Source organism: Paenibacillus sp. Y412MC10, assembly GCF_000024685.1.
Lineage (GTDB): Bacteria > Bacillota > Bacilli > Paenibacillales > Paenibacillaceae > Paenibacillus_AQ > Paenibacillus_AQ lautus_A.
In genome coordinates this window covers 82,501-140,171 of the sequence record NC_013406.1, presented here as the reverse complement: position 1 = coordinate 140,171, position 57,671 = coordinate 82,501, and the positions used below count along the sequence as shown (strand labels likewise).

Sequence of the window (57,671 nt, the reverse complement as noted above, 5' to 3'; positions counted from 1 at the left end):
CCTTCCCCTCCGACATCATCACAAACAAGGCCGTATTCGTATTATACATGCGGTCAAGCGGATGCCCGGAAACCTTGAAGCGATAGGTGACAATTTCTTTTCCGTAATAGTTTGTCGGATCTTGGCTCTGTACACTCCATGTCTGAATATAGGGGATTGCGCCGTTACCAGGTGCGAGAAGAGATTTCTCAAGCGTATAAGTAATCGGTTTACTGGAGTGGCTTACAATCTTATAGCCCAGCGATTTCACGTAAGAGGCCGCTGTCTTCTGTTCTTCGGACATGGGTTTGCCGATATGAACGCTTAGTTGCATGAATGAATATAGGATTACGATGCTTAAACCAATACCTGCCCATAACCAAATACGATTTCGCTTCATAAGCAGCCTCCCCATTACGTCGACCTGGCCGTTCATAGGATTAGAATACCAAAAAATTGAAATCAATGGGCGGTCAAGAAAAAGAATAGGCCTGATTCAAGAAGAATCAGGCATGATCCATACTATAGGTTACAGCGGAAGCAAGGATACCTTCTCCCGCGCGTCCAGCTTGGCCACCATGTCGTTCCAGGCTTGCGGTTTTTCGGGCAGCACCGAATAGTATCGTCTCAAGAAGTTGGCAATCAGCTCCGCGGGCAATTCATCAACGGCATCGTCGCCCGGCATGAAGCAAAAATCAAGCCCGCTCACCGCTTCGCCATCGTTGTTCCAGGACGGATGCACATAGTCGATATCCGTGCGTTTGTAACCCAGATGCGACAGGACTTCGCGGCGAACGAACGGATCCATCGGCTTCACGCCGCCGAATGCATGGTCCTGCACCCGATATGGATCGTAAATCTCGGCAAACATGCCGAACAGCTCTTTGCCGTTTGCTGCCGCCAATTGATTCAGATCCTTCAAGCGATGTTGTGCCAGGAATCGGCCGATGCCGAGCCCTTCACGCCCGATAATGGTAAAATCGGTCATCGCCACGTTCCAATCCTCGTAATAGCGGTATTCCGTCGTACCCACCACTTCGTCCTCATGCAGGGCAACAAATACCCGAATACCCGGGTCTTCGAGCGGCTCTTTCCATAAGCTGAATTCCAGCACCTCTTCCGGAGGGAACACTTCCTTCATGAGATCGTGCATTTTGCGGAACAAGGGATCGTCGATGCTCGTAATGCGAATATATTCCATTAAATTAAAAGCCTCCTTATATATGTAATGAAAATATCTTTATATTATGAAGATATTCGAAGCCGTGAAATCATCGTTCATTCTAAACCACTTCACCCTCGGAATGGATTCTTCCATTCCATCAAGACCCCGTAATTGCAGGACTCCTCATCCTCCAAATACTCTGCCGCTACCCCGACGGGCGTCCGGCCGCACCGGAGCAGGAAGGTAATTACGGGGTCCTTGAGATCCCCCCTGACAACGGCATCCAAATATTCTACGGCCGACATTTCGTGCGCATGCCGATGATAGCCGGGCATCCGTCCGCCGCCAAGCAGCCGGTCCAGTCCCCTTTCGACGGTCACGTGATACAGCGACTGAATCAGCCATTTGCCGAGCCCCAGCTTGCGAAAGCGCGGCCTGACGCAAATGTCGGCGATGTATAGGGTATTTCCGTCCGGCTGATGCGTGCGGATGTATCCGTTATCCGTGGCCTCCGCCCAGGAGTGGGCAGGCTCCATCGGATCGTACTCCACAATGAGCGAGGTGATGGACCCGGCGAGCATGCCGTCCACTTCAACGCATAGCGCGCCCTCGGGAAACAAGGTGACATGCTGCATCAGCTGTTCCTTGTTCCACCATTGCTCCGGAGGATACGGAGGCGGAAACGTCTCGGATTGAATGGCGATCAGCTCGTCGAAGTCCGCTTCCGTGTAGCCTCGAATAACAACCGGCACCGGCCGGACGTCGTCGAATACATAAAACTGTTGATGAAACCGGGCCATTTCCTCTACACCGCCTTTTCCCATTTTATCAAACCATGATAAAAAGACTTACTCCCAATCCGGATACAAATCCGTACGCCGGTCACGCCATGTCGTGACGGAGCCCTTCTCGCGCACTTGATATAATAAATCCAGATCGAGATCGGCGGTAATGATCATGTCGTTGTTCAGCTCTCCCTCGGCCAGCAGGCCCTTCGGCGGGAACGGAATATCGTTCGGCGTAATGATGGCAGCCTGCCCGAAGTTGGCACGCATCAGATCCACGGTAGGCAGCGATCCAACCGTGCCGGTCAGCACCACATAGATTTGATTCTCGATGGCGCGGGCATGGCTGGTATAACGCACGCGGTGGAATCCGTGACGATCATCGGTGCAGGACGGACAGAAAATGACGTCGGCCCCTTTGGCCTTGGCCATGCGCACGATCTCGGGAAATTCGATGTCATAGCAGGTGAGCATCGCGATGGTGCCTTTTTCGGTCTCGAATACTTCGAGCCCTTCGCCGGCCCCCATGTTCCAGCCGGTTATCTCCGAAGGCGTAATATGAATCTTCGCCTGTTCCGCAATGCGGCTGTCCGGATAGAACAGATGCGCCACATTGTACAGCTTCCCTTCCCGGCGAATGACGTGGGTCCCGCCAATGATATGCATGTTATATTGCTTCGCAAAGCCCTGGAACAGCTCGCGGTAACGGTCTGTGAAATCCGGAAGGTCATTGATCGTTAACGCCTGGCCCTTATCGTCCCCGATGGACATCAGCTGCGTCGTGAAAAATTCCGGAAACAGCACAAAATCGGCTTCGAACTCCTCCGCCGTTCGGATATAGTGCTCCGATTGACGGGCAAAATCGTCAAAGGATTGAATCGTGTGCAGATGATATTGCACGGCAGAAACGCGAAATTTCATGCTTCTCCTCCTTATGCATGGTTAGATGCTTTCATTATATAGGATTCCGGGCTTAGAGAACATGGGAACATCAAGTCGCCGTCAATGGGAAACCATAATCTTAAGCGCGTCCCATATGGTATACGGTTATCATCGAAAGTACCTATGCCAAAGAAAACTCGAATTATGAAAAAATACTCGCCATTCATACCCACGCTTAACAATTCTCCTGTATACTGTCGTATGTAAGCCTCTTGTCTACACGATCAATTCCGGCCCTTACAAATATACACTCGAGCCCGTTTTGACTTAGGGCTATCAGCTTGCCAAACTATAATGTGAGGTGTTCTGTTCACAATGATTACTCGTTCGATGGATTGGCTTCAGCAACATGACCACCTTATCTTCCGCTGGTTAAACCGCAAGATCAGCAACAAAATGGTGGATTCGATGCTCGCGCTGGTCACCCATATGGGGGGTGCTATCTTTACCATTGTGCTGACACTTTCGATAGCGTTTTTTGCACCGGAGCCGTGGGATACGATGGGATGGCAGAGCTTTATCGCACTGTCCCTCAGCTTCCTGATTACGGCTCTCATCAAAAAGAAACTGCGGCGCATCCGGCCATATCAGGCATTGGAAAAAGTGAGGTTTGAAAAGAAACCGATGAAGGACCATTCGTTTCCTTCCGGGCACTCGACGGCCATATTTTCCATCATCACACCGTTTCTGTTCGTAACGCCTTGGCTGTCATTGATCTTGATCCTGCTGGCGCTTACGGTCAGCCTGTCACGGGTTTATCTCGGCTTTCATTATCCTTCGGATTGTCTGGCCGGCTGTTTCGTCGGCACCGCTTCGGCACTACTGATCGTTCTTAGTTAAATAACCAGGCATCCTCACGCAGTTCTCGCAACTGATGATGGGGGCCTGGTTTTTTTGCCCTTCTCATCTGTAGATATCTCACCTAACAACAATTAAACGCCCTTCCTGTATATGCTCCTATCATAAACCCTAAAAAACATGAAAAAAAATTCGAACCATTCCAGCTGGTAAATCGTACTAACTTATACATTCATAATAAGGAGGTATTTGTTCATTGAAGAAAAGATTATCACGAATGCTGGTAGCCCTGCTCGCGGTTACGATGATCCTTCCAGCCGGAGCCATGGCAGCAGATAACAGCCAGACTGCCGCTGCAGGAGGGGGTCTTGAGAAGATCGCCGCAGAGAAAGCCAAGCTGCTCACCGAGACGTATGGAACGACAAGCGTCCAATATGCCCTGATCGACAACGGCAAGATTACCGTTTCCGGGCAAGCGGGCGTCAATGATATCGAAGGAAAGATTCCGTTGACCGAAGATACGATGTATGGGATCGGCTCCACGAGCAAAGTGTTCACTGCCGCCGCGGTCATGAAATTGGTGGATGACGGGAAGATCAACCTGGATGCGCCTCTCGTTCAGTACATACCCGAATTCACGATGAAAGACGAACGCTACAAAAAAATCACGCCGCGCATGCTGCTTAACCATTCCTCCGGCCTGCAGGGCTCAAGCCTGAACAACGCGTTCTTGTTCGAAGATAATGACCCGCATGCACATGACACGCTGCTGAAGCAGTTGTCCACTCAAAACCTCAAAGCAGATCCGGGTGCATTTTCCGTGTATTGCAATGACGGATTCACGCTGGCCGAGATTCTCGTGGAAAAAGTGAGCGGCAAGGATTTTACCGCATTCATTCATGAACATTTTACCGAGCCGTTAAACATGGACCACACCAAGACATCCCAAGACACATTGGATTTAAACCAAATGGCGGGCCTCTATTATCCGGCTCATCAAGGACAGCTGCCTAACGAGACCATCAATGTCATCGGAACCGGCGGCATCTACTCCACGGCCGAAGACCTGGTGCAGTTTGCGCAGATCTTCACCGGGGAAGCCGAGGGAATCCTCTCAGCTGCGTCTGTGAAAGCCATGGAGCAGGAAGAGTATAAAAAAGGCCTGTGGCCAGAAGATGCCGATAATTCGTTCGATTATGGACTTGGCTGGGACAGCGTGAGACTGTTCCCGTTTAACCAATATGACATGAAAGCCGTGACTAAAGGCGGCGACACCATTCTATACCACGCTTCGCTCGTTGTGCTTCCGGAGCAGAACATGGCAGCTGCCGTATTATCTTCCGGCGGTTCGAGTTCAACCAACCAATTGCTGGCAAACGAAATTTTGCTGCATACGCTCAAGGAAAAAGGCACCATCAAGGAGTTCAAGCCGGAAAAATCGTTTGGCAAACCGGTCCAAGCGGATATGCCTGACAATATGGCGGAATTTGCCGGTTACTATGGCGTGACGAATCAGCAGATGAAAGTCGACATCAAGGACGGCGAACTGTCCATTACCGTACCGATGGTGCCGGACTATCCTGCCGAGAAATATGTATACACCGCGGACGGAACGTTTGTCAGCGCGGATGGCAGCATTAAGGTCAGCTTCGTTAAGGAAAAGAATGATCGCATCTACCTATGGGTAAGACAATATGTTTCGATTCCTGGACTGGGACAGATGGCCTTGTCGCAATATTCGGCCGAAAAAATGGAAGCGAACCCGCTGTCCAAGGAAACCGCTGCCGCATGGGCGAAGCGGGAAGGCGAAACGTTCTATCCATTGAACGAGAAATTCACATCGCTAATGTACTTCATTACGAAACCGACGGTAGAAATTAACAGCAAGAGCGGTCTGGAAGGATATCTGATCGACAAGAAGATAATCGATCCGGATACTGCAGTAAGCCAGCATCAGGTACCGGCGATCGGCAGCCGGGATACGTCCGAATTCCGCTTCTATAAGGAAAAAGGCGTAGAGTATCTCGAGGGCGCTGGATCCCTGTTTATCAGCGGCAAGCATGTGAAGCCATTGTATAAAGGGAAAAAATCCACCGTTACCCTGCAAGCCGACGGCTATGCCAAGTGGTATACCGTACCTGAAGCAGCCGCAGGCAAAACCATGACGGTAACCCTGCCGGCAGAAGGCGCATTCGCCGTATATGACGAGAAGGGCACGGTCGTCAACTACACCGTGGTCAGCGGCTCCAACGAAGTTAAGCTCCCGGCTAACGGAGCTGTCGTATTCGCCGGTGCCCCTGGCTCTGCATTCGGCATCACCCTGCAGCCGTAATGAAGGTGGGCGGCGGGATTACATGATTCCATGTCAATCCAAGATAACCTAAAAATAGAAGCACCTCAACCAACGGCTCATGCCCATGGTTGAGGTGCTTTTTTGCAATGAAATGGTCTTTGGCCAATTTCAGTTTCGAGGTCCGCTTACGTCTACTTCGACTTGCGGGCTGCAATCGATCAACAGCTGTGTCCCCGGGCGCAGACGGACCGAATAAAAAAGGGGCCCTAGCGTTGAGGGCTGGACGGAGGCTCCCTGGCCGGACATGGAACATTCCCCTGCCCAAGGCGGTAGGGAAACGAGGATGTCCGTCTCCCGTTCAGCCTCAAGCTTGGCGTGGAACATACCGGCATCCCGGTTCCATTCCACGATGATCCGACCGGTATGGTATCTCCAGCCTGAGAGTCGGCCACTACGCCAGCGCTCCGGTAACGCTGGCAGGAGTTTCACCATATCCGGCGACACCTGCAGCAGCATCTCCTGTACGGCATTCACCCATCCCATGTTTGCATCGAGCTGTATCGGCGCTGCCGGCATATCCATGCATATCCCCATCCCCCTCCAATCATTATGGAGGGTAAACAGATTCGGCAGCAGACATGATTGCGCCAGTGTATCAAGACACTCCAGCGCACGTTCACCTTCCCCCAGCCGCGCGTAAATGGAAGCCATATGGGCAAGTGACCAACCGCTTTGGGCTCCGAGTCGGCGGAGACGCACCGCCTTCTCAAAAGCGACGTACAGCTCTGGTGCTGACTCCCGAGTCACTTCATCACCCGGGAACAAGGGATAGATATGGGAGAGATGACGGTGATCGTATCGGTCCTCAAACGCGGGATCCAGCCATTCCGCAAGGGCTCCGTCCCCGTTCGTCCGGTAAGGCGGAATGCGTTCCAGCATTCGCATCCACCGTTCTTCCTCCGAACCTGGGCCGCCGACTAGCCGATTCGCTTGGATCAGATGGGTAAGCAGTTCCTTCATAATTGCAATATCCATCGTGGCATTGACGGTTGTCGGCATCGGGTGAGCCAGCTGCCTTCCGTCCTCCGGCATGAAATTGAGCGGCGTGTTCTCCGGCGAAACCGAAGGATACAGACGGTAGGTGCCATCCTCACCAACGACTGCGAAGTCCTCGTAGAATTGAAGGGCTTCACGCATGAACGGCAGCGCCTCCTCCCGCAAAAACCGAATATCGCCCGTATACAAAAAATGCTCATAATAATGCCGGGCCAGCCACCCGGCCGCTCCCGTCCAGTTTAGAATGACGGGTACGATTTGATTCGGCGTTCCAATCCCTGGCGTAGTCCCAGCCGGGATGTAGATTCCGCGACAACCATACAACTTGCGGGCATTGCCGCGGAAGTCGTCCATTAGGCTGCCGTAGTAGCGGAACAGAGGGGGCACTAGTTCTCCCAAGCCTCCGACATGCGCGTGCCAATACATCATTTGGATATTCTCATTCGCCATATGGTGGCACCAGACAAGCCGGTAGTCTCCGCCCCATAGGCCATACAGTCCGAACGGCCCCGATTCGGCTGCCGTCCCGCTAATAAACAAATACCTTCCATAAGCCCACATTTTACGGACAAGCGAATCGGGTGCCTTGCCCTCGTAGGCCTCCAGCAGCAGCTCCTCGTTCGAACGCACGTCGTCCCCGCTGGCAACGTTCAGCTCCAGGGATGCGGAATGGAACAAAGGACCATGAAGCTCGGCGTGGCGCTTGAGAAGCAGGTCATATTCGCAATGTTCAGGGAAGGCACTGAGCTCGCGCTCAAGCTGCTCCCATTCCTGTTCACGCTTGCCACGGATAAAAACTTTCACCAGTGCCAGCGCCCGTCGGGCCTTAACAAACCTCAACATCGTTCCTTCCTTGGTTGACTGTAAACTTCCGTCTTCACAAATAAGCCGCAGCACTGCCCCGAAATCCGTACCGTCATCATTGCGGCCGGCGTACCGGATAAACGTCCCTTTCGCCGAAGTGACCACGGATCCAGCCAGTTCCTTGAATTCCGGCGTATCCCCCCATCGGTCGCTTGGGTAGAGCACCAGTCCAATCTCTCCCGAAATACAGTGACTCGTCCCGGTTTGAACCTCGAGATCCCTACCGATCCCTTTCCTGCCCTCAGGGTTTACTTCTTGGTTAGCACATCCCTCGGAGCCAATCTCGTAAACGATGGCCCTATCTGCACGGGAGACGAACAGCCGCCTTACGTATCGGATCGAACCGTCCGTCCAGCCTACCGAAACCTCACCGGTCTCCATATTAAGGGTTCTTCGGTAATGGCGGAACGCCCGTTTGCAGGGCATGAACAGTTTAATCGCCGCAAGCGGGAAGCGGGAGGCCAGCCTCGTCCCGTATCCCCGCACCCGTAAAGCGTTCGCCAAGTTCCAGCTGCCCTCCGCATAGTGTCCTTCATCCATCAGCCTGCGCGTTTCGGCGAGCGTCATGCTCACGTCCGGCAGCGGATCCTTCCGGCCCCAATGCCACAACCCCTCATGATTCAGCAGCACCGTCTCTTCCTGCACGCCCCCGAATACCGAGGCCCCGACAATTCCATTGCCTGAGGGTAACCCCTCACGCCACATATTACGCCACCAAGATGCGGGATACCTCATAGTCAACAGGTTCTCTCGACTCATCCCCGATGCCCGACCTCGTCCCCCGCCTGCAGCCTCTCCACTTCGATGCTGGCCAGCAGGAGCGGAGCGACGCCCATGAGCGAGTCACTGACTACCTTTTCACTCAAATAATACTCGTATGATCCGTCACGGTATTTGCGTCCGCCCAATCCGGCGCCATGGCAAATGCCGTGAAGGTGCAGTCCTTCCGCATCGGCGGTGAGAAAACGTTCCTTGATCCCGTCATAGGCGCGTTCGACCACCCCGATGTCGATCTCGGCCAAATAATGAAGCCGAATGCCTTTGGCCAAGGCATAGGTCAACATGCAGGAGCCCGAAGCCTCCAAATAATTGCCCTGCCGTCCGTTGCAGTCCATCACCTGATACCACAGCCCGCTGTCTTGATCCTGAGCGCGTACGAGTGCATTAGCCATTCGTTCGAAAATGCCCATCAGTTGGCCGCGCTGCGGATGCCTAACGGGGAAATGCTCCAGTGAGTCCACGAGCGCCATCGCATACCAGCCCATGGCCCGCCCCCATACATGGCGCGAGCGGCCCGTTTCCTTGTCGCACCAGCGCTGCTCCCGGCTCTCATCATAAGCATGATGCAGCAGGCCCGTCTGCGGATTCCTCGTGCGCCGCTCGATGAGCAGCAGCTGACGGGCCGCTTCGTCAAACCATTCCGGCGCATCAAACGTTTCTGCATACTCCGCCATAAACGGTGACGACATATAGAGGCCGTCCAGCCACATCTGAAACGGATAGATTTTCTTATGCCAAAATCCGCCTTCGTCTGTCCGCGGCTGTCCAACCAGCTGAGATGCCAGCAGCTCGGCAGCCCTGCGGTATTTCTCTTCTCCTGTCATGCGCCACAAGGGTAGCAGATTCTTGCCTTTATTGATGTGATCGAGATTATAGTCCTCGAGTGTATAGCCTGCTATCGTCCCGTCTTCTTGTATGAAGACGTCCATATGCCGCTTGACTGCTTCATTGTAGCGCTCCTCACCCGTCCATTCGGCCAGGCGGCCCAGTGCACTCAAAGCCATGCCGGCCACGTAGCCCCATTTGTTGGCGATATTCGGATGGTACCCGTCCACGCAAGCGGACAAGATCGTCTCTGCCACCCGGACCGGTATTCGTTCCATGACTGTAACTTCAGCCACCGTAGACCACTCCCTCTCCTTCGCTTTAGACCGACTGCAGCGGCAGCGAATCGAAATCTTCCGGCATGTCGACCAGGTACAAATTGCCATAACCATTTTTATCGCTTGTGAACAAGAGTCGTTTACCGTCTGGATCAAAACGCGGATGCGCGTGCACCTTCTGGGAATGAAAACTGCATCGGAGCTCGCACAGCATCCTCGGCCCTTGGTAAACTCCTTGAGCGTCTTTACGCCATACGGAGAGGGTTTTGACCGCCCCTTTGCCGTCGACAACGGCCTGACCGAGGCCGTCCGCATACGCATGCCACGTATCAAACCCGAAATCCGTCTCTTCCATGGCCGTATTGTCATACCGGATGCTTCCGAAGAAATTGGTTCCATCCGTACGGAAGCCATGGTAACCGATGGTAACGCCGTCAGGATAAAAAAACTCATGGCCGACCTTTTCTCCGGGTTCAAGGCGTTGGCGAATTCTCCAGACCTCTCCGTTCCGAAGATCCAGTCCCCATATCCGGTGATCGACCAAATGCCACGGCCCTTCGTGGCAAAAGGTGATCAACCATGGTTCGACGGGTGACGCATTAATATGGGTTATAAAGCGATGGGCGTCGTATAGGGTTTCCGGCTGCGTCTGCCCTTCCGAATCGATCCGCACGATCCGGCTGTGAGGAGCAGCCTCCATCAACTCCCGGTGGCCGACATAGCCATTGCCGAGATCTAGCTGCATACGATGGGATAGATCCTCCTGTATGCAGGTGACGACCGAACGGCCATCGGCAGGACAGCTCAGGTTGCCGATGTTGTACCCCTCCGGGGCTTCGTAGACAAGCTCTTCCTCCAATGTCACCAGATCAAGGCGGCGTACGCTTCGACCCGTTTTGACGAAGGCGGCCCGGCCATCCGGTAACAGACAGGCATCCACAAAATCATTGTCGGGGTAATCCGTCAGCTGGAGCATTTCGCCGCTGTTGACATCCATGCTGTACAAGTTCGAACTGTTTTCCCTATCCGATACGAACAACAGCCGCTTGCTGCCGTCATACCATCCGTTCTCCGTAAAATATAGATGATGACTATGAGCCTTATAGTCGGTCAGCTGCACCACTTCGACTCCGGTCAACCGGTCGCGATACTGCTTACGTTCCGGCTTCCACACCGTTCCCTTGGCCATATTCAGCCCTCCTGTCCGCAAGTTGTACAAGCCGAAGCCGAAGCTAAAGCCACGGCTTCAGCCCCTCCCACTGCACCGTCCAGCCGCTTGCCGGAAATCCCGGACAGTGCAGATCTTCTTCTCCTTCCCAGCCGCAGGCCATCATGGCCACCGCCGTAAGCAGTCCGCCGTTACCCGGCAAATAAGCGGTCAGACCCGGTCGCTGATAGTTATGCCCGTTCGGCAAATACGTGTTTTTCATTTCGTCCATTAACAGAAAATCGACAGCCAGATCTTGTTCGCCGAGCCGAGCAGCGGTCATGGCGCACACGGGAAAATCCCATCCCCAGGCCGATTCCCACTTCCAACCGTCCTTGACCTTCCACAATGTACGCCGCATCGTTTCCCGGTCGACAAGCTTGCCGGGAAGCACGCCTAATGCGCAGAGCATGGACGGATGGTCATGGTTCTTCTCCGTAAACGTATCCGGCGCCAACTCATGCGCCAGGTAAACGCCGTCCAGCCGGGGCGGCGCCGCCAGATGACTCGCCACCTCAACCCAGCGCGGATTCGGCTGGACACCCAATCGATCAGCCCACTTTATAGCGATATCAAGGCCAAATTTCCAATACTCCAGCTCATAAGGCGGGTTCGCGCTTGCGTTCATCGGATGGCATTCTTGAGCCGGAATGAGCGGCGGTCCGAGATCGAAGGCATCTCTTGACTCATTCCAGTGGGCATAGGAAACCATAAAGTCAGCCGATTCAAAGACGATGTCACGGAACCGGCGCAGCGTTTCTTGTGCCGGGTCGGCCTTGTAGCACAGCTCCGCCATGGCGATCGGGTGCGGCTGCTGCCAGATCAAGCCCGGGGCGACCAGTGAGGGGCACGGAACGCCGTCGAAACCGACCATTTTAGGCCAGCGCGCTCCCTCATATCCCTGAGATAGCGCCAGTTCGCGGGCGATCGGCAGTATGCCGTTGTACCAGTCCATGCTTCTCCGCAATATGGGAGCCCGGCCCCACAGCGCGAAATGGGCGGCATGCCACCAATGCATCTCCAAATGCGATTTGCCAAACCAGCTGTTGTACATAAGACCGGTCTCCTGGGGCGGCATCGAGCCCCCGCTGTGAATAGCGCATAACCATTGCGACAAGACGATGCGGCGCTCCAGCTCAAAGGCTCGCGGATCGGAGCTGCCTGCGAAGCTGACTGCACCCCCGCTCTGCCAAAACGATTCCCAATGCCGGATGCTTGCCGAAACGATAGCTTCAAAGTCAGCCGCACCAGGCGACCCAGCCGCAAAGCCGACGGAAAACGTCAGCTCCTCCGGTGATTCATCCGGGGATTCTTCTGGAGACTCGCCAGGATACAGCGTAAATTCGTGTGTTTCCGTCTGCTCCAGCCGGCCAATATTCCAATGCCAGCGGACCGCATAACGCTCCTCATCCAGCGTCCGCTCCATCAAGGCCGTTCCTTTCTCCTGCCGAACGAGAACGGTATCATGTCGATGATCGCTTTCCCAATCGGGAAACACCGATTTTGCCCAAGCCGAATGCGTCATATCCGGTGCGGGGAAGCGGATGAATACCTGAAGCCGCCCTTCCCGGATAAGGGGCGAGATCACCCGCACGCCCAAAATATCAGCTTCGGGGTGGCACGCCGTCGTAACTTCGACCGGCACGCCGCGAATTTCGAACTTGCTCGTTAGAATGCCCGCCCACAGATCGAGCTTTTGACGGAATTGGCCTGCATCGCTGTAACCGAGCTCTTCTCCCGCTTCGTCCAGAAATCGGAACGACAGCCGGCCTAGCTGAAGACGGTGGGGATTTTGTCGCAGCCATTGGTAAGCTTCCGGCTTATCCCCCGGCTTCATCGGATAGCCGACCTGCCGGCCGTGGGTCTCGAACATCTGCAACGCTGCATCCTTCGCGGAGAACCTGCCGCGCCCCCCCGTAAAATGCCAGCCCCAGTTCGACTGGGTGCCAAGCGGCACCTCATATTGTTCAGGAAATGTCTGCAGCCCGGTAATATCGGCGGTAAACGCGAATTCCCCGTTGCCTACCGACAGTGGCGAAAGCGGATCCAGCCTGTCGAATTCAGGATTATGCCGCCAAACAATCTGCTCTCTCTCCATCTCCATAGCTCCTCCCTTCCCGGCCCCTTCATTCAAACAAGGCGTCTATCCGGGTTCTCATCATATCCCGGTATTTGCCCGGGGTGATATCCTTGAATTTGCGGAAGCTGCGAATGAAGCTGTTTTCATGCTGGTAGCCCACCATTTGGGCGATATCGGATATTTTTCGGTCGGTTTTGACCAGCAGCTCGCTAGCCCGCTCCATCCGCAGCCGGGTTAAGTAGTTATAGATCGTTTCGTTTGTCTCCTGCTTGAACAGCTGGCTGGCCAAGCTGCTGCTGATGCCGGTCGATTCCGCAATTTCCGGAATGCCGATCGGATCGGCGAGGTGCTGCTCCATGAATTCGATCATCCGCTGGCACATCAAGAAATCCTTGCTGCCGATTAAACGGCGGTAGCGGTCGGCCAAGACCGAAATCAGGCCGGAAAGCTCAGCCTCGATATCTTCAATGTACAGCGTGCCCAGCCGACCGGCCGGGTCTCCCTCGGGACCGTCGCCCTCTGGGCATATTCCTTTAAGACGTTCCAGCAGCCCCTGAAGCAAGGCAAGCGCCTCCGAAGGATACCAGTAACGGCTGCGGATATCGCCAATAATACGCCCCAGGAGCTCTATAGCCCGCTCCCCATCACCGGTCTCCACAGCAGTCATCAGCTCCCGTACGCCATCTTCCTGCGGCTGCATATCCGTCACTTCGTGACTGGATACATCCTGAAACGGCACGAGCTGACCGTACCCTTTATATAAACGGTAGGTTAACGCGTTCTCCGCTTCCAGCATGGCCTGCTTTAACCGGACAACCTCACTCTGCGGCATGCTCACGCCGGCGGATACACTGAATTTCAGCAAACGGGACACCGTTTCGATCGCCTCGGCCAGCGGAGGCCGAGTTTCGCCGCTCCGCGGTTGAAACAGGATAGCCATCCGGTCCGCTCCGAAATCGGCGCAGGCGACCCTCCATTCGGGCTCATGCAGCTCTGCCATGATATTGGCCAGGGCAAACTTCAGCAGCGAGTGGTCACTGGCCGGAAACCTGCGCGACCACGAATCGTAGCGGTCGATCGACAGCACCGCTACCGTGACGGGCGCATCCGTCCATTCCGAAAAATACCGTCTCCACTTCTCGCGGATTTCGCGTCTGCCGCTCATATGACCCGAGTGAATGTCATACAGAAACTTGGAAGCCGCATCGGATATCGTCTCGCGGATCAGCTGAGATAGATGCGCATGATTGCTGAGCAGTTCGCCGGCCAGCTTTTCCAGATCGATGCGGTCCGGGCTGGTTGCCTTCCCGTTGTAGGCGCTGAACAGCTGCTTAAGCCTGCGCACCGGGCGGAAGGCCGCGGAGTTTACATACAGAATGGTCAGCACGCCGAGCGCAAGTGCCGCCACCGATACATACAGCACCGTGTCTCGCACCTTTTTGGACTGTGCAAGCAAACTATCTTGGGAGACGATGGATACGTATTTCCATCCGGTCAGCGGCGATTCGATCTGATTGACCAGCAGCTTTCGTCCCTCATGGAAAAAATCGCCGAAGTGGTCTTCCTTCAGCTCGTGCAGCGCCTGTCTCACCGCTTCCGGTTGGAATTCCGAATTCGAAACCGAATAAAGAATGTTATTATGCTGGTCCACGATGTACCGCATGCTGTCCAACTGGGACAGCGACGGCGGATTCAATTTCGCGAACAGTTCAGCATCCAGCAAATTGACCGCCACGACGCCTCTTAGTCGGCCCTGGATCATGATTTTGCGGAACAGCGTCAGCTCCGATCCTTTATTGCCCGCCCCCTCGGGGACATGCCTTTTGCGGATCATCATCGTGTCGTCTCCGAATTCGTCTGCGATACCGGTCCACTCGGAATCCACGAATGTGAGCTTGCTCGAGCTGTATCCCTGCGGAAGCGAAATAAAGCTTCCCCGCTCGACATCGTATACGTATATGCTGTTAATGTATTTTGAATTGCTGATCCAGGTTGAGAGCAGTCGGTACAATGTCGATATATTGGACACCGAGTTCTGATTCTCGCTCGTCAGAAAATCGTAGATATAGTCATTCACCGCGACTTGGACCGCAATCTTGTCGCTCTCCCGGATCAAATCGTCGATATATTTCATACTGATCTGCAGCATTTGGTGCTGCGGCTCGCTGAGCTCTTCCTGAAGCACCGATTTGGAGGTGTAATATGATGTCAGGCTGACGGCCAAAATGATCATAAAAACGGAAACGGTCAAAATGAGCACCAGCCGCGCTTGCGTATGGGCCAGCGTGTATTTCAGCCACTTGCCGATCGATAGGAACATATCAACCCCCGCTTTACTACCAGAATGGTTCCATTATAGCTCACGTTCCGCTCCTGCCGTCACGCAAATTTAAGCGTTTACAATTGGGCTGGCCCGCATCAGTCCGAGCAGCTCGACTCCGGCCAACAGCACGATGCCGATTCCGTGCGTATCATTCAAGTTCCACGATAAATCGTGCTTGTAGTAAGCATGCGAGGTCGACCAGCTGCTGCCCTTGCACACGCCATACACATTTCCCCGGCGGTCGATGGCCCTGCTGGTTAAACCTTCCCACCCCGCAGCGGCGGATTGAAAGTACGGATCCGGGTCCTCCAGCCAGCCGTGGCGAATCCCCCGTGCCATGCCGAAAATAAACATTGCGGTACACGAGGCTTCCTCATAGGATTCAGGGTCTGTCAGCACTTGGTGCCATAACCCGTTGACTCCCTGCACACGAAGGTACCCTTCCGCCAGCACGCGATAAAAAAGAAGCAGTTCCTCATAGTCGGGATGGCCAAACGGAAGCACGGCAAGCAGCTCTGACAGCGAGAAAAACACCCATCCGTTGCCTCGTCCCCATACCGTCCGGGAAGGCTGCCCATGACGCACATCGTATACATGCGACATCAGCTGCAGGTCGGGCAGGTATAGGTAGGACTTATACAGCAGAAGCTGGCGTGCTGCCTCGTCCAGATAGCGGGAATCGCCGGACAGCTCGGCGTATCGGCACAGGAACGGCACGCTCATATACATATCGTCGCACCACATCGTAAGGTGCATGCTCGGGGAAACCCCGACTTCGCGATAAAGCGCCCCATCCTCAAGACGTGATTGCTCATCCATGATGTACCGGGCGATGTCGTCCGCCGCCTTGTGCACCCCTTTCAAGGATCGAATTCGGTCTGCAAGAATGGCTAGCGCGCCGAACGATCCGCAATCGTCCAGACTGTCGATGTCGGACAGCTGATTGTTCAGCCCTGCCGCGCCGAATTCCTCCCGGTCCCATAAGGAATATTCGTAATGCCCCGCTGCAAACTCGACATGGCGGAGCACATATTCCTGGATGTCCGGGCGATTCAGCAGCCTACCCGACTCCAGCAAGCCGTACATCGTGACACCAAGCGGATAATTCCAGCGGCCGAAAAGCTCGTTCTCCAAAAACGGCCTCACACAGGCTCCCGGTTCGCTTCCTGTCCAGAACAGCGTCTGTCCGCCGTCAACAGCAACCGTATCCAGCCCGAAATAGTCGGACAGCTCAAGTTCTGCTTCCGCACGGATCGGACCCAGATAAAGCCACTCGCCGGTTAGGCCGTGCACCCTGCGCGGCGCGGTCAGCACCCCTTCAGGCGAGGCTTCGCTGACTTCGAACCCCCAGCCCTCTTGAACGCATTCGCTGCGTGCGGTAAGCTCCCCGCGGCCCGGAGGCACATCGATGGCGATACTGAACGCGCCTGCCTCCCGGCTGGCGTAAACTTCCCTGCCGTTCCAGTCAAACCGGACCGGACCATAAGAGGTTCCCGACAAGGTCACCTTCTTGGCCGTTAAGGTCCGGTTGACCACGGCAGTCCAGGCGTAAGCGGCATACCCCGGCTTCCGCCCGTACATTCTCAACATTGGGCCGCCATCTACTTCCCCACCGTGCTTTGCTAGCACGGGCAGCCACTGTGCACCCGTCCATGATTCACTTTCCATTGAATCGGGGATGCAGGCAAGCGCCCCGTCCAGCGGCACCGTCACAATCCATCCTTCCTCGCCCTCCCGCTCCATAGATGGAGCCAGAAAGTGAAACGGCTTGTTCTTGCGGTTGCTTGTGCCAAATACCGCTCCGCATCCGTTTGGGCTCCGGCGGAATTCCAAGACGAAGTGATTCCATCCCTTTGTAAGCTGAATCCCAAGCTTCAGAGGCAATTCGCCTGCTGTCGCTTCTTCCCCTAGCGCCGAACCGAACCGCTTTCGGCCGTTATGGTACAGCCGAACGTGCCCCGTCCATTCCATCAGAAAGGGGAAGCTCTGCGGCTCGGCAACCCACAGCTTCGTCCAGGCATAGACCACCTGGCTCCCCGTCATTTCGGGGAACATATCCGCGATGGGGAGTTGATAGCAGTGGTCGGCCCGTTTACGGATCGGACTCTTGCGCGTCACCCGGTAAACCGGGGCATGAGGCGGATTGTCACCGACATAACGCTGGGCAATGACCGTAAGCGCATGCTCGATGTTACTGCCCTCTGTTTGAGAAGCCAGGCTTTCCGCCGGGTCAAAGTATCCTTTATCGTTCAATAGGCTCACTCTCCTTCCACCCACCCAGAACATCCGCTATCGCCACCGGACGATGTTCCTTCACGGAACGCCACACGGCTTCCCCCGTTGCCACGGAATAGGCGCCATCCACAGCCCCCGACAAAATCGGGAACGGCCTTTCCCGGTTCTCACCGAGAAACAGGTCGTTCAGCAGAAGCGGGTCGCCTCCTCCATGGCCGCCTTCCCGATGGACGACATGGATGGTTTCCTTGGAGCCGAACAACGGGAAGTAGTCGATCGTCTGGAGCGGTGTCGGAAAAGGGGTTCGGGACGGTGCATGATATTCGATCGTCTCCAGCCGGCCTTTCGTACCGTTGATCGCCAAGCGATACCCTTCGTACGGCAGCGAAAAGTTGACGGAATAACTGAGCAGTGCGCCTCCGCTGTATTTGACGGTGGCCGCATACGTATCCTCTATATCGATCTCATCATCAAAAATACACCGGTCCGGGCGGTAGCCTGTATAAGGAAATTGCGATCCCCCGCTGTCAAGCTGGCCGAGATGATCGTCCTGCACATGACGTGTGTTCCAGCGCGAATGATAGGCGCAGCGGCTGGCTGAGAGGCAGGTTCCGCAATGGCGACCGTCTTCTTTGCCCGGATTCAGCTCCCCTTGGGCACCGTAATAATGGAGCGCCCCGTAGGCGAAGGCCTCGACCGGCTTTTGCCCGATCCACCAGTTCACGAGGTCGAAATGATGCGTGCTCTTATGGATGGAGAGGCCTCCTGACATTTCGCGCCGGCGGTTCCACCGTTTGAAGTAGCTGGAGCCGTGATACGTGTCCAAATACCAGTTGAGATCGACGGATGTAATCCGGCCGAGCTTGCCCTCCCACACCATTTCCTTGATTTTGGCGTGAATCGGGGCATAACGGTAATTAAACGTGACCGTCACCGAGCCTTTGCTCACCCGCTCCGCATCCAACACTCGCCGTGCGTCCTCGCCCGTCGTGACCATCGGCTTTTCCGTGATGACATCCAGATCCCGTTCAAGCGCGGCAACAATATAACGCGCATGCGTATCGTCGCGCCCCGCCACGATGACCACATCCGGCCGAGTCTCGCCAATCATCTTCCCGAATTCCTCTTCACCGTAAGTTCCGACGGCGGTATGCTCCGGGAAGCGGGAGCGGTACAGCTCGAAGCGGGCCGGATCGCAGTCCAATATGGCAACCAGGTTGCAGCGCCGTGCATGCGTCGTCAGAATCGGTTTGGCGAACATGCCGAGCGCACGACCGCTCACACCGCATATGGCATATTTCTTTTTCACTGTATGATCACATCCTTGAGTACCATTCCTCTACCCTCTTCGTCACTTCGTCTCCCCCTGCCTTATGCCAGCGGTCGACGAATTCATCGAACTTTTCCAGCGGCCATTCACCAATGACTATCTTGGTTACATACTCCTGAAACAGCTTATGCGATTGAATGTCCGGGAAGCCTTCATACACGGTACTCGGAAGTCCATCCCCGGCGATCCGCTTCGCGTCGGCGGTACTCACCTCGAATATATCCTTCACCATCTGCTGCATGTCTTCCGGGATCGTCTCCTGAATCCGGATGTCCATGTCCTCCTCTGTCGTCAGGTTGCGCATGCCGAGCGCCAATGGGCGGCTGTCTTCGGCTGGAAGCAGCACTTTTTTGCCGTCGACAACTTCATGCTGCTGTCCTTCGATGCCAAAGCGGATAAATTCGTCATTCGACCGATCATAGAAGAAATCGAGCAGCTTCAAGGCGGCAGGCGCTTTATCCTGTGCCTTTACCGGAATGATCCACTCGGGTTCGCCCATGCTCTTCTGCGTGACAAAGCCCTCAAACCCATCGGCCTTTGGAAGCGGCATGCCAACGATATAAGCATCCGGTGCTTTTTGCTGCATGGCCGTGAACCGATCGCGCAGGTTGGCGGGAAGGTGGTACCAGCTACCGACCAGATTGTTATTGATTTTAGCTGTCCACACATCGCCTTTGTTCAGAAACGTCTCGTTGTCCAGCAGCCTCTCGTCATATAGCTCACGGGCAAACGCAATGGCAGCCTTCATATTGTCCGTTACGCCGGCATACTGGATTTTTCCGTCATAGACGTCCCATTCCGGGTTCCCCTCCCACATCGCGACGCCGAACATGGCGAACAAATGGTCCATCCATTTGCCGAATTCGCGGCCCGTTGTAGGCAGTTCGTCCTTCAGGCCGTTCCCGTTCGGGTCTTCGTTAAGGAAGGCGCGCAGCACCTCCTTGTATTCCTCCGTTGTCTTCGGCATGGACATCCCCACCTTGTCAAGCCAATCCTGACGGATCAGCGGCGCTCTTTCCGGCACCAGGAACACTTTTGGCACATAATAGATTTTGCCGTCCGGCGAAGCGGATCGAACGACATCCCATGCTTCCTGCGGGATATTGTTCCAGACGTTCGGGGCATACTGGGGCAGCAATTCATCCAGTGCCAGCGCTCCTCCTTGGCGAATAAGGGTCTGCTCGATCCCGCCGATCGGACGAAGAATATCGGGCAAGTCGTCGGATGCAATCATCAGATTGAGATATTCGGTCGGCTCCGATCCCGGCGGGGTCGTCACCAGCTGATATTCCACGCCGGTCCGCTCCGCCACATACTGGACATGCGGATTATCTGCGCCCGGAATCGTGCCGACGCCCATGTGGCTTTTGAACACCTTTACCTGTGTAAGTTCTTGATTTCCCTCCCCGCTCTGGCCCGCTTGCGATTCGCCGTCACCCTTGCCGCCGCAGCCAAACAGCATGACTGCCGCAAGTGTCGCCGTGAGCGCCGGTTTCCATGCCCCTTTCTGGAAAAACCATTTCGACATGAGTAAATCCTCCCCTTTTTCGGATTGGTAGTTATATCAAACCGGCCGCAAGGCCGATTTCATATCGCATGCCTCGTTTTGCTTTATTCCTTTAACGAACCCAGCATGGACCCTTTGACAAAGTATTTTTGCAGATACGGGTATACCAGAATGATCGGAATGGTAGCAAACAGGATTGTTGCCGCTTTCAAGGTTGTCGTGTTGAAATCGTAATCCCCAAGAAACAGATTGACCGCAGCCAGCTCCTCGGGAGACTGGAGGTATGCTCTCAGCTTCATTTGAAGCGGCCATTTCTCCGGATCCCTTATAAACAGCACCGCACGGGAGAAGGTGTTCCAGTATCCGACCGCGTAAAACAGACTGACCGTCGCCATCACAGGTTTGGATAAAGGCAAGTACATGCGGAACAATATGCCGAATTCGCTGCATCCGTCGATTCGCGCCGAATCGTCCAGTTCACTGGGAATGCCCATGAAAAAGGTCCGAATAATGATCATGTTGAACGTGCCAACCAGACCGGGAATGATGAGAGCCCACAAGGAGTTCATCATGCCAAGCTCGCGAACGGTCAAAAAAAACGGGATCATCGGCGCGTTAAAAATCATCGTTAGCACAATGCCGAACATGACTTGTTTACGGATCAGAAATTCCCGTCGTGAAAGCGGGTATGCCGTCATGACCGAAAACAGCATGCTGAGCAGCGTCCCGGCGATCGTAATATATACGGTGATCCCGAAAGATGTCCACAAGCCTTTATTTTTTAATACATGCTCCCAAGATGCGGTTGTAAACTCCACGGGGAGCAAAAATACTTCCTTCGAATCGGCAGCTACCGGGGAGCTGAGCGATACGGCAAGCAGCTGAAGAAGCGGGAACAGCATCGTCACCGCAGCAGCGAACAGAAACACATAATTCAGCGTCTGAAACATTTTTTCTCCGAATGTCGCTTTCATCACCACAACCCCTGATCCGTTTTTCTGGCCAACCGGTTAAAAATCCACAGCAGTATAAACCCAATGACGGACTGGAACAGCCCGATAGCCGTCGTCATGCTGTATTGCCCCTGAAGCACACCCGCACGATAGACGTACGTTTCGATGATATCGCCTACCGAGTACGTCATCGGCGTCAGTAAATTGTAAATCTGATCGAAGCCGAGCTCCAGGAAATTACCGATTTGCAGCAGGAACAGCACCAGAATCGTCGGAAACATCGTGGGCAGCGTAATATAGATCGTTTGTTTCCACCGACTTGCTCCATCCATAACGGCTGCTTCATATAAATTCGGATTGATGCCGGCGATGGCAGCCAAATAAATAATCGTGCCCCAGCCGACTTCCTTCCAGATCGAGGAAAGGACGACAATTCCTCGGAAATACCGTTCCTCCTGCATGAACAGAATGGGTTCGTAGCCGAACCAGTCCCGCACCGCATTCACAACCCCTTGGTTGGATAACAGCTCGAAGACGATCCCGCCGACAACAACCCATGATAAAAAGTGCGGAAGATAGAACATGCTTTGCACGACCCGTTTTGCCAGCATGATGCGGATTTCATTGAACAGCAGAGCCAGCACGATCGGAGCAGGAAAACCAAAAACAAGCTGATAGAAAGCGATCACCGCCGTATTGCGCAGCACGTTGTAGAAATCCTGGTAGGAAAAAATAAATCCAAAATTGTCCAGGCCCACCCACGGACTGCCAAGGATGCCTTTGAAAATCTGATAGTCCTGAAATGCGATGACACTGCCCGCCAGCGGTACATATTTAAACACAATATAATAGAGAATTCCGGGAATGATCATGAGATACAGCATCCAATGCTTGCGGATGTTGGCTATGTACCGGTTACGGGATGTCCCTGGGTGCCGGGCGGTTATCAAATCCTTGCGCTTTATTTCGGGTGACTGGGCTGCCATCGTATTCGTACCTCCTTTTCGTCGATATGGTCGATGTAACGCCAATATTAACGGCTTCCGATAAATCGGCACAATCGTCCAATCCAACACGCAATGAGCAGATCGCCGATTCTTCCCATAACTACGCGTATCGTGTACCCATGAATGGATTTGAAGTCGAACTTGAAATTAGGGAGGAGCAAGCAAACCGAGGGAGGGTAAAAAGGATTTGTTGATGGGATGGAGGATGGGTTTGGTTTCTCCGAAAAGAAAAAACCAGCTACCTGCAGCGATAGAGAAGGTGGCTGGTTCTTCATTCAGATGTTGTTATGAAAAACATATACACACAAACGTGGTCCTGATAAAATCTACAAAACGATTTGTTCATGAAAATGCCTCATCACAATTCGTTTGTTTCGTTATACAGCCGACCGTCTATTGTCCCTCCGTAGATTTGGCGAGATTCTCGAGTGTGGACCTCAAGCCTTCATCGTGATCTTCCTTCCGTACGCCTTCGGGCACATTCTCACACACGATCGTGACTTGGGTGCCTTCCGCAAGCGGCTCCAATGCCCATGTCATCTTCATAAACCCCGCATAATTGGGATCATCAGATTCAAATTCGACCAGCTGCACAACCCTCTCTTCGTTAACAAACTCCAGAAACTTTCCTTCAATGACGTCCGTATTGTCCGAAGACTTACCGGGTGCCGAGTGATCGGTATCGTTATAGGTAAGTATCATTCGATAAGTCCCACCCTCGCGGGCATCAAACGTGTCGACATGGCCTGTCATCCCTTTTGGCGGAAGCCACGAAGCCAGCGCCTCCGGATTCAAGAATGCCTGATAAATCGTAGATGGCGACGCCATAATAACCCTTGATGCCGTGTCGGTTCTCTTCTTGCTTGAAGCATTCGTCATGATGTAACCCTCCTTAATAAATCTGAATCTATCTTAAGTTTACACCATAGGATCGTCGAGGATTTCTTCTCAATTGCTCAGGCAAGCAACCCCGCTACCGCGGGCTTCGATGAGGGGACGCTTGCTTTTTCTACCGCAGCCGAGCGGCAGTGCCAACCTGGCTGATACTTCCGGCCCCGAGCATGCCCATCAGGGCAGACCACGCGAGGAGGCCTCCAATAAGTGCGAAAAAGCAAGCCAACCCCGATAGCCATAGGCTTAGGTAGGGGAGGCTTGCTTTTTCTTCAACTGCCGACGGCGAATAGCCTCGGCTGCAATATGGGCGCTCAAGAGGCCACGAGGGCGTCCCCGCAGGGGAGACCAAGGGTGGCCGGGCACAAGCACCAGCCCCGCTTCGATCCCCACAGCCCCGCTGAACGCCAACGTTGCGGGTGTCCAGAGGGCAGCGCCCTTGGGGCCCTCCCTGGCAGGGAGGGTTTGGGTGGGTGGACTACTTAACGAATCCCAGCAGCATCTCGCGAATCAGCTTCGCAGCCACGATCTGGGTCTGCTCGGTCGGATCGTAGATCGGCGCCACTTCCACGAGATCGCAGCCAACAACGTTCACATCGGAGTTTGCAATCAGATGTACGGCTTCCAGCAGCTCTTTCGACGTGATGCCGCCGGCTTCTGCCGTACCGGTGCCCGGTGCGGCAGACGGATCCAGCACGTCGATGTCGATGGTCACGTAGACCGGACGGTTGCCCATGGAAGGCAATGCTTCCTTCAGCGGAGCGGCTACCTCAAACGGGTAGAAATTGATGTTCTCGCGTCCGTACTGGAACTCCTCGCGGGAGCCGGAACGGATGCCGAACTGATAAATGTTCTTGCCGCCCATAATGCCCGCCGCCTTGCGGACCGGCGTGGAGTGGGACAACGGCTCTCCCTCGTAATGCTCGCGCAGGTCGGCATGGGCATCGATATGGATCAGAATGAGATCAGGATACTTCTCATACACCTTCTGAATAATCGGCCACGATACGAGGTGTTCTCCGCCGAGTCCAATCGGGAACTTCCCGTCGTCCAGCAGCTTGCCTACATAATCGCCGATCACTTCAAGACTGCGACCGGCATTGCCGAAAGGCAGCATCAGATCGCCTGCATCGAAATAAGTGATATCTTCAATGCTCTTATCTAAGTACGGGCTGTACTCCTCCAAGCCAACGGATGCTTGGCGGATACGGGCCGGGCCGAAACGGGAGCCGGGACGGTAGCTAACCGTGAAGTCCATCGGCATACCGTAGATGACGGCCTTGGATCCTTCATAATCCTCGGAGCTCAGAATAAACACGTTGCCGGAATAACCTTGGTCCAGTTTCATCAGTTTATGCGCGCCTCCTTATTTCACCAAGTCTTCTACGAATTTCGGCAGCACGAAGGCGGCTTTATGCAGACGAGGCGAATAATACTTCGTATCCATCTCATCAATCGTGGACTCGTCCACTTCAAGCGGATCGTATGTTTTGCTGCCCATCGTAAAGGTCCACAGACCGCTTGGGTAGGTTGGAATGTTCGCTCCATAGACACGCACGATCGGGAAGATTTCCTTCACGTCTTTGTTGACCTGCTGAATCAGGTCCGCTTTGAACCACGGATTGTCCGTTTGCGCCACGAAAATACCGTCTTCCTTCAGCGCCTCATAGATCCCTTGATAGAATCCGCGCTCAAACAACGGAGCAGCCGGGCCTACAGGCTCGGTGGAGTCCACCATGATGACATCGTATTCGTTCTTATGCTCGATAATGTGCATATATCCATCGTTAACCAGCACTTCAACCTTCGGATCGTCCAGCTTGCCGGCGATCTCAGGCAAGTACTGCTTCGAATATTCGATAACTTTTCCATCAATTTCAACGAGTACGGCCTTCTCTACGCCCGGATGCTTGATCACTTCGCGAATGACGCCACCGTCTCCTCCGCCGACGACAAGAACCTTCTTCGGATTTGGATGCGTGTTCAGCGCGGGGTGAGCGACCATCTCATGATAGACGAATTCATCCTTAATCGTAGTCATAACCATACCGTCCAGCACGAGCATGCGCCCGAATTCCTCGGTATCGATCATATCCAATTGTTGAAACTCCGTCTTCTCATGTACAAAGGTCTCCCGGATTTTAGCCGTAATGCCAAAAGTCGGGGTTTGCTTCTCTGTGTACCATAATTCCATCGTCACTACCTTCTTTCCGCTAGAATAATGTTCAGCCGTCCAGATCCAAGCCGTAAAACTTTATTCGGGGCAGATGCCTTTAGCTTACAGTTTCACACTTTTCCTATTGTACCAAACAAATTAGATTATATTAAATCAAGCCCAAATTGCAACCAAAAGTTCCGGTACATGCGAACGGAAGCAAAAACATCGCCCTTTCCGATGAATATCCTGACCGCTGCAGCCCCATACTGTATAGAAAAAGAAGGCAGCCAAGGAGAATTTGAGCACATCTCCATTTTTGGCGGCACAAAGACCTTGACTCTACAAAAGGACTGGAAGGAGAACATCTGATGCCGGGGCAAAAAAAATCACCCAAGCGCAAACGTCGTTTCGTCCGGCTTGCTACATTTCTGTTCGTACTCCTTGGCATTTCCATCATCGCCGGCGGCATTCTGCTCGCCTATTTATTTATAACGCCGCTGCCGGTCGCGGAAACATCCCGCTACTCCCGTCTGCTCGACAGCCAGGGAGATTTGATCGCCACATTCTCAAGCACGGGACATACATCCGAGCAGGTGAACCTCGCCGACATATCCCCCCTACTGATTCAGGCCACCTTGGCGGTGGAGGACCGAAAATTCTATGATCATCCCGGGTTCGATATGAAGGGCATGGCCAGGGCCGTATTGATCAACCTGCAGCATATGGACCGCAAACAGGGAGCGAGCACGTTGACCCAGCAGCTTGCACGAAACTTATACCTATCTCATGAAAAAACATGGACACGAAAACTCAAGGAGGCCAAATTCACCGCCCAGCTTGAGATGAAATATACGAAAGATCAAATTCTCGAAATGTACCTGAACGAAATTTATTACGGTCACGGCGCTTACGGCATCGAGTCGGCGTCGCTGCTGTATTTCGGCAAATCGGCAAAAAACCTGACCTTGGCCGAAAGCGCAATGCTGGCCGGCATTCCGAAGGGGCCCACGTATTACTCGCCCTACAATCATATGGACAACGCGGTCAAAAGACAGCAGATCGTCCTGAATGCCATGGCAGAGACCGGATTCATCACGGAGGCCGAGGCGGATAAAGCCGCTTCGGCCAAGCTTGCCCTGCTCCCGCAGGACCGGCAGGAGAATAAAGTAATTGCCTCCTACTTCCGGGACTATGTCCGGGGTCTCGTCACCAAGCAGTTGAACATCACGGACCAGCAGCTCGAACAGGGCGGCTTGAACATCTATACAACCCTGGATCCGCGGGCCCAGAAAGCAGCCGAAGAGGCCGTATCCCAGGGCATGGACAGCAAGAGCGAGCTGGAGACGGCGCTCGTATCCATCGACCCGCGAAACGGCCACATCAAAGCTATGGTCGGCGGTAAGAATTACCGCGAGAATCAATACAACCACGCATTGGCCAGAACCAGGCAGCCCGGCTCCTCATTTAAGCCGATTATGTATTTAACGGCCATTGCATCCAAGGAAATGACAAGCACCAGCGTGTTCAACAGCCAGCCTACCCTGTTTCATTACGATAACAATCGCAAAACGTACCAGCCCAGCAACTTCGGCGATAAATATTTAGGCGAAATCCCCATGCGGGAAGCCATTGCTGCCTCGGATAACATCTATGCCGTGAATACCATCATGAAGATCGGCCCGGATAAAGTCGCCGACATGGCGAAAAAGATGGGCATCACGAGTCCGCTGGAGCCTGTCCCTTCGCTGGCCCTGGGCACCTCGCCCGTCAGCCCGCTGGAGATGGCCTCCGCTTACGCCGTCATGGCTAACAGCGGCAAGCGGGTCTCCCCTGTCGCGGTGCTGAGCATCACCGACGCGGCCGGCCGCAGTTTGTATACGGCTCCGGAAGAGGAAGGCGAACAAGTGGTTGAGCCTTCCGCAGCTTACGTGATGACGCGCATGATGGAGGGGGTATTCGAGACCGGCGGAACGGGTAACCGCGTCTCCACCCTGATGAAACGGCCCGTGGCCGGAAAGACGGGCACGACCGACACCGACGCCTGGCTCGTCGGATATACCCCGGAACTGTCGACGGCGGTATGGGTCGGGTATGACAAAGGACGGGAGATCAGCAAAGTCGACGGACGGCGCGCAGCGCCGATTTTTGCGCAGTATACGGAGAAGGCACTGGAGAACGTGCCGCCCAAGATTTTTCCGATCCCGGATGAAGTCGTCAGCGCGTATGTGGATCCGAAGACGGGCAAGCTTGCAGGCGCCGGCTGTCCGGACAAAATGCTGGAGGTTTTCGTCAAAGGGACGGAACCCACGGAGTATTGCGACGAACATGAAGGCGGGGAGTCCGCCAAGAAGGCTAACCCTGCAGATGCTGCCGAGAAACAGGAGGAACGTTCCTGGTGGAAGGATTTCAAACGATGGTGGGTCGAATAAACGGATAGCCCGTCACGTCAAAAAACAGTAGGCTCTTTTTCCGGGCGTTCCCGATAAAGAGCCTGCTGTTTTTCTCTTTTTCACGATTCATTATGTAGATGGCTTCTTATAAAATGCTCATATATTCGATCATGGAGCTGCCCAGAAGCACGATGACGAGCATGACTGCAACGTAGACCAGCAGGATCGCATACAGCGGATCCAGGCCGCCGGCCACTCTTCTCTTGTAGCCGGTCATGACGCATAACGGCACGGTCATCACGGTGCTGATGAACGCTAGAAGGATGATAACCTTGGATATATCGCCATTAAGAAACAGGAACAACAAACTGATCGCATACAACACAAGGTATAGCGGCAGCAATGTGCCGAATCTGGCCATGACTTCTTTCAGCTTCGCAGCCGGGTTAAATGACAGCTTGACTGCAGCGAAGGTAAAGACGTTCAGCAAAAACAAGAAAATCGCAATCCAGACAATAGGCTTCAAGACTAGATCTACAAACGCCCCCTCCGGGAGTCCCTGCAGTTCATGATGAAGCGCTGCGTACAGCGCGAGCGGAAGGAGCACAATATAGAGCAGCATGGATACGATCGCGTTTAGGAACTGGCTGTTGTCCGTTACGGCAGCTGCGCTGAAGGGATGCCTTAGCCCCTTCAGGAAATGGTCCCCATAGAGCTGCCCATACAATTTTAAGCTGGTCCAATAAGGATTCGGCCCCTCTTCCTCTTCGGCATGCTGGCGGCCTGCTGTAGGAAATGAAATATCCGGCGGAGTATACACCGGCAGAGCAGCTTCTCCTTGGCGCACATGAGAAATCTCCCTATTTATGCTTCCGCCTCGCCTGGCGACGCCGTAAATTTCCGACGCAGCAGCTTGCTCCTTCATGGCCGCAAAGACGGGGGAATCCTCGATAATCAGCCTGGCCCCGCATTTCTTGCAATATTTCCCATCTTCCGTTTCATATCGACATATCGGACAAGTCATACTCCGGCCTCCCCTGTTTATACACATCCGCAAATCGAAGGATAGGTATTAGATAATGTACACATTCGAGTCGAAACGATGGCCCGTACAGGATATGATGCAGCGCTTGAGGCGCCTGGGCCGCAGATACTCTTCCTGTGCGAATTTTACATCTTTTTGCTAATAGTATAAGTTGGCGTGAAATGAAATGGAAGGATTTTCTGTGCGGCCGCTGCGCCTAACGCTGGAATTGGTTCATATGATATGACTTGCCGGATCATAACCTGCGCTGTGAAAAGCTTGTGAACAATCAAATATTCGTTTGAATATCATGTGTAAATCGGGTATATTATGACTAACAATCAAATCAACGTTTGAATATATAGAATAAAGAGCACTTATTGCTCCTATTTCAAGGAGGTTGATCTTATGAATGTCCGAACAATGAAAGAGGACGTGGCTCTGGAGCTGTGTGAAACGGAATGTCCTTCAACCGAGAGGGTTGCTTTGTTAAAAGAAACGGTTTCGGATGATGATATGCTCGGCATGGCCGAGATCTTCAAGGCGCTGGCCGACCCGACGCGGGTCAAGGTAGCCTATATGCTGGACCGCGGCGAGTTATGCGTTTGCGACGTGGCTGAAGTTCTCGGAAGCTCCACCGCAACAGCCTCCCATCATTTGCGCACGCTGAAGAACAAGAATATCGCCAAATCGCGCAAGGCGGGTAAGAATGTATACTATTCGCTAAAAGACGACCATATCCGGACTTTGCTTCATATGACGCTGGAGCACCAGAAGGAGAGGGTGTAGATGAGCACGGACAACCATCAGCAATCCAAAACATCTCCTGAAGCAGGTGGCAGCAAACTTGTTGAATACAAGGTCCAGGGCCTCTCGTGCCCGAACTGCACCCGTGAAATGCAGGAGGAGATCCAGAAGCTCGACCATGGAAGCGACGCCCGGCTGAGTTATAACAGCGGAAAGCTGACCCTTTCCCCCCAGGTGAACCTAAACCGGGTAGAAACCATTTTGAAAAGTGATGGCGCCCGTATCGTTCATGCCCCGCAAACAGCCCTTTCGGCTGCCGGCGCTGATGTTCGGCCCGCCTCTTCGTCGCACGCTCATGGTGCGTCAGAAGAACACGACCACGGACAAAGCCATGAACATGGACATGGACACAGCCATGGCAGCGAACGAAAAATGAAGTGGCTGCTGTCCATCTCGGCTGCGTTTTATCTGCTGACTTTTCTATTAGAAGGGAACGCCGCCGAGTCGGTTGTGATCGCATTATATGCAGGTGCCATGATATTGAGCGGGTATACGACGTTTTTGCGCGGACTGCGTAACCTGACCCGCTTCAAATTCAATATGGATACCCTGATGACCGTTGCGCTCGTAGGTGCCGTCATCATCGGGGAGTGGCGGGAAGCCACGCTCGTTGCCATTCTCTTCGGCCTCAATGAGCTGCTGGAAGGCTACGGCATGAACCGTGCCCGCCAATCCATGGAAGCGCTGCTGGCCGCAGCGCCGAAGGAAGCCGAGCTTTGGGTAGACGGCCAAACCAAACGCGTGCCGATCGAGAGCCTCTCTCCCGGAGACGTTGTCCGGGTAAGACCTGGCGAGAAAATTCCTTCGGACGGAGCCATAACCCAGGGAACCGGCGCGGTGAACGAAGCTGCCATAACCGGAGAATCGGTGCCTGTTACGAAACGGGAGGGCGACGCCGTATTTGGCGGCAGCGTAAGTACCGACGGCGTGCTCTATATCGCCATATCGAAGGCTTATCAGGATTCCTCCCTGGCCAAGATCATGCATCTTGTGCAGGAGGCGCAGGACAGCAAGACGCCGACGGAGCTATTCATCGATAAATTTGCTAAATACTATACGCCAGCCATTATGATCATCGCATTGGCTGTTGCGCTGATTCCTCCGTTGCTGCTGAATCAGCCCTGGATGACCTGGGTTTACCAGGGGCTGTCCATTCTCATTGTCGGGTGTCCTTGCTCGCTCGTGCTCTCTTCGCCGATAGCGCTGGTTAGCGGGATGACCCGCGCGGCACGCAACGGCATTCTAATTAAAGGCGGAGTCCATCTGGAGCAGCTCGGACGCCTGGAAGCCGTCGCTTTCGACAAGACGGGAACCCTGACCAAGGGCGAGCCGGCCGTCTACGCGGAAACCGTATATGATGAGGATAAATTTTATGCCGTGGTAGGCGCGCTGGAGCAATCCTCGCTCCATCCGTTGGCCAAAGCCGTCATGAAACATCTGGAGATCAAGCAGCCGCATTGCATGTTTAATGAACCTCAACAGATTACGGTGCTGCCGGGTGAAGGCATTCAGGCTGAAATCGGAGGGAAGCTGTTCTGGGTGGGCAGCGAGGAAGTGCTGAAGCATGTGAGCGGCCCTCAAGATCATATCCGTGCCGTTGAGGATGACATTCGGAGAATGAAGGCCCAGGGGTACACGATCGTTGCCGCCGTAAGCGAGGAGCGCGTATTAGGTCAATTCGGTCTTGCCGATGAGATTAGGCCGGAGACCGCAGCCGTTGTCCGCAAGCTTCACGAGGCTGGAATCACGGATACGGTGATGCTGACGGGCGACCATGAGCAGTCGGCGCAGGCGATCGCGAAACAATCCGGCGTATCGCGGGTGTTCGCAAGCCTGCTGCCGGAACAGAAGGTTGCCAAAATCAAGGAGCTTAGCTCCCGCAAAAAGACCGGCATGGTCGGCGATGGCATTAACGACGCCCCTGCATTGGCCGCTGCCGATCTGGGCATCGCAATGGGAAAAGGAACGGACAGCGCCATCGAAACCGCCGACATCGTATTGATGCAGGATCACCTTGGTAAGCTGCCCGGAGCCATCAAGACGGCAAGACGAGTCAACCGGATTATTAAATGGAACATCGGACTTTCCTTGTCGCTGAAGGCCATCGCTCTGCTGCTAACGATTCCGGGCTGGCTGACCCTATGGATCGCGATCATATCGGACATGGGGGCCACCATTATCGTAACCTTGCTGGGTCTCACCATTCTGCTTGGCAAGGATCAGGAGCTGCAATCAGGACATTGATATAAACCGGAGCTGCGTCCCTTCTGGGCAGCTCCGGTTTTTTAGGTTCGGACGCTCCCTCTCCCCTCAGCTTAGCTTCATCGCATATATCATTTTTTACATGATTTTTTGATTTGATGAAACATTTCCCATTATTTAGTCGTTTATATAGGCGGGAGTGAAAACCAGAAGGAGGAAATACAATGAAATCCGTAAAAATCATCAAACTAGCAGGTACCGCATCCATAGCATTGTCTTTAATGCTTACATCCTCATCGCTCATAACCATTCCTGCCCATGCGGCAGCAGCCTCCACATCGCAGAGCAAGGCAGCCTGGAGCGCGCTCGATGTGAAGCATAAACCTTATACGAACAAAGGCGTCGTGTTCATTCCACTGAAGGAAGTTTCCGAGCAGCTGCAGCTGCAGCTGACGATCCCTGGAAAGAACGAGCTGTACATTAACAGCCCGACCCAGTCTGTTCGCATGATTATTGGAAATTCGCGCGCCGTGAATGCCAAGGGTACCGCTTTGAAGCTCGAGGCGGCTCCGGTTGTGAAGAAAGGCGTGACATATGTTCCCGCCAGCCTGATTACCAAAGGCTTCGGCATTCCGCTGAAGTACGACAGCAAATCCGGACTTCGAACCACCTTTGATTCCTGGTCCCGATACGCTTATGCCTCCAAGGCCAATATGCTGTTCTGGGTGAATCGCGAGACCGGTATGCTGTCCATGGGGAAAGCCGGAACGACGCCAACGAAAGTCGGCATTCTCCCGGTTGAGGATATCGATCAAGTGGGCTTGAACGCACATCGCATCAACAGCAATACCTATGTCGTCGACTTGTCCAATTATTACGGGGAACCCCATATCCATGAAGGAAGATATCGGGTGCTCATTCAAGACAAGAAAATCCTGAAGCTTTCCAAAACCAATCACACCAATTTTGCCGGGATCAACTATCATCCGGACCAACTCAGCTACAAAGGCAATATCGCCATGATGAATGGCAGCACGCTGGAGCTGGTTCATCCGATGGGCAAAACGGTAAAAACCTACGATCTGGCCGCCCTCACCGGTGTTGACGATCATTTTATTGTGGAAGCGATCGAACGGGACTTCCTGCTCGTCCGTCCCTATACGAAGGCAACCCTGTATATCGTTGAACCGACAGGCAAGTCCGCAGAACTTATCTATCCCGAACTTTTGGACGAGGAGAGTATCAAAGCTATTGAAGAGATGCCGCCAAACGAAGTGGGTTTCATCGGAGACGGCCTTACGTATGACGGATATGCCGGCGGCAAGCTGAAGCTTCAATACGAAAATCCGTTTCTTGATATAAAGAAAAAGCTGACCTACGCCCTTCCATTCTAACCGTATCAATCACAAAAAAAGACCGGCGGATTCATTCAAGAATCCTACCGGTCTTTCCTTATGTCCGCATCTAAAAAAATGCTTATTTATGGTATCATTCCGCTGTTTGAAGAGCTTCTCTAAACTCCTCCGGCGAGGCATTCCACCATTCCTCGTTACGGGAGATCAGCAGTTCGCGCAGCGCTTTCTTCTCCACGTCGCCAAGCCCATCCAGAATAATCTTGCGCTTCATCGCCGCATCCATTTTATTCACATGGTCGGCGAGGATTTTCCAGCCGCGGCGGGCATCATGGTCGATCCACATTTCGCACGCGGTCATGCCTGCATAATGCTGTCCTTCCGCGGTACGGTCTACAGCTACCCACACGATCCATACCTGGCGTCCGTTGGGCACTTCATCACGGTTCATGCTGAAGCGGATGCCCTTCTCCACCTTGCTCTTTGCATGCATGGCTCCAATATCCACTCGCGCCTCGCCATTGTCGATGATGACAGGCGACAAACTGTTCAGATCGATGGAGCCGGATCCAAACCCCTTATGCTTACTCTTGCTATTGATAATATTCAACGCAATGGGTTTCTTCGCACCCTGCTTCTGATCTTCGTTCTCCACTGCTGCCGACCTCCTATATCAGAGCCGATTCTCACGTATCAGCCGCTAAATTGATAACCATGTCCCAATAATTTTATTTTAACTAATAATCCCCCAAAAGCAAACATATACATGCACTAGATGCTTGTCAACGGGAGGTTGTTCGATATGGTCCCACCACGTGCCAAAGTCTTTCTATCATCCCTGCTTGCCCTTGGTTTGCTTGCAGGATCGATGCCGATATTTCTGAATCCAGGGTCCTCAGCGTCTGTCCTTGCCCCAAATGCGGGCAAGCCCTCTGCCTCTGCCGTGGAGAAGGCCCCGCTCTCACCGCCTAAGGTGCAGCCTGATACTCCCGCTCCGGCCCTAAGCGACCGGCTGGTGGAATATCACATGGATGTTCGGTACGAGCCTGAGGAGAACAAACTTAAGGGCAAGCAGACACTCACTTGGACTCACCCAGGCAAAAAAAGCGTAAATGAGCTGTACTTTCATCTGTATCCCAATGCCTTTGCTTCCGATGAAACGACCTTTATGAAGGAATCGGGCGGCAGGCTTCGTTCCGACCCCATGCCGGACGACGGGTACGGCTCCATGACCATTACCAATGTGAAAACCACGGAAGGACTGGCCCTGACCCATCGCCTTCAATTCGTCCAACCCGATGACGGGAACATCAAGGATCACAGCCTTGTCAAACTTAGATTGCCCAAACCCATCAAGGGCGGGGAGAGCATCACCATTCACATGGAATTTGAAGTCGAGCTTCCCAAAATATTCGCGCGCATGGGCACCACCGAGAATTTTATTATGGCTGGCCAATGGTTTCCTAAAGTATCGGTCTATGAACCGGCCGGACTTCGCGGAAGAGCCGAGGAAGGATGGAATCTTCATCAATACCACGGCAACTCCGAGTTCTATTCCAACTTCGGCATTTACAGCGTTCGCATCCGGGTGCCCGAGAATTACATTGTCGCCGCGACCGGATTCCCGACCAAGCCCGCCCAAAAGTCGAACGGGGAAAAAATTTATCAATTCTATGCCGATGATGTGCACGATTTTGCCTGGTCGGCCTCGCCCAACTTTGTCACGGCCGAGGAAGCCTTCTCGGCACCGGGCGTGCCGGGCGTCCGCATCAAGCTGTATCTCGATCCGGCCCATAAAGACCTGAAGGACCGTTACTTTGATGCCGCCAAGTCGGCACTGGCTTCGTTCGGTAAATGGTACGGAACCTATCCTTATTCCACGTTGTCCATCGTCGTCCCGCCGGAGTCGGGCAACGGTGCAGGCGGTATGGAATACCCGACGCTGGTCACGGCCTTCGGGGCCAAGAACGATTCGCCGGGTTATGAGCTCGAACGGACCGTCATTCACGAGATCGCCCACCAATATTTTTACGGAATGATCGCAAGCAACGAATTTGAGGAAGCGTGGCTGGACGAGGCCTTTGCAACCTATGCAGAAGAAAGAGTGATGGAGAAGGAATACGGCATTACCTCCAACACCGCTGCTCAAGGAGCATCGATTACCTCCCCTGCCCCGCTGAAGATGGAGTCCTGGAAATACAGCTCACACGAGAACTACGCGCTGAATGTTTACACGAGAGGCAAGCTGGTGCTGCAAGGCATTGAACGGCAGGTCGGTCCACAGATGATGGGGAAAATCATGCATACCTATGCCCAGAAATATCGGTTCAAGCACCCAACCACGTCTGATTTTCAGAAAGTCGTCGAGCAAGTAAGCAAAACATCCTGGCAATCGTATTTTGACCAATATGTATATGGAAGCCAAATGGCCGACGTCGCCATCGATGTGATCAAAACCAAAAATAAAGGCACGTCAGACCATCCGCGGTATGAATCCACGGTCAAGATTACGAGCAAGGACGGAGATATAACCGATGTGCCTATCGTGTTCGCCTTTGAAGACGGCAAAACGGTGGAGCGAACCTGGAGCGGCAAGGACGGAAAAGTTACGTACACCCTGGAGTACAGCACCCCGCTCGCCTGGGCCATGGTTGATCCGAAATACTCCATCGTTCTGGAGAATAGACACATCAATAACTATATGAAGGCAGGAATGGATCCGAAGGTGGTCACACGCTGGAATCTCAGTATTACCAAGCTTGTGGAGACGTTGTTCGGCAGCCTGTCATGGTGAGGGGGGAGCACATGAAAAGTTATGCAGGCCAAGGGTGGATCAGTGTTAAAGACCAATTATACGTCTCCATTCTGCTGTTCTTGTACCGCATGCTGTGGGGATATTGCCTGTACCGGCTTGTAAAATCGGCAGTCGTCCCCCTGCTGATGCGGTATCCGGATTCTGCCCCTAACGAGCTTAGTCGCCTGTTATTCTTCTACGAGGGCGAGATGAGTCTATCGTTAAGCGGCACGGTCCATACCTATGGTTGGCTTCTGGCCGCTCTGCTCCTGATCCGGATGGTATGTACCCCGCTCATTCGGGCAGGCATCTTCTATAACCTCCACCAGGAGGCTAAGGGCGAGCGCGGATTATTCTTCTTCACCGGCATGCAGAAGCTATGGAAGCCCGTTACGGTATTTTATCTGATCGAACTTGTTCTTACCTTTGTGCCCGGATACTGGATTCTGCCCAAAATCCTTCCGATCCTGCTGAACGGGATCCATGAGCCGGTTATGCTGCTTCATGCGCTGCCTCATGCAGCCGGCTGGTTTCTGTACGCCTATCTGATTCGCCTGTTATTGCTCTATATGCAATTCGGCCGTACGGACAATTCCGGCATGATCAGCTCCGTTCTTGCGCTCTTCCGCCGACTGGGCACGGCTGTGCTGTTATCCCTTACCGTTGGCGGATCGGCCTGCGTCATTCTTTTGCTCCTGAGCTCGGCATCGCTCTTCTGGGCGGGATTGATCGGCTTGATTATTCAGCAAGCCTCTTATTTTCTAAATGGACTCTTCCAAATTTGGGTAATTTCCGCCCAATATCATTTGTGGCGGGATTCTTCTTCGCAGCATGCCTAATCGTTACATTTCGTTACCATCATATGATAAACAAGCTCGTAAATATGCTGTAATCGGAAGCGACACATTTCTCTCTCGGACTTGATTTTACAAAGAATAGAAGCTCATTTTTCCTCAATATTACATTTTCCGATGGCCAAGTTACAAAAAAACCTGATCCCGCATGACGGGGACAGGTTTTTTTGTATAAAAATGAGCTTTCCTCATTTGCCAAATTGTTAATACTCTGCTAAAATAACGAATATGTTAGTAACAACTTTGTCATCTTTACTGTAACTTTTTGCTGGAACTATGTAATTTCGTTAAGCATGTTGGAACGTCAGACGTCTATGAATGGGTTCATCAACATTTTAAGGAGCCGAATTCCCATGATTGGGAAGCGGGGGATCCGTTTTGGGTGAATTGATCTCGCAAGAGAGGGATCATAGGGGACCTTCAACCGAACCCTTAAGCTAACCTCGCAGGCAATGGAAGGAGCTTTTTGCTTTGAAAAAGAAGTTAACGGCCATTTCTCTAGGCCTGGCCCTCGCACTCACATTAGGGACCGGAAGCGCTTTCGCCGATTCCAAATTAAATACTGCAATCAAACCAGCCATTGGTGTCTCTTATAAAACAGGTGGAACCACAACGAATGGTTTTGACTGCTCCGGATTCACCAGCTATATCTACAAGAAACTTGGTCTTAGCCTGCCGCGCACGTCTGGAGCTCAATACAAAGTCGGTACGGCCGTAGCCAAGAGCAAGCTGAAAGCTGGCGATCTCGTGTTCTTCAACACATCCGGCAGAGGTGTATCTCATGTGGGTATTTATGTTGGGGGCGGCAAATTCGCTCATTCCTCATCCTCGCGCGGTGTCATCATCAGTCCGCTGAGCCAGAGCTATTACGCCAATCGATACGTAGGTGCTAAGCGAGTCATGAGTCAGTCTACGTACAAGTCTGTAGCTGTGAACTACAATTAATTACTGGAACTTCATTGATTTATCCTTTACAAGAAGCCCTGGGTGTATGAGATTGTGCCGATCTCATCCAGCGGCTTTTTCTTTTGTCTGCTCTGTGTATACCTTTATAACGTTTGGGACAACGAAAAAGTTCCCACTTTTCGAGAAAAAAAGAAAATTATTATGCGATTCACTTCGCCCCCTCATGTCGTTGCATCTTCTACCCTTTATATACCCTCCTCTCCCTTCATTAAACACCCTAATGGAAAAATATTGATTTTATTTTCTGAGGACTACTACGAGCAGCGGTACGTAGGTGCCGAGCGCATCATGAGCAATGATCAGTATGAAAAGTCGACCGGAGAATCCTCCTAAGCTTCGATGTCTTATCCTCGTCCTGCCCATACATATCCGTTTGCCCGTCAAAGGAGACCTACTTCTCTTGGACGGGCTTTTTGATGCGGCTAGAATGTTTGAGAAATGGGGTATAATTTAATTTGTAATTATGACAGGGGGACTTTGCCAATGGATGCAGCACCGATTTCATTTCATACGGTGGTCATGCGTGAAGAGCACGCGAAAGAAATATGCGCCTGGACCTATCCTCCTCCCTATAACATTTACGGTTTTCTTCCCTGGGAGCAGATGAAGGGGCTTGAGATCGAGTTTGGGGATCCCGACATCCGCCGGGAGCAGTACATTTCGATTTTGGATGAACGGAAGACGCTATGGGGATTTGCCCAACTGTTTCCGATGCATGAGGTTACGCGAATCGGGCTGGGCATGCGGCCTGATTGGTGCGGGCGGGGAATGGGTAAACGGTTTATGCAGACGATTGTCCGGGAAGCGAGGCGGAGGCGGCCTGCCGATGAGATCGACCTGGAGGTAATGACCTGGAATGAACGTGCGATCCGCGCGTACGAAAAGGCGGGCTTTCATATCACCGATACGTATGAGCGCCTTACGCCGACGGGAAACGCCCTTTTCCACTGCATGGTGTATGAGCCTCCGGCAAATGAGGAATAGTAATCTTTGTCTATATGAAAAGGCACAATTTTGTGTACTTTTTATGAAGGTGCGCGGTATAGTTGCTTTTTTTGTCACAACTGGCTATGCTGTCTATGGATGTTGGTTTATAATGGAGACAAGTGCAAAAGTGCAGTATACATAGAAGGGACGATATGACGATGCAAAAATGGATCATGAGCGGATTGTTCTTCGTCGCATGTGCGTTGGCTATTGCGCTGATGTTTACGCTCCCAGGCAAGGAACAGGTAGCTCAGGAAGAGAAGCCGACTATGCCGGAAGTGACTCTGGATGCTGCCGCAGCGGAAGCCACACTGAAAGCAAGCTGCATCAGCTGTCATGGTGACCAACTTCAAGGCGGCGCTGGACCGGCTTTGAATCAAGTAGGCGGACACATGGATGCGGACGCGATCTTCAACGTTGTAACCAAAGGCCGTAAGGGTATGCCTTCCTTTAAGGATCAACTTAAGCCTGAAGAAATCGCAAACATCGCGCTGTACCTTGCTGAGAAAAAATAAATCAGCTTATACGCAAAACACGCTTGAACCTGGAGAACCTCCCGGCGCAAGCGTGTTTTTACATATTGGGGAGCTATGACCGGATGGATCCGACTCCCGTCTATTGTCCCGTCTTGCCGTCCTTGGAACGGCTTTTCTCATAGGCCTCGTTAAACTGCTGTGCTTCCTTAATATCCACAGCCGTAATGCCGCCGTCGTCCCAGGAAGTGAGACGCAGCGTAACGACTTTATAATCTATGGTGATATAGGGGTGATGTCCGAAAGCTTCCGAAATAGCTGCCACTTCATCAACAAAAGCGATTCCCTTCATGAAGGAGGAGAAGGTATACTTCCTGACGATCCATCTCCCTTGTTCAAATTCCCAACCCTCAAGCTTTTCCAGATGAGCCTCTACTTCTTGCTGCGTATAAAGCATCTTTTATCTTCCTCCCCGAAAAAAACCTATCGTAAAGCCGACTGACACGTGTATGGGCTTCTGTCATCTATTCTATTCTGCCCTGTTTCCGTTGATAACTGGAGTGATTACACAAGAGCCACAATGGCCAACTCTTCTTCACCGATCAAAATATGTATTCGATGGTTATTCTGGTCATGCATGACCACGCCGCTGCCGACGCTAATCACCGGCTCCGTGCCCAGCGCATAGAACAAATCCTCCGCCAGCGCCTCATGAACCTCATTCCGCTCGGCTTCGCCCAGATTGCCCCAATCCTCCGCTTCCATTTCAAAGAAAACGTAGCTGTCGGAAATTCGCCCGACGGCTTCGGTCAACTCCGCGAGGATTTCGCCGTAATCCCTTCCGTGCTTCACACCCATCTCAATCACTCCTTTCCTTACCGTACTAAGCTTCGTTTCCCTTCCTTCCATTATACCGGAAATTACAACTAAAAAAAAAAGCCCGACCTGACGATAAATAGGATAACGCCCCACAAAAGGGGCCCGGTTCTCCATGAGAGCCGTTCTGACGAATGGATTCGTTATTTTATTTCTCACGGATGAGGTGTGGTATGGAAATTTCAACAATTATAGGCTTAATCATCGGTATCGTCGCGGTACTGGTGGGCATGATTCTTAAAGGTGCCTCCCTTCTCGCTTTGTATAACCCGGCAGCCTATCTAATCATTCTTGGCGGTACGGCAGCAACTTTATTCATCGGATTTCCGTTATCCGAGCTGAAAAAGATTCCGAAGCTGGTCAAAATGACCTTCGTGAAACAGAATCTGATGGACAAGACGGACATGATCAAGCTGTTCATGGAATGGGCTTCGATTACGCGCCGTGAAGGTCTGCTGGCTCTGGAAACCAAAGTGGATGAGATCGATGACAGCTTCCTGCGTAACGGAATGCGCATGATTATCGACGGCAACGATCAGGAATTCGTACGCGATGTATTGATGGAAGATATCAACGCCACGGAAGAGCGCCATCGTTCCGGCTCGCTGATCTTCTCCCAGGCCGGCATGTATGCACCTTCCCTCGGGGTACTCGGAGCCGTTATCGGTTTGATCGCTGCACTATCCCATATGGAAGACATGGGCGAGCTTGCCCATGCCATCGGGGCTGCGTTTATCGCTACCCTGCTCGGTATCTTCACCGGTTATGTCATCTGTCACCCGATTGCGAACAAACTCAAGCGCCTATCCAAGCGCGAGGTTGAAATCCGCCTTATGATGGTAGAAGGCCTGTTGTCTATTCAATCCGGTGTATCCACCATTGCAATCAATCAGAAGCTTTCCGTGTTCCTGACACCATCCGAACGCGCTGAGCTCAGCGAGAGGGAGGCTGGTGCTAGTGAGCAAAAAGACTAGACACGAGCCGCACGAGGAGCATGCCGACGAATCCTGGCTTCTTCCGTACGCTGACCTGCTGACCTTGCTTCTGGCCCTGTTCCTGGTGTTGTATGCCATGAGCGCGACGGATGCACGCAAATTTCAAGAAATGAGCGAAGCCTTCAGCGTTGCTCTCACCGGCGGAACCGGGGTGCTGGATTACAGCAAGACCGAGCCCAGCGACACCCCGCCGAATATTAACGATCATAAAGCGACAACCCCTTCCGTTCCAGCAACAACGCCCGACCAACGTCGTGCCGAGTTGATGCGTCAGGAACAAGAGGATCTGGAGAAGCTGAAGAAACAGCTCGATAATTATATTAAAAATAACGGTTTAACCTCAGAGCTCAGCACCAAGTTAAACCACTCCCAGCTGGTCATTACGATCCGGGATAATGCCCTGTTCCCGTCCGGCGAAGCCGTGGTGAAGCCGGAGGCCCGTAAACTGGCCAAGGCCATCTCGCAAATGCTTCACAAGTTCCCGGATTATGAGATCATTGTTTCCGGTCATACGGATAATGTGCCGATTTCCAACAGCAAATATCCGTCCAACTGGGATTTAAGCTCGGATCGAGCATTGCAGTTCATGAAGATTCTGCTCACCAACTCGGAACTGGACCCTAAACGGTTCATGCCGATCGGTTATGGAGAATACCATCCGATCGCCGATAACAACACCGCTGTTGGACGAGCGAAGAATCGTAGGGTTGAGGTATCCATTATACGTAAATACCAGGATAGCGCAACGTTTACCAGCGTGAATGAATAACCGGTAAAGGAACGGTCTAACCGACTATAACACACCCTAAACAACCGATGCATCTGGCCTCCAGATCTCATCGGTTGTTTTCTTTTTACACAAGGGATTCACAAACCCGGTACACTATAATTGCTACTCGAGCTTATAGTTCAGCAGCCGGCCAAGCTCTTCCTTCTCTTTGTCATTAAGATCGCGCCATGAGCCGATACGTTGGCTGCCAAGTCGAATATTCATAATCCGGATTCGCTGCAGCTTTCGAACCTCATAACCAAAAGCGCTGCACATTCTGCGGATTTGCCGATTTTTCCCCTCCGTCAGAATGATTCGAAATACGCGTTCGGACATTCGCGTGACCTCACAGGGGAGCGTCATCTCCCCCAAAATTTTGACGCCGCCGGCCATTCCGCGAAGGAAGGATTCAGTAACCGGACGGTCCACCGTCACAATATATTCTTTCTCATGTTTTCCTTCGGAGCGAAGGATCTTATTGACGATATCTCCGTCATTCGTTAACAGGATCAGTCCTTCGGAGTCCTTATCCAATCGTCCAATGGGAAAAATCCGTTCGTTATGGCCTACGAAGTCTACAATATTGCCCTTAATATGCGACTCGGTGGTGCTCGTAATCCCGACCGGCTTATTAAGAGCAATATATACATGCTTCTTCTTGTCCTGAAGCGGCTTTCCCTGGATCCGCACATCGTCGCCTTCCTCGGCCTGGCTGCCCAAGACCGCAACCACCCCGTTAATGGTGACCTTCCCGCTCTCCACCAGCTTGTCCGCTTCACGACGCGAGCAATATCCCGTTTCGCTGATAAATTTATTGATTCTCAAAGATGCCATCCCCTTATCTGTAACTACTTCATGTTCAGCCTTCGATTGTTTTCTGCGGTACCGCAGGCAGGACAATACTTACTCTCGTGCCTACTCCAACTTCACTCTCGATTTCCATCGTCCCCCGGTGGCCCTGGATAATGCGCTGGCTTACCATCAACCCGAGGCCTGTGCCCGTTTCCTTATTCGTAATAAACGGTTCGCCAAGATGCGGCATCATGTCTTCCGGAATGCCTTGACCTTCATCCCGAATATCGATCTGTATCTGTTCGGGCTGCGGGCGTGTAAGCCTGATCCATATATTGCCGCCTTCCGGCATGGCTTCAATGGCATTCTTGAGCAGATTTATGAACACCTGTTTGAGCTGGTTCTCTTCGCAATGCACAAAGGTCGGTTCTTCAATAAAATCCAATTTGAACTCGATGCCGTACAGATGCGCCTGGCTGTCGAGGAAGGAGATGACATCCCCCATAATGACGCCCACGTCCCTCTCCTGGAAATTAATCGCCTGAGGCTTGGCTAATATCAGAAATTCACTGACGATCAGATTGATTCGATCCAGCTCGGACAGCATCAGGTCGATATGATCGGGATTCGCTTTGTGAGTCTGCTGTTGAAGCTGCAAAAATCCTCGGAGGGTCGTAAGCGGATTCCGGATTTCATGCGCAACCCCGGCAGCCAGCTGCCCCACGGTATTGAGCTTCTCCGAACGCCGCAGGAGCTCCTCGATCCGATTGCGTTCCGTCACATCGCGGGATACGCTAATCATGGAGGTAACCTCGCCGTTCTCGTCCCGCACAAGCGAGGTGCTGATGCTCACTTCAATCGTGCTTCCATCCTTGCGCAGACGGACCGTCTCCACCGGCGGAAGCCGCTCACCAGCCCGCAAACGACGGATGCGTTCCTTCTCCTCTTCCTCTTTGGCCGGAGGCACAAGCGCAAGCTTCCGCCCGACCACTTCGTGCGCCTTCCAGCCGTATAATTGCTCAAACGCTTTATTCACGCTGATCACGCGTTCATAGGTGTCGGTTGTATGAATGGCATCGGCCGTCTGATTGATAACGGACTCTAAATATTCTTTAACGGACTGGTTCTCATCCACCATCTGCTTCAACTGGCTCGTGTAGGTACCCAGATTGCGGGTCATGGCATTGATGCGGCCTGCAAGCTGCCCCAGCTCGTCCCGGCTGCTAACCTCAAGTCTACGATCGAAGTGACCATCCGATACATCGTTTACGGTGCCCAGGATGGCCTGAATCGGCTTCGTAAAATAACCCGCTACAATGTAACTGCCAAAGATCACGATTTCGAGCAAAACCAGTGAAATAGCCACCAGGCTGATCATCTGCTCCCTCATCACGGAAGAGATGGCTTCATAATCCATGACGACGCTGATCACGCTGGTCGGTTTATTTTCGGACAGGATGGGAATGAAGCTTTTTAACACCTTCTTATTATTGATGGTGCTGACAAACACCACATTGTCGCTGGTAGATACGGCCCTCTGCACAGCTTCCGTATCTTGATCCAGGCTCCCATAATTGTAGGTGCCGAACGTGATCGGTCGATTGCGGAGCTTGTGGTGAACATCGTCCGTTCCATCCTCTCTCATATATTCATTGCCAAACGTTTCGGGGTTGATGCCCGTCACTTCCAATATCCGCGGATTCGATTTCAAAGTCTCCTCCACCACGGTGTTCGGGCTTGTGATCTTCACAAAATCCTTGATATTCGAATTCCGGATGTAGGGATCGATAATATAATTCCGCTTGCCATCATAATAGTATCCCCATTTATCAATGAACTCCGGATTGGATGTGGAGAACTCGAACGGTCCGGACCAGAAATGCTCGGCACGCTGCCCCTCCGTAACGGACACGACTTTGCCATGCTGGAACAATTCCAGAAATGCGGTATGCCAATACCCCCAGTTTTTTGTGGAAAGGCCGATTTCGTCTTGGGAGGAGGAACGGGCAACAACGATATCATCGTTGGTTCGAACCAGCAGCGAAATGTGGGTCACACCGATCTCTTTACTTAATTCGGCCAATTGCTGATTGGTTATATTGTTAATATCGGGATCTAAGGCCTTTGCCGCATTAACTGCTGCTACCTTCAGCATATCCCCGAAAATGTTATCCACATACGCAGAGCTAAAGCCGGTTTGCTGAACCGTAATGGCGATCTGCGTGGCGGCCATCACCATTTTGGTTTCACTATCCTGCTGCAGGTTTTCCTGGGTCGTGTAATAATTCAGCGTAATGTTAAGCAGAAGGATAAATAATACCGATATGGACATGATCATCGATAATTTCGTCTTAATCGACAAGTGGCATCTTCACCTTTCTGCTGTCACATCGACGACTTGTGAATATATACCCTCATGATACCTTGATCACGAACGTTTGAAAAGACAAGCCGTACTGCGGCTGCCGGGTTTTTTCGCAATCGCATTGCTATTGAATTAGGGAATCCTTACAATATAAGAGGCTAATCCCGATAAATAAAACGACGTATCCACAGATTGCGCACAAATACACAACTTATCTGGGGATAATGTGTATAACTTTGTGTATAATTTTTTACTTATCCACAATTCTGTCCACATCATGTTAACAAACGAATAAATGTTCGTTGAACATTGGGTATAAATACAGGGTTTTAGCAGGCAGCGAAAGGAGACTTTAGATTGATATCACATTCAATAGACCCACTGGCTGTGGATAACGAAAATCATGAACGCTGGATGCGAGAAGCCATCGCGGAAGCCCGGAAGGCCGAAGAGCTCGGTGAAGTTCCTATCGGCGCTGTCATCGTACGGGGCGATGAAATTATTGGCCGTGGATATAATCTGCGTGAAACGACTTACGATGGGACGGCTCATGCCGAGATGGTAGCGATCCGGGAGGCCAGCCGGCATCTTGGAGCCTGGCGGCTGCTCGACTGTCGATTATACGTGACGCTGGAGCCTTGTCCCATGTGTGCAGGTGCCATCGTTCAGTCCCGGGTTCCGCAGCTCATCTACGGCACAGGCGATCCCAAGGCAGGCTGTGCGGGCACACTGATGAATCTGCTTCAAGAGCCGCGCTTTAATCATCGGACGCACGTGGTGGACGGCGTGCTGCAGGAAGAATGCGCATCGTTGCTGACTCAGTTCTTTCGGCGATTACGCGGGAAAATATGATTTTATGTACCGAAAGAGGAATGAACACAGAAAACCCGGCCGTCATGGCCGGGTTTTCTTGTCTGCGATGAATAAAATTAGTAAGTGCTCATTTGGCTCATGGATTCCTCAAATTGCTCCATCGTGATGACGTCAGCGTCTTTTGGAATACCGATTTTGAACTCTTGTTTCGCGTTGATGTTGTTGTATTGGGTGCTACCCTTCACAGCCAACTTCACGTTCTCATTCGTTTCTGGATCATTGAAATCAACGTTCAACACAACATCTTGGTACGCAGGGAAATCTTTTTTATCGATAGCCGTGTTGATGTTAAATGTATTGATTTTCAGGTATTTCTGCATTTCTTCCAAGCCCGCTTTGAATTCGTCTTGGTTGACGTTGGACACTTCAGCTTTGGCAGCATCGATGTCTTCTTGGGTCAGACCCAGCAATTCGCGGTACTCGTCTTTAGCTGCAATATCAACAACCTTAGGTGCAACCTTGTTTACCATAATATCCAATGCTTCATTCAGGTTATCATTGGTTACAAAGAATTGTACCACTTGTTTAGCGTCAACACCTTCTGGAAGGCCGGCATCTTTAACATTGATCTCTTTGAAGTATTTCGCTTGGTCATATTCGCTCAGCACAGCTTCAAGGATTTCGTTAACGAATTTTTGGGACTTCTCGGTATCCAGGGTTTCTGGGTTAAATGTTTCGCCGGATTGCTCAGCAAGCTCTTTCATGTCCATCACGAGGAATTTGCCAACAACGTCTTCCGGGAATGGCAGCATTGGAATGCTTGGAATTTTAACGTAGATTTTCTCTTTCGTCATCACCATATCAATGTTGAAGGACATCGCCATGTCACCCTTCAAATTGATGCCCATGTTCATTTCGGTTTGCATTGGCTCAGCCTGGTAGATCCCGTCCAGTGTAACCTCCGCATTCTTCAGCATCGTCATCGCCTGTGTTACGCTTGGATCGCCTTCAACTGCAGGTATGTTAACTTGAAGGTCTTCAATGACAAATTTGCTCTTCATTTCGTAGGATGTCATCTTCATCGCGTTCGTAGCAGCATTGGTCATTGCCGCCTTAGGCTCTTCTTTCTTGGCGCAGCCGGAAAGCACAACTGTCACCGTGAGCAGCAGTGTCAGCATGATAGCTGCAAACTTCTTGTTCATTAAAATTTCTCTCCCCTCTAACAGTCAAAAAAATAACAGACCTTCTAATCATAAACCATTTAACCAAAATGAGAAACACTTTCTGGAATATTTACTGAAATTTTATTTCCTTTCTTTTTCCATCCATCTTAATTTCAAACTTCTTAACATGCGAATAAGGTGGGGCCCCAAAATATTACACTTGAACACTAATACGGAAGTTGGAAGCAAAAGGTTTCAAATCGAAAAAAAGAACTTCCTGTCGAATGACAGGAAGTTCTCTCGATTCTTGCTTCTTGGCGCCTTCGTATTTTGCTCCTAAAGGCTGTTAGCCCTCCGGATTAAAATGGCCATCCTGCTTGCGGATCTTCGCTCTGTGCGAGCCTGACAGCGGCTCCTGGCCGCCCCGGTCATGGTCCTTCCGCTGCCTCGGTTGTTCCTGTGCTTCAGGCACCGGAATCGACTTTGGTTTACTCATCTGATAGCCCTCCATTTCATGGATCACAGCGTTTGTTCTACGCAATCGGCCTTGATGCTTCGGTCTGAAAGGAGCATCACAGCTTTCACATTCATTCATGGAACTTAGTGATGCGTGATTTGCTGCAGAGTTTGAGCACACTCATGAATATGACGCGTATAATCGCCCACCATGCCCTGTATGTTCTCATTGCGCTCATCCGTCGTCGCGCCGTCACGCTCTACATCGATCAGAGCGACCTTCACTTCCCGGGAATCCACATAGGTGCATTGAAAATCAAACGAATACTCCTGACGACCTGCTGCGCCAATGTGAATGCGGATGGCGTTCGGATCTCCTTCGTCTGCTGCCACTTCTGCACGATCCCCCGGTTTGAGTATGGTCGGCAGCCTTTCCTGCCAAGCATTGACCAGCGTCGACTGATCGACATTCAGTTCTGAGTTCATGTTCACACCTCCCCTTCTCTATAAATTGCGATAACAGGCGCTGTTTTATACAGCAGGTCCCCCAAGCATAAAGTGCTATATATCCGAAGCTTCCGTGCATTTGTCTTGCAAACAAAGCATAAAAACCATAGAAAAAACCGTTCCCCGAAGGAAACGGCTTGCGTTTGTATATGTATGGCGGAGAGGATGGGATTCGAACCCATGTGGAGTTGCCCCCTAACGGTTTTCAAGACCGCCCCGTTATGACCGCTTCGGTACCTCTCCATGTGGAAATGATCACTGCAAAATGAATCACGTGCAAAAATCATTATACCACAAGTCAATCTGTGTTATCAACTTATTTCTTGAGTTCGATGATGCTAACATTCCCCATGTAAGGGCGAAGCACTTCCGGAATAACAACGGAGCCGTCGGCCTGTTGATAATTCTCCAGAATCGCCGCAACCGTACGCCCTACCGCAAGCCCAGATCCATTCAAGGTGTGAACAAATTCCGGTTTACTCTTCGGCTCCGGACGGAAGCGAATATTGGCACGGCGTGCCTGGAAATCACCAATATTCGAGCATGAGGAAATTTCACGGTATACGCCGCTCTCCGGAAGCCATACTTCCAGATCATAGGTTTTCATGGAGCCGAAGCCCATATCCCCGGTACATAGCGTCATAACGCGATAAGGGAGATTCAACAGCTGGAGCACTCGCTCCGCATCCGCCGTCATTTTCTCGAGCTCATCAAACGATGTTTCCGGATGCACAATCTTCACCATTTCGACCTTATTGAACTGATGCTGACGAATAAGTCCCCGGGTGTCGCGTCCTGCCGCGCCGGCTTCCGAACGGAAACAGGAGCTGTATGCGACGTAATATTTAGGCAGATCCTCGCTATTTAGGATTTCCTCACGATGGTAGTTCGTTACAGGAACCTCAGCCGTTGGGATCAGGTAATAGTCGGTATCGCTAATTTTGAATAAATCCTCTTCGAATTTAGGCAGTTGTCCCGTTCCGTACAAGCTGTCCCGATTGACGATATATGGAGGCAGCATTTCCTCATAGCCGTGTTTGTCGCTGTGCAGATCCATCATGAAACTGATTAAGGCACGCTCAAGCCGTGCACCCAGACCTTTGTAGAACGTAAATCGGGAACCCGTAACCTTCGCGCCTGCTTCAAAGTCCAAAATACTCAGGTTCTGGGCAATCTCCCAGTGAGCCTTAGGTTCGAAATCAAAAGCTTTAGGCTCCGCCCAGCGGCGAATTTCCACGTTCTCCTCCTCCGAGGCGCCGATCGGCACACTTTCGTGGGGAATATTCGGAATGGCCAAAGTAAGCTCGGATATGCTGGCTTCCAGCTCACGAACTTCCTCATCCATTGCTTTAATCTGGTCTGACACTTGGCGCATCTCCAGAATCAGCTCATCTGCATTTTCGCGATTTTTCTTCAGCTTGGCTACTTCAGCCGACACGGTGTTGCGGCGATTCTTCAAACTTTCGCTTTCCTGCAGCAATTCCCGGCGCCGGGCGTCAAGCTTAGGAAAATCCGCAATCAAATCGAGCGATTTGCCTCGATTCTTCAGCGCTTCTTCAACACGACTGTACTCGCTGCGCAATATTTTTACGTCTAACACGGGAAACCCTCCTAAAGTAAAACATCCATCAAGTATATCGAAGCAGCTGCCCTATCTGTTGATAAAAAGCCTTGGGACAAGGCTGCATTATACGTTGTTACATACGATACATCTTATTGCATTTCAGCGAAAAAGACAACTTGACTCCCACATACTGCCAAAGAGTCAAGATGTCTTCTACTGAAACTATTACGTTACGCCTGTGGCGCCGTCGCCCGGGAGCGAACCATCTCCACAAAATATTGATGGAGCCGGAAATCGTCTGTCAGCTCCGGATGATAGGAAGCCGCAAGCAGATGCCCTTGTCTGGCTGTGACGATCTCATCCTTATACGTGGACAGAACCTCAACGCCCGGTCCCACTTCCAGAATAAGCGGAGCGCGGATGAAGACGGCTCGCACCGTTTCATCGATGCCCTTAACCGGCAAATCAGTCTCGAAGCTTTCACGCTGTCGTCCGAATGCGTTCCGCGCCACCGTGATGTCCATCAGCTTCAAATGCGCTTCTTCGTCGCCTTGAATTCGCTCGGCCAGCACGATCAGTCCGGCGCAGGTTCCGAATATCGGTTTGCCTTGGGCTGAAAACTGACGAATCGCATCCATAAAATCATACTTGCGCATCAGCTTGCCAATCGTCGTGCTCTCACCGCCAGGGATAATCAAGCCGTCAATGTCGTCCAGCTGCTCGACCTTCTTGATCGGCACCCCTTCGGCGCCAGCAAGCGTAATGCTTCGAATATGCTCTGCAACGGCACCCTGAAGTGCCAGTACGCCGACCTTCATGTTACCCCTTCTCTCTTACCAGCCGCGATCCTGCATGCGCTCAGCCGGACTAAGCTTGGATATCTCGATGCCTTTCATTGGAGCACCCAGGTTCTTGGATACTTCAGCAATCAATTTATAATCATCATAATGCGTTGTCGCTTCCACGATCGCACGAGCAAATTTCTCAGGGTTATCGGATTTGAAAATACCGGATCCTACAAAAACGCCATCAGCGCCCAGATGCATCATCAATGCGGCATCCGCAGGGGTGGCCACGCCACCGGCGGCAAAGTTAACGACAGGCAGCTTGCCCGTCTCGTGAACGCCTTTCAGGAGGTCATAGGAAACACCGAGGTTTTTGGCTTCGGCATACAGTTCGTCCTTCGACATGTTGCGAACCTTGCGAATTTGGCTGTTGATCAAACGCATATGGCGAACGGCTTCCACGATATTGCCCGTTCCCGGCTCGCCCTTCGTGCGGATCATGGATGCACCCTCGCCGATACGACGCAATGCCTCACCGATATCTTTCGCGCCGCATACGAACGGTACGGTGAAATCCCATTTATCGATGTGGAACACTTCATCCGCAGGCGTCAGCACTTCACTCTCATCGAGGTAATCCACGCCGAGAGATTCAAGCACTTTCGCTTCAACGTAATGACCGATACGAGCTTTGGCCATAACTGGAATGGATACGACCTTCATTACTTCCTCAACGATGGTTGGGTCAGCCATACGTGCTACTCCCCCAGCAGCGCGAATATCGGAAGGAACGCGCTCCAGCGCCATAACTGCCGTAGCACCGGCAGCTTCAGCGATTTTCGCTTGTTCCGCATTCATGACGTCCATAATGACGCCGCCTTTTTGCATTTCCGCCATACCTCTTTTTACAGTAGATGTTCCTGTTTCCATGTCCCCTAGCCTCCCGATTATATGTTGTATCTCATCGCCATTTAGAGCATTCCCTGGCGATATGGTCTGTACCCGTATGGTGCATACTTGCAATGAATCTAACTTGATATTTTACCGCATCAAAATCAAATACACAACCCATTTACTCGGAATTTATCGGCTGCTTAGAAAAGATTTTTGATGGAATCAAACAAATCCGCGAAAAAGTCACCGATCGCACGGAGGAACAGCTTGAACCAGCCGGCTTTCTCTACCTCGTCTGCCGTGATGAGATTCACCGTTTCGGTCTGGGTTTCCTTCATGCCTTCGATTTTGTATGAGTAGGTTGCCGTGCCCACCTTCGTATCCTTAGCGACAGGCGCCGTCACGCTGGAAGAATCCAGTTTGGCTTCGAAGGTAATGTTCTTTCCGCTAGAACCTTTAGGCACAACAAATGTGAGGGCTTTATCGGTCACCAGCCCAGCTTCCTTTCCTTTGCCCTTCTTCACTTCGACGGTTTCAAATCCTTGCACGGTTGCTCCGGCTGCTTGGACTTCCTTCACTTCGAAGTTGTCAAAGCCGTAATCCAGGACTTTTTTGGTTTCCTTAAAGCGAGCCCCTTCGGATTTCGTTCCCATAACCACGCTGATCAAACGCATGCCGTCACGCTCAGCAGTACCGGCAAAGCAATAACCCGCCGCATTGGTATGACCGGTTTTCAAACCGTCCAAACCTTCGTAAGCATAGGCCTTGAAGTTCGTAATGCTTTTGTTGGCCTCCAGCATCCAGTTGTAGTTGATGATCGGACTCGTATCGCGCGGCCGGAATTTATGCGATTGAATGGCCGTAAACTTCGCAAAGTCAGGATGATCCTCAACGATATACTTGGCAAGTAATGCAGTATCCATTGCCGACATTACGGTTTCTTTATCTTCTGCAGGACGGTATTTCTCAGGCATATCTGCACGGCTAAGGCCTGTGGAATTAATGAAGAAAGCGGTCTTCAATCCCATCTTTTTCGCCGTATCGTTCATCATGGTAACAAACTCTGCTTCGGAACCAGCGACATGTTCAGCCAATGCTACCGTTGCATCATTCGCCGAGCCGACAGCCATGGCTATGTAGAGCTCTTCCACTGTATGTTGGTCGCCTTCAGCTAAAAATATCCGTGAGCCCACGGTTTTTTCAGCATTTTCCCCTACCGTGACTACGTCATCCCAAGCTAACTCGCCTTGTTTTACCTTCTCTGCCACGATATATTCCGTCATCATCTTCGTCATGCTTGCCGGTGGCAATGCTTCATCCGCATTTATGGATAACAGCACCTGGCCCGTAGATGGCTCGATCAAGACGGCAGAGCTCACTTCCAAGCCCAACTGATCGACCGATGGCACTTTGTCCGGCTTCGCATTATTCGTCGCAGCCTTGTCCGTTGCCGCTTTGTCTTCCGTAGCTTTGGTTGTATCCGCTGTAGCCAGCATATTAGGCGCAGCGAGCGAAACCGCAGGCGCAGCAGAGAAACATAGTATATTAAACAGCATCAAGGATGCCAGCGTTCTTTGAATTCGTTGTCGCTTATTCTTCTTTATAGACTTGTCTATCAATGGAATTACTCCCCTCTAATTCTCAATAAGTCATTAACTTGTTCTATTCTATCATAGGGGGGGTATCAAAAAAAGACAAGCTAGATGAATTTCATCCAGCTTGTCCAGGAAATAAATGACATATACTGTGTATCCTTATTCTTTTCCGTGAATTACAAGGAATAGTTAGGCGCTTCTTTGGTGATTTGAATATCATGCGGATGGCTCTCGCGGAGACCAGCCCCGGAAATGCGGATAAATTGGGTATCATTCCGCAGCTCCTCCAGGTTTTGCGTTCCGCAATACCCCATGCCGGAACGCAATCCACCGATCAACTGATGGATGGTATCTGCCAATGGCCCTTTATAAGCTACACGGCCCTCGATGCCTTCCGGTACCAATTTCTTGTCGTCATCTTGGAAATAACGGTCTTTACTGCCTTGTTTCATGGCAGCAAGGGAACCCATGCCCCGATAAGCCTTGAAACGGCGTCCTTGGTAGATCTCGGCTTCGCCTGGGCTTTCTTCCGTCCCTGCAAACATGCTGCCCAGCATAACGGCACTAGCGCCGGCCGCGATGGCTTTTGTAATTTCTCCGGAGTATTTGATACCGCCGTCTGCGATAATCGGTACGCCGTACTCTTTAGCAACCGTTGCGCAGTCATAGATGGCCGTGATTTGCGGTACGCCAATGCCGGCAATAACGCGGGTCGTACAGATGGATCCAGGGCCGATTCCCACTTTAACGACGGATGCACCGGCTTCGATAAGCTCTCGCGTACCTTCGCCTGTAGCCACATTACCCGCGATAATGGTCAGATCCGGATACAATTCGCGCAGTTTGCGTACGGAATCAATAATATTGATGTGATGACCGTGAGCGGAGTCAACGGTTATGACGTCTACACCGGCTTTCACAAGCGCTTCTGCTCTTTCGAAGGTATCTTTGGAGATTCCGATCGCTGCACCTACAAGCAGGCGGCCCTGAGCGTCCTTCGCTGCTCTAGGGAACTGAATCGCTTTCTCAATGTCTTTAATCGTGATAAGTCCTTTAAGAACATTATCGTCGTCCACCAAAGGCAGCTTCTCGATTTTATGCTTCTGTAGGATCATTTCGGCATCCTGAAGGGTCGTTCCAACCGGAGCGGTAACCAGGTTCTCGCTGGTCATCACTTCGCTGATAACCGTATTGTAATCATGAACAAAACGAAGATCACGATTCGTCAAAATCCCGATCAGCTTATTGTTCTCATCCACGATCGGAACCCCGGAAATCCGGAATTTGCCCATGAGTTTCTCAGCGTCGGATACAAGATGATCGGCATGAAGCGAGAATGGATTGGTGATGACTCCGCTTTCCGAGCGCTTCACCCGATCTACTTCTTCCGCCTGTTGTTCAACCGTCATATTTTTATGAATAATGCCGATTCCGCCTTCTCTAGCAATGGCAATTGCCAAAGGAGCTTCCGTAACGGTGTCCATACCTGCACTGATGAGCGGGATGTTCAATTTCACGTGCTCGCTCAATTTGGTGCTAACATCCACTTCTTTTGGAAGTACCTCGGATTTTCTAGGAACCAACAATACATCGTCAAAAGTGAAGCCTTCCTTGCTAAACTTATCTTCCCACACCTGGGTTATTCCTCCTTTTTGTCGTCTTCCTGCGGACTACAACTACTGTCAGAGCTGGACCGGACGGCATTTTCAAGTATTTTCAGAAATATATTATTGCCATCTTAGCAAAGGGCCCATAGGCTGTCAAGGATTGAATTGGCCCTTTTCCTGAAGTTCGCAAGTATCCATCCAGCGCGTTGTCCTGTCCCTTTGGAGTGGACAAACGGACAGCTTTCTTCTATTAAATGGAGACTTATCCACGTTTAAGATTGGCCTGCCATATTGCATCACTTTAGGCATTATCACGGAGACGATGCATGACTGTCGTTTAGTATCACCCAAGCCGGCTCGAGATAGTCCAGAAATCAGAAATCCACGTCACGGCATATAGGAAAAGACCGTTATCGATTACTCGATAACGGTCTTTATGGTTGTTCGCTTGGCGACGTCCTACTCTCCCGGGACCCTTCGGTCCAAGTACCATCGGCGCTGGAAGGCTTAACGGTCGTGTTCGGTATGGGAACGCGTGGAACCCTTCCGCCATCGCCACCAAACGGTTCAGATGCTTGATCACCTGAAAACTAGATACGAAACGTATTGCAGCACATTAGACTCCGTAGCATTCACCCGATGTGGTATCGGGGTCCCCGAAAAGTATTCGGCATCTGCTTCAAAGCTTTGCTTCACTTTTTGGGGTGTTTTTTGGATAAGCCCTCGACCGATTAGTATTGGTCAGCTCCATGCATTGCTGCACTTCCACCTCCAACCTATCTACCTCGTCGTCTTCAAGGGGTCTTACGAATTGGGAAATCTCATCTTGAGGGGGGCTTCACGCTTAGATGCTTTCAGCGCTTATCCCGTCCGTACGTAGCTACCCAGCCATGCTCCTGGCGGAACAACTGGTGCACCAGCGGTACGTCCATCCCGGTCCTCTCGTACTAAGGACAGCTCCTCTCAAATTTCCTACGCCCACGACAGATAGGGACCGAACTGTCTCACGACGTTCTGAACCCAGCTCGCGTACCGCTTTAATGGGCGAACAGCCCAACCCTTGGGACCTACTTCAGCCCCAGGATGCGATGAGCCGACATCGAGGTGCCAAACCTCCCCGTCGATGTGGACTCTTGGGGGAGATAAGCCTGTTATCCCCAGGGTAGCTTTTATCCGTTGAGCGATGGCCCTTCCATGCGGTACCACCGGATCACTAAGCCCGACTTTCGTCCCTGCTCGACTTGTAGGTCTCGCAGTCAAGCTCCCTTATGCCTTTGCACTCTTCGAATGATTTCCAACCATTCTGAGGGAACCTTGGGGCGCCTCCGTTACTCTTTAGGAGGCGACCGCCCCAGTCAAACTGCCCGCCTGACACTGTCCCCGTACCGGATCACGGTACCAGGTTAGAACCTAGATACGATCAGGGTGGTATCCCAACGTCGCCTCCACACAAGCTGGCGCTCATGCTTCAAAGGCTCCCACCTATCCTGTACAGATCGTACCCAAATCCAATATCAAGCTGCAGTAAAGCTCCATGGGGTCTTTCCGTCTTGTCGCGGGTAACCTGCATCTTCACAGGTATTAAAATTTCACCGGATCTCTCGTTGAGACAGCGCCCAAGTCGTTACGCCATTCGTGCGGGTCAGAATTTACCTGACAAGGAATTTCGCTACCTTAGGACCGTTATAGTTACGGCCGCCGTTTACTGGGGCTTCGGTTCACAGCTTCGGATTGCTCCTAACCGCTCCCCTTAACCTTCCAGCACCGGGCAGGCGTCAGCCCGTATACTTCGCCTTACGGCTTCGCACAGACCTGTGTTTTTGCTAAACAGTCGCTTGGGCCTTTTCACTGCGGCCCCCTCGGGCTATTCACCCTACCGAGGCACCCCTTCTCCCGAAGTTACGGGGTCATTTTGCCGAGTTCCTTAACGAGAGTTCTTCCGCGCGCCTTAGAATTCTCTTCTCGCCTACCTGTGTCGGTTTGCGGTACGGGCACCTTCACCTGACTAGAGGCTTTTCTTGGCAGTGTGAGATCATGACCTTCGCTACTGTAATTTTCACTCCCCATCACAGCCCAGCCTTATCGATGTGCGGATTTGCCTACACATCAGCCTCACTGCTTGGACGGACATCCATCAGTCCGCGTCACTACCCTCCTGCGTCACCCCATCGTTCATAACGGTTTACGGTGGTACAGGAATTTCAACCTGTTGTCCTTCGATTACGCCTTTCGGCCTCACCTTAGGTCCCGACTTACCCTGAGCGGACGAGCCTTCCTCAGGAAACCTTGGGCTTTCGGCGGATCAGATTCTCACTGATCTTTTCGTTACTCATACCGGCATTCTCACTTGTATGCTGTCCAGCGCTCCTTACGGTACACCTTCAACCTGCATACAACGCTCCCCTACCCCTGATGCATACGCATCAAGCCATAGCTTCGGTGGTGTGTTTAGCCCCGTTACATTTTCGGCGCAGAGTCACTCGACCAGTGAGCTATTACGCACTCTTTAAATGGTGGCTGCTTCTAAGCCAACATCCTGGTTGTCTGTGCAACTCCACATCCTTTCCCACTTAACACACACTTGGGGACCTTAGCTGATGGTCTGGGCTGTTTCCCTTTTGACAATGGATCTTAGCACTCACTGTCTGACTCCCGGATATAAGTCTATGGCATTCGGAGTTTGACTGAGCTTGGTAACCCTTGCGGGCCCCGCACCCAATCAGTGCTCTACCTCCACGACTCTTCATTCCGAGGCTAGCCCTAAAGCTATTTCGGGGAGAACCAGCTATCTCCGAGTTCGATTGGAATTTCTCCGCTACCCCCACCTCATCCCCGCATTTTTCAACATACGTGGGTTCGGGCCTCCAGTGCGTGTTACCGCACCTTCACCCTGGACAGGGGTAGATCACACGGTTTCGGGTCTACGCCCACATACTAAGTCGCCCTATTCAGACTCGCTTTCGCTGCGGCTACGGCTTCTCGCCTTAACCTTGCATGGGAACGTAACTCGCCGGTTCATTCTACAAAAGGCACGCCATCACCCATAAATAGGGCTCTGACTTCTTGTAAGCACACGGTTTCAGGTTCTATTTCACTCCCCTTCCGGGGTGCTTTTCACCTTTCCCTCACGGTACTGCTTCACTATCGGTCGCTAGGGAGTATTTAGCCTTAGCAGATGGTCCTGC

General features: G+C 52.2%; 45 protein-coding genes, 1 tRNA gene, 2 rRNA genes and 1 riboswitch (2 of these 49 only partly in view). Of the genes, 14 read left to right on the top strand and 34 right to left on the bottom strand.

All coding sequences use genetic code 11. The features are described 5' to 3' along the window. The 4 genes from GYMC10_RS00630 to GYMC10_RS00615 form a co-directional block, all read right to left on the bottom strand. Positions 1–379, bottom strand: the 5' portion of a protein-coding gene (locus GYMC10_RS00630) for a hypothetical protein (protein WP_012818377.1). Its footprint begins 140 nt before the window's first position; the window shows 379 of its 519 coding nt (coding positions 1–379); its start codon is at positions 377–379; the stop codon falls past the left edge of the window. 129 nt (positions 380–508) lie between these two features. Then, positions 509–1,180 (bottom strand): GNAT family N-acetyltransferase, encoded by a 672-nt coding sequence (locus GYMC10_RS00625; protein WP_012818376.1) that lies wholly within the window; start codon positions 1,178–1,180, stop codon positions 509–511. A gap of 92 nt (positions 1,181–1,272) precedes the next feature. After that, the gene (locus GYMC10_RS00620) at positions 1,273–1,944 is read right to left on the bottom strand and encodes a GNAT family N-acetyltransferase (protein ID WP_012818375.1); all 672 of its coding nucleotides are present in this window, start codon (positions 1,942–1,944) and stop codon (positions 1,273–1,275) included. A 48-nt stretch (positions 1,945–1,992) separates the two neighbouring features. Continuing rightward, on the bottom strand, positions 1,993–2,850 hold the full coding sequence (locus tag GYMC10_RS00615; protein ID WP_012818374.1) for a carbon-nitrogen hydrolase family protein: 858 nt from the start codon (positions 2,848–2,850) through the stop codon (positions 1,993–1,995). Positions 2,851–3,186: 336 nt separating this feature from the next. On the opposite strand from GYMC10_RS00615, the gene GYMC10_RS00610 reads away from it, so the two are divergent. Further along, positions 3,187–3,711 carry a phosphatase PAP2 family protein gene (locus GYMC10_RS00610; protein WP_012818373.1) on the top strand — a complete coding sequence of 175 codons (525 nt, stop codon included), beginning with the start codon at positions 3,187–3,189 and terminating at the stop codon, positions 3,709–3,711. Positions 3,712–3,925: 214 nt separating this feature from the next. Then, a complete protein-coding gene (locus GYMC10_RS00605; protein ID WP_012818372.1) occupies positions 3,926–6,001 on the top strand; it encodes a serine hydrolase domain-containing protein in 2,076 nt (691 codons plus the stop codon). A gap of 129 nt (positions 6,002–6,130) precedes the next feature. Here GYMC10_RS00605 and GYMC10_RS00600 read toward each other — a convergent pair whose 3' ends face one another. From GYMC10_RS00600 to speE, 13 genes are all read right to left on the bottom strand, one after another. After that, complete coding sequence (locus GYMC10_RS00600; protein ID WP_012818371.1) at positions 6,131–8,587, bottom strand: glycosyl hydrolase family 95 catalytic domain-containing protein; 2,457 nt, start codon at positions 8,585–8,587, stop codon at positions 6,131–6,133. Positions 8,588–8,637: 50 nt separating this feature from the next. Next, a complete protein-coding gene (locus tag GYMC10_RS00595; protein ID WP_012818370.1) occupies positions 8,638–9,783 on the bottom strand; it encodes a glycoside hydrolase family 105 protein in 1,146 nt (381 codons plus the stop codon). A 25-nt stretch (positions 9,784–9,808) separates the two neighbouring features. Beyond that, positions 9,809–10,954: an oligogalacturonate lyase family protein gene (locus tag GYMC10_RS00590; protein WP_012818369.1), complete on the bottom strand. Its 1,146-nt coding sequence runs from the start codon at positions 10,952–10,954 to the stop codon at positions 9,809–9,811. A 43-nt stretch (positions 10,955–10,997) separates the two neighbouring features. Further along, positions 10,998–13,076 (bottom strand): hypothetical protein, encoded by a 2,079-nt coding sequence (locus GYMC10_RS00585; RefSeq protein WP_012818368.1) that lies wholly within the window; start codon positions 13,074–13,076, stop codon positions 10,998–11,000. 22 nt (positions 13,077–13,098) lie between these two features. Then, positions 13,099–15,372 carry a helix-turn-helix domain-containing protein gene (locus GYMC10_RS00580; protein ID WP_012818367.1) on the bottom strand — a complete coding sequence of 758 codons (2,274 nt, stop codon included), beginning with the start codon at positions 15,370–15,372 and terminating at the stop codon, positions 13,099–13,101. 69 nt (positions 15,373–15,441) lie between these two features. Next, the gene (locus GYMC10_RS00575; RefSeq protein ID WP_261979506.1) at positions 15,442–17,637 is read right to left on the bottom strand and encodes a glycoside hydrolase family 105 protein; all 2,196 of its coding nucleotides are present in this window, start codon (positions 17,635–17,637) and stop codon (positions 15,442–15,444) included. Continuing rightward, positions 17,618–18,919, bottom strand: coding sequence for a Gfo/Idh/MocA family protein (locus GYMC10_RS00570; RefSeq protein WP_012818365.1), 1,302 nt, complete (start codon positions 18,917–18,919; stop codon positions 17,618–17,620). Before GYMC10_RS00570 ends, GYMC10_RS00575 begins: the two co-directional genes overlap by 20 nt. A gap of 7 nt (positions 18,920–18,926) precedes the next feature. Continuing rightward, complete coding sequence (locus tag GYMC10_RS00565; RefSeq protein WP_012818364.1) at positions 18,927–20,468, bottom strand: extracellular solute-binding protein; 1,542 nt, start codon at positions 20,466–20,468, stop codon at positions 18,927–18,929. A gap of 83 nt (positions 20,469–20,551) precedes the next feature. Further along, a complete protein-coding gene (locus GYMC10_RS00560; RefSeq protein ID WP_009595532.1) occupies positions 20,552–21,421 on the bottom strand; it encodes a carbohydrate ABC transporter permease in 870 nt (289 codons plus the stop codon). Next, a complete protein-coding gene (locus GYMC10_RS00555; RefSeq protein WP_012818363.1) occupies positions 21,421–22,386 on the bottom strand; it encodes an ABC transporter permease in 966 nt (321 codons plus the stop codon). The genes GYMC10_RS00560 and GYMC10_RS00555 overlap by 1 nt, the downstream gene beginning before the upstream one ends. Before the next feature lie 414 nt (positions 22,387–22,800). Further along, positions 22,801–23,286, bottom strand: a complete 486-nt coding sequence (locus tag GYMC10_RS00550; RefSeq protein WP_012818362.1) for an SRPBCC family protein — start codon at positions 23,284–23,286, stop codon at positions 22,801–22,803. Between the two features lie 490 nt (positions 23,287–23,776). Further along, positions 23,777–24,646 carry an agmatinase gene (gene speB, locus GYMC10_RS00540; RefSeq protein WP_012818361.1) on the bottom strand — a complete coding sequence of 290 codons (870 nt, stop codon included), beginning with the start codon at positions 24,644–24,646 and terminating at the stop codon, positions 23,777–23,779. 18 nt (positions 24,647–24,664) lie between these two features. After that, positions 24,665–25,492 carry a polyamine aminopropyltransferase gene (gene speE / locus GYMC10_RS00535; protein WP_012818360.1) on the bottom strand — a complete coding sequence of 276 codons (828 nt, stop codon included), beginning with the start codon at positions 25,490–25,492 and terminating at the stop codon, positions 24,665–24,667. A gap of 332 nt (positions 25,493–25,824) precedes the next feature. Here speE and GYMC10_RS00530 point away from each other — a divergent pair, with 332 nt between their 5' ends. Beyond that, entirely contained in the window at positions 25,825–27,885 is a 2,061-nt protein-coding gene (locus GYMC10_RS00530) for a transglycosylase domain-containing protein (protein ID WP_012818359.1), read from the top strand. Positions 27,886–27,991: 106 nt separating this feature from the next. Here the strand turns inward: GYMC10_RS00530 and GYMC10_RS00525 are convergent, their stop codons facing one another. Then, the gene (locus GYMC10_RS00525; protein WP_012818358.1) at positions 27,992–28,870 is read right to left on the bottom strand and encodes a hypothetical protein; all 879 of its coding nucleotides are present in this window, start codon (positions 28,868–28,870) and stop codon (positions 27,992–27,994) included. 408 nt (positions 28,871–29,278) lie between these two features. On the opposite strand from GYMC10_RS00525, the gene GYMC10_RS00520 reads away from it, so the two are divergent. From GYMC10_RS00520 to GYMC10_RS00510, 3 genes are all read left to right on the top strand, one after another. After that, complete coding sequence (locus GYMC10_RS00520; protein ID WP_012818357.1) at positions 29,279–29,659, top strand: ArsR/SmtB family transcription factor; 381 nt, start codon at positions 29,279–29,281, stop codon at positions 29,657–29,659. Next, positions 29,660–31,921 carry a heavy metal translocating P-type ATPase gene (locus GYMC10_RS00515; RefSeq protein WP_012818356.1) on the top strand — a complete coding sequence of 754 codons (2,262 nt, stop codon included), beginning with the start codon at positions 29,660–29,662 and terminating at the stop codon, positions 31,919–31,921. It abuts the gene before it with no gap. A gap of 182 nt (positions 31,922–32,103) precedes the next feature. Then, the gene (locus GYMC10_RS00510; RefSeq protein ID WP_012818355.1) at positions 32,104–33,273 is read left to right on the top strand and encodes a copper amine oxidase N-terminal domain-containing protein; all 1,170 of its coding nucleotides are present in this window, start codon (positions 32,104–32,106) and stop codon (positions 33,271–33,273) included. A 94-nt stretch (positions 33,274–33,367) separates the two neighbouring features. On the opposite strand, the gene GYMC10_RS00505 is transcribed toward GYMC10_RS00510, so the two are convergent. After that, complete coding sequence (locus GYMC10_RS00505; RefSeq protein WP_012818354.1) at positions 33,368–33,886, bottom strand: YwhD family protein; 519 nt, start codon at positions 33,884–33,886, stop codon at positions 33,368–33,370. A gap of 147 nt (positions 33,887–34,033) precedes the next feature. Here GYMC10_RS00505 and GYMC10_RS00500 point away from each other — a divergent pair, with 147 nt between their 5' ends. From GYMC10_RS00500 to GYMC10_RS00480, 5 genes are all read left to right on the top strand, one after another. Beyond that, positions 34,034–36,025, top strand: a complete 1,992-nt coding sequence (locus tag GYMC10_RS00500; RefSeq protein WP_012818353.1) for a M1 family metallopeptidase — start codon at positions 34,034–34,036, stop codon at positions 36,023–36,025. A gap of 11 nt (positions 36,026–36,036) precedes the next feature. After that, positions 36,037–36,864: a hypothetical protein gene (locus GYMC10_RS00495; RefSeq protein WP_012818352.1), complete on the top strand. Its 828-nt coding sequence runs from the start codon at positions 36,037–36,039 to the stop codon at positions 36,862–36,864. Positions 36,865–37,210: 346 nt separating this feature from the next. Further along, positions 37,211–37,346, top strand: a riboswitch (cyclic di-AMP (ydaO/yuaA leader). 4 nt (positions 37,347–37,350) lie between these two features. Then, positions 37,351–37,824 (top strand): C40 family peptidase, encoded by a 474-nt coding sequence (locus GYMC10_RS00490; protein ID WP_012818351.1) that lies wholly within the window; start codon positions 37,351–37,353, stop codon positions 37,822–37,824. Between the two features lie 504 nt (positions 37,825–38,328). Continuing rightward, positions 38,329–38,829: a GNAT family N-acetyltransferase gene (locus GYMC10_RS00485; protein ID WP_012818350.1), complete on the top strand. Its 501-nt coding sequence runs from the start codon at positions 38,329–38,331 to the stop codon at positions 38,827–38,829. 161 nt (positions 38,830–38,990) lie between these two features. Then, a complete protein-coding gene (locus tag GYMC10_RS00480; protein WP_006207476.1) occupies positions 38,991–39,347 on the top strand; it encodes a c-type cytochrome in 357 nt (118 codons plus the stop codon). 100 nt (positions 39,348–39,447) lie between these two features. Here GYMC10_RS00480 and GYMC10_RS00475 read toward each other — a convergent pair whose 3' ends face one another. Together GYMC10_RS00475 and GYMC10_RS00470 are read right to left on the bottom strand one after the other, a co-directional pair. After that, positions 39,448–39,762: a 4a-hydroxytetrahydrobiopterin dehydratase gene (locus tag GYMC10_RS00475; RefSeq protein ID WP_012818348.1), complete on the bottom strand. Its 315-nt coding sequence runs from the start codon at positions 39,760–39,762 to the stop codon at positions 39,448–39,450. 107 nt (positions 39,763–39,869) lie between these two features. Next, positions 39,870–40,163 (bottom strand): hypothetical protein, encoded by a 294-nt coding sequence (locus tag GYMC10_RS00470; protein WP_012818347.1) that lies wholly within the window; start codon positions 40,161–40,163, stop codon positions 39,870–39,872. A gap of 191 nt (positions 40,164–40,354) precedes the next feature. Between GYMC10_RS00470 and motA the strand changes: the two genes are divergently transcribed. Together motA and motB are read left to right on the top strand one after the other, a co-directional pair. Further along, positions 40,355–41,155 (top strand): flagellar motor stator protein MotA, encoded by an 801-nt coding sequence (gene motA / locus GYMC10_RS00465; protein WP_009595558.1) that lies wholly within the window; start codon positions 40,355–40,357, stop codon positions 41,153–41,155. After that, positions 41,139–41,945: a flagellar motor protein MotB gene (gene motB, locus GYMC10_RS00460; protein ID WP_009595545.1), complete on the top strand. Its 807-nt coding sequence runs from the start codon at positions 41,139–41,141 to the stop codon at positions 41,943–41,945. The genes motA and motB overlap by 17 nt, the downstream gene beginning before the upstream one ends. Before the next feature lie 123 nt (positions 41,946–42,068). On the opposite strand, the gene rluF is transcribed toward motB, so the two are convergent. Both rluF and GYMC10_RS00450 read right to left on the bottom strand, forming a co-directional pair. After that, positions 42,069–42,770 (bottom strand): 23S rRNA pseudouridine(2604) synthase RluF, encoded by a 702-nt coding sequence (gene rluF, locus GYMC10_RS00455; RefSeq protein ID WP_012818346.1) that lies wholly within the window; start codon positions 42,768–42,770, stop codon positions 42,069–42,071. A 34-nt stretch (positions 42,771–42,804) separates the two neighbouring features. Then, a complete protein-coding gene (locus GYMC10_RS00450) occupies positions 42,805–45,099 on the bottom strand; it encodes an ATP-binding protein (RefSeq protein ID WP_012818345.1) in 2,295 nt (764 codons plus the stop codon). Positions 45,100–45,459: 360 nt separating this feature from the next. Between GYMC10_RS00450 and tadA the strand changes: the two genes are divergently transcribed. Next, on the top strand, positions 45,460–45,954 hold the full coding sequence (gene tadA / locus GYMC10_RS00445; protein WP_012818344.1) for a tRNA adenosine(34) deaminase TadA: 495 nt from the start codon (positions 45,460–45,462) through the stop codon (positions 45,952–45,954). A gap of 77 nt (positions 45,955–46,031) precedes the next feature. Here the strand turns inward: tadA and GYMC10_RS00440 are convergent, their stop codons facing one another. From GYMC10_RS00440 to GYMC10_RS00390, 11 genes are all read right to left on the bottom strand, one after another. Continuing rightward, entirely contained in the window at positions 46,032–47,117 is a 1,086-nt protein-coding gene (locus GYMC10_RS00440) for a hypothetical protein (RefSeq protein ID WP_012818343.1), read from the bottom strand. 307 nt (positions 47,118–47,424) lie between these two features. After that, positions 47,425–47,574 (bottom strand): hypothetical protein, encoded by a 150-nt coding sequence (locus GYMC10_RS00435; protein ID WP_012818342.1) that lies wholly within the window; start codon positions 47,572–47,574, stop codon positions 47,425–47,427. 104 nt (positions 47,575–47,678) lie between these two features. Then, the gene (locus tag GYMC10_RS00430) at positions 47,679–48,020 is read right to left on the bottom strand and encodes a hypothetical protein (protein ID WP_009595528.1); all 342 of its coding nucleotides are present in this window, start codon (positions 48,018–48,020) and stop codon (positions 47,679–47,681) included. A gap of 175 nt (positions 48,021–48,195) precedes the next feature. Beyond that, positions 48,196–48,284: transfer RNA gene (locus tag GYMC10_RS00425), tRNA-Ser, on the bottom strand. A gap of 73 nt (positions 48,285–48,357) precedes the next feature. Further along, positions 48,358–49,641 carry a serine--tRNA ligase gene (serS, locus tag GYMC10_RS00420; protein ID WP_012818341.1) on the bottom strand — a complete coding sequence of 428 codons (1,284 nt, stop codon included), beginning with the start codon at positions 49,639–49,641 and terminating at the stop codon, positions 48,358–48,360. Between the two features lie 194 nt (positions 49,642–49,835). Beyond that, a complete protein-coding gene (gene pdxT, locus GYMC10_RS00415) occupies positions 49,836–50,423 on the bottom strand; it encodes a pyridoxal 5'-phosphate synthase glutaminase subunit PdxT (RefSeq protein ID WP_012818340.1) in 588 nt (195 codons plus the stop codon). A gap of 15 nt (positions 50,424–50,438) precedes the next feature. After that, complete coding sequence (gene pdxS / locus GYMC10_RS00410) at positions 50,439–51,320, bottom strand: pyridoxal 5'-phosphate synthase lyase subunit PdxS (protein WP_009595550.1); 882 nt, start codon at positions 51,318–51,320, stop codon at positions 50,439–50,441. 164 nt (positions 51,321–51,484) lie between these two features. Beyond that, a complete protein-coding gene (locus GYMC10_RS00405; RefSeq protein ID WP_012818339.1) occupies positions 51,485–52,903 on the bottom strand; it encodes a D-alanyl-D-alanine carboxypeptidase family protein in 1,419 nt (472 codons plus the stop codon). Positions 52,904–53,055: 152 nt separating this feature from the next. Then, on the bottom strand, positions 53,056–54,513 hold the full coding sequence (gene guaB, locus GYMC10_RS00400) for an IMP dehydrogenase (RefSeq protein ID WP_012818338.1): 1,458 nt from the start codon (positions 54,511–54,513) through the stop codon (positions 53,056–53,058). Between the two features lie 419 nt (positions 54,514–54,932). After that, positions 54,933–55,049: ribosomal RNA gene (gene rrf, locus GYMC10_RS00395) — 5S ribosomal RNA — on the bottom strand. A gap of 148 nt (positions 55,050–55,197) precedes the next feature. Next, positions 55,198–57,671, bottom strand: a 23S ribosomal RNA gene (locus GYMC10_RS00390) (it continues 454 nt past the right edge of the window).

What these genes read in the sequence shown, in the direction of transcription:
- GYMC10_RS00610 (WP_012818373.1), top strand. Translation starts at nt 3,187, where the DNA reads ATGATTACTCGTTCGATGGATTGGCTTCAGCAACATGACCACCTTATC.
- GYMC10_RS00495 (WP_012818352.1), top strand. Translation starts at nt 36,037, where the DNA reads ATGAAAAGTTATGCAGGCCAAGGGTGGATCAGTGTTAAAGACCAATTA.
- GYMC10_RS00590 (WP_012818369.1), bottom strand. Translation starts at nt 10,954, where the DNA reads ATGGCCAAGGGAACGGTGTGGAAGCCGGAACGTAAGCAGTATCGCGAC.
- GYMC10_RS00510 (WP_012818355.1), top strand. Translation starts at nt 32,104, where the DNA reads ATGAAATCCGTAAAAATCATCAAACTAGCAGGTACCGCATCCATAGCA.
- motA (WP_009595558.1), top strand. Translation starts at nt 40,355, where the DNA reads ATGGAAATTTCAACAATTATAGGCTTAATCATCGGTATCGTCGCGGTA.
- GYMC10_RS00560 (WP_009595532.1), bottom strand. Translation starts at nt 21,421, where the DNA reads ATGAAAGCGACATTCGGAGAAAAAATGTTTCAGACGCTGAATTATGTG.
- GYMC10_RS00555 (WP_012818363.1), bottom strand. Translation starts at nt 22,386, where the DNA reads ATGGCAGCCCAGTCACCCGAAATAAAGCGCAAGGATTTGATAACCGCC.
- GYMC10_RS00515 (WP_012818356.1), top strand. Translation starts at nt 29,660, where the DNA reads ATGAGCACGGACAACCATCAGCAATCCAAAACATCTCCTGAAGCAGGT.
- GYMC10_RS00580 (WP_012818367.1), bottom strand. Translation starts at nt 15,372, where the DNA reads ATGTTCCTATCGATCGGCAAGTGGCTGAAATACACGCTGGCCCATACG.
- GYMC10_RS00530 (WP_012818359.1), top strand. Translation starts at nt 25,825, where the DNA reads ATGCCGGGGCAAAAAAAATCACCCAAGCGCAAACGTCGTTTCGTCCGG.
- GYMC10_RS00585 (WP_012818368.1), bottom strand. Translation starts at nt 13,076, where the DNA reads ATGGAGATGGAGAGAGAGCAGATTGTTTGGCGGCATAATCCTGAATTC.
- GYMC10_RS00430 (WP_009595528.1), bottom strand. Translation starts at nt 48,020, where the DNA reads ATGAACTCAGAACTGAATGTCGATCAGTCGACGCTGGTCAATGCTTGG.
- speB (WP_012818361.1), bottom strand. Translation starts at nt 24,646, where the DNA reads ATGAAACTGGACCAAGGTTATTCCGGCAACGTGTTTATTCTGAGCTCC.
- pdxT (WP_012818340.1), bottom strand. Translation starts at nt 50,423, where the DNA reads ATGAAGGTCGGCGTACTGGCACTTCAGGGTGCCGTTGCAGAGCATATT.
- GYMC10_RS00615 (WP_012818374.1), bottom strand. Translation starts at nt 2,850, where the DNA reads ATGAAATTTCGCGTTTCTGCCGTGCAATATCATCTGCACACGATTCAA.
- GYMC10_RS00485 (WP_012818350.1), top strand. Translation starts at nt 38,329, where the DNA reads ATGGATGCAGCACCGATTTCATTTCATACGGTGGTCATGCGTGAAGAG.
- GYMC10_RS00470 (WP_012818347.1), bottom strand. Translation starts at nt 40,163, where the DNA reads ATGGGTGTGAAGCACGGAAGGGATTACGGCGAAATCCTCGCGGAGTTG.
- pdxS (WP_009595550.1), bottom strand. Translation starts at nt 51,320, where the DNA reads ATGGAAACAGGAACATCTACTGTAAAAAGAGGTATGGCGGAAATGCAA.
- GYMC10_RS00620 (WP_012818375.1), bottom strand. Translation starts at nt 1,944, where the DNA reads ATGGCCCGGTTTCATCAACAGTTTTATGTATTCGACGACGTCCGGCCG.
- GYMC10_RS00525 (WP_012818358.1), bottom strand. Translation starts at nt 28,870, where the DNA reads ATGACTTGTCCGATATGTCGATATGAAACGGAAGATGGGAAATATTGC.
- GYMC10_RS00520 (WP_012818357.1), top strand. Translation starts at nt 29,279, where the DNA reads ATGAATGTCCGAACAATGAAAGAGGACGTGGCTCTGGAGCTGTGTGAA.
- GYMC10_RS00480 (WP_006207476.1), top strand. Translation starts at nt 38,991, where the DNA reads ATGCAAAAATGGATCATGAGCGGATTGTTCTTCGTCGCATGTGCGTTG.
- GYMC10_RS00565 (WP_012818364.1), bottom strand. Translation starts at nt 20,468, where the DNA reads ATGTCGAAATGGTTTTTCCAGAAAGGGGCATGGAAACCGGCGCTCACG.
- GYMC10_RS00475 (WP_012818348.1), bottom strand. Translation starts at nt 39,762, where the DNA reads ATGCTTTATACGCAGCAAGAAGTAGAGGCTCATCTGGAAAAGCTTGAG.
- GYMC10_RS00500 (WP_012818353.1), top strand. Translation starts at nt 34,034, where the DNA reads ATGGTCCCACCACGTGCCAAAGTCTTTCTATCATCCCTGCTTGCCCTT.
- GYMC10_RS00600 (WP_012818371.1), bottom strand. Translation starts at nt 8,587, where the DNA reads ATGTGGCGTGAGGGGTTACCCTCAGGCAATGGAATTGTCGGGGCCTCG.
- GYMC10_RS00625 (WP_012818376.1), bottom strand. Translation starts at nt 1,180, where the DNA reads ATGGAATATATTCGCATTACGAGCATCGACGATCCCTTGTTCCGCAAA.
- speE (WP_012818360.1), bottom strand. Translation starts at nt 25,492, where the DNA reads ATGGAATTATGGTACACAGAGAAGCAAACCCCGACTTTTGGCATTACG.
- GYMC10_RS00550 (WP_012818362.1), bottom strand. Translation starts at nt 23,286, where the DNA reads ATGACGAATGCTTCAAGCAAGAAGAGAACCGACACGGCATCAAGGGTT.
- GYMC10_RS00440 (WP_012818343.1), bottom strand. Translation starts at nt 47,117, where the DNA reads ATGAACAAGAAGTTTGCAGCTATCATGCTGACACTGCTGCTCACGGTG.
- GYMC10_RS00435 (WP_012818342.1), bottom strand. Translation starts at nt 47,574, where the DNA reads ATGAGTAAACCAAAGTCGATTCCGGTGCCTGAAGCACAGGAACAACCG.